49 protein-coding genes (2 of these 49 only partly in view) are annotated in these 57,671 nt (G+C 76.1%); 25 read left to right on the forward strand and 24 right to left on the reverse strand.

Annotated elements, in window-relative coordinates; translation table 11 throughout:
- The 4 genes from BMY88_RS09425 to BMY88_RS23355 all read right to left on the reverse strand — a co-directional run.
- Positions 1-344 carry the 5' portion of a pyridoxamine 5'-phosphate oxidase family protein gene (locus tag BMY88_RS09425; RefSeq protein ID WP_091942484.1) on the reverse strand. The gene continues 64 nt to the left of window position 1, outside the view, so 344 of the gene's 408 nt are visible here — the first part of the coding sequence; the start codon lies at positions 342-344; the stop codon falls past the left edge of the window.
- Positions 344-898: a flavodoxin domain-containing protein gene (locus BMY88_RS09430; protein WP_091942486.1), complete on the reverse strand. Its 555-nt coding sequence runs from the start codon at positions 896-898 to the stop codon at positions 344-346. The genes BMY88_RS09425 and BMY88_RS09430 overlap by 1 nt, the downstream gene beginning before the upstream one ends.
- Positions 895-1,530, reverse strand: coding sequence for a CBS domain-containing protein (locus BMY88_RS09435; RefSeq protein ID WP_091942488.1), 636 nt, complete (start codon positions 1,528-1,530; stop codon positions 895-897). The genes BMY88_RS09430 and BMY88_RS09435 overlap by 4 nt, the downstream gene beginning before the upstream one ends.
- Before the next feature lie 134 nt (positions 1,531-1,664).
- Positions 1,665-2,339 carry an SRPBCC family protein gene (locus tag BMY88_RS23355; protein WP_139220443.1) on the reverse strand — a complete coding sequence of 225 codons (675 nt, stop codon included), beginning with the start codon at positions 2,337-2,339 and terminating at the stop codon, positions 1,665-1,667.
- A gap of 311 nt (positions 2,340-2,650) precedes the next feature.
- Here BMY88_RS23355 and BMY88_RS23360 point away from each other — a divergent pair, with 311 nt between their 5' ends.
- From BMY88_RS23360 to BMY88_RS09455, 3 genes are all read left to right on the forward strand, one after another.
- Complete coding sequence (locus tag BMY88_RS23360) at positions 2,651-3,559, forward strand: universal stress protein (protein WP_170861032.1); 909 nt, start codon at positions 2,651-2,653, stop codon at positions 3,557-3,559.
- A 42-nt stretch (positions 3,560-3,601) separates the two neighbouring features.
- Entirely contained in the window at positions 3,602-5,380 is a 1,779-nt protein-coding gene (locus BMY88_RS09450) for a DUF4389 domain-containing protein (protein WP_091942491.1), read from the forward strand.
- 288 nt (positions 5,381-5,668) lie between these two features.
- Positions 5,669-6,055, forward strand: coding sequence for a hypothetical protein (locus BMY88_RS09455; RefSeq protein ID WP_139220446.1), 387 nt, complete (start codon positions 5,669-5,671; stop codon positions 6,053-6,055).
- 170 nt (positions 6,056-6,225) lie between these two features.
- Here BMY88_RS09455 and BMY88_RS09460 read toward each other — a convergent pair whose 3' ends face one another.
- From BMY88_RS09460 to BMY88_RS09475, 4 genes are all read right to left on the reverse strand, one after another.
- Positions 6,226-6,873, reverse strand: coding sequence for a rolling circle replication-associated protein (locus BMY88_RS09460; RefSeq protein ID WP_211435578.1), 648 nt, complete (start codon positions 6,871-6,873; stop codon positions 6,226-6,228).
- 602 nt (positions 6,874-7,475) lie between these two features.
- Positions 7,476-9,092 carry an AAA family ATPase gene (locus BMY88_RS09465; protein ID WP_170861033.1) on the reverse strand — a complete coding sequence of 539 codons (1,617 nt, stop codon included), beginning with the start codon at positions 9,090-9,092 and terminating at the stop codon, positions 7,476-7,478.
- A gap of 13 nt (positions 9,093-9,105) precedes the next feature.
- The gene (locus tag BMY88_RS09470; RefSeq protein ID WP_091942497.1) at positions 9,106-10,659 is read right to left on the reverse strand and encodes an HNH endonuclease signature motif containing protein; all 1,554 of its coding nucleotides are present in this window, start codon (positions 10,657-10,659) and stop codon (positions 9,106-9,108) included.
- A gap of 71 nt (positions 10,660-10,730) precedes the next feature.
- Positions 10,731-13,115 (reverse strand): phosphatase PAP2 family protein, encoded by a 2,385-nt coding sequence (locus BMY88_RS09475; RefSeq protein ID WP_091942499.1) that lies wholly within the window; start codon positions 13,113-13,115, stop codon positions 10,731-10,733.
- 130 nt (positions 13,116-13,245) lie between these two features.
- Here BMY88_RS09475 and BMY88_RS23370 point away from each other — a divergent pair, with 130 nt between their 5' ends.
- Positions 13,246-14,913 (forward strand): BUD32 family EKC/KEOPS complex subunit, encoded by a 1,668-nt coding sequence (locus BMY88_RS23370; RefSeq protein WP_139220447.1) that lies wholly within the window; start codon positions 13,246-13,248, stop codon positions 14,911-14,913.
- Positions 14,910-17,339, forward strand: a complete 2,430-nt coding sequence (locus tag BMY88_RS09480; protein ID WP_139220448.1) for an HAD-IC family P-type ATPase — start codon at positions 14,910-14,912, stop codon at positions 17,337-17,339. The genes BMY88_RS23370 and BMY88_RS09480 overlap by 4 nt, the downstream gene beginning before the upstream one ends.
- Before the next feature lie 15 nt (positions 17,340-17,354).
- Here the strand turns inward: BMY88_RS09480 and BMY88_RS23795 are convergent, their stop codons facing one another.
- Positions 17,355-18,932 carry an LGFP repeat-containing protein gene (locus BMY88_RS23795; RefSeq protein WP_170861034.1) on the reverse strand — a complete coding sequence of 526 codons (1,578 nt, stop codon included), beginning with the start codon at positions 18,930-18,932 and terminating at the stop codon, positions 17,355-17,357.
- 203 nt (positions 18,933-19,135) lie between these two features.
- Here BMY88_RS23795 and BMY88_RS09500 point away from each other — a divergent pair, with 203 nt between their 5' ends.
- The gene (locus tag BMY88_RS09500) at positions 19,136-20,482 is read left to right on the forward strand and encodes a wax ester/triacylglycerol synthase domain-containing protein (RefSeq protein WP_091942504.1); all 1,347 of its coding nucleotides are present in this window, start codon (positions 19,136-19,138) and stop codon (positions 20,480-20,482) included.
- A gap of 126 nt (positions 20,483-20,608) precedes the next feature.
- The gene (locus BMY88_RS09505; protein WP_091942506.1) at positions 20,609-21,646 is read left to right on the forward strand and encodes an alcohol dehydrogenase catalytic domain-containing protein; all 1,038 of its coding nucleotides are present in this window, start codon (positions 20,609-20,611) and stop codon (positions 21,644-21,646) included.
- 15 nt (positions 21,647-21,661) lie between these two features.
- Here the strand turns inward: BMY88_RS09505 and BMY88_RS09510 are convergent, their stop codons facing one another.
- Complete coding sequence (locus BMY88_RS09510; RefSeq protein ID WP_091942508.1) at positions 21,662-24,202, reverse strand: ABC transporter permease; 2,541 nt, start codon at positions 24,200-24,202, stop codon at positions 21,662-21,664.
- A 1-nt stretch (position 24,203) separates the two neighbouring features.
- Positions 24,204-25,034, reverse strand: coding sequence for an ABC transporter ATP-binding protein (locus tag BMY88_RS09515; protein WP_244524560.1), 831 nt, complete (start codon positions 25,032-25,034; stop codon positions 24,204-24,206).
- Between the two features lie 199 nt (positions 25,035-25,233).
- Here BMY88_RS09515 and BMY88_RS09520 point away from each other — a divergent pair, with 199 nt between their 5' ends.
- Entirely contained in the window at positions 25,234-25,584 is a 351-nt protein-coding gene (locus tag BMY88_RS09520) for a hypothetical protein (RefSeq protein WP_091942511.1), read from the forward strand.
- A gap of 4 nt (positions 25,585-25,588) precedes the next feature.
- Here the strand turns inward: BMY88_RS09520 and BMY88_RS09525 are convergent, their stop codons facing one another.
- Positions 25,589-26,539 carry a LysR family transcriptional regulator gene (locus tag BMY88_RS09525; RefSeq protein WP_091942513.1) on the reverse strand — a complete coding sequence of 317 codons (951 nt, stop codon included), beginning with the start codon at positions 26,537-26,539 and terminating at the stop codon, positions 25,589-25,591.
- A gap of 117 nt (positions 26,540-26,656) precedes the next feature.
- Here BMY88_RS09525 and BMY88_RS09530 point away from each other — a divergent pair, with 117 nt between their 5' ends.
- The 7 genes from BMY88_RS09530 to BMY88_RS09560 all read left to right on the forward strand — a co-directional run bounded on the left by BMY88_RS09530 (position 26,657) and on the right by BMY88_RS09560 (position 35,119).
- Positions 26,657-27,544 (forward strand): FAD binding domain-containing protein, encoded by an 888-nt coding sequence (locus BMY88_RS09530; protein WP_091942515.1) that lies wholly within the window; start codon positions 26,657-26,659, stop codon positions 27,542-27,544.
- Positions 27,545-27,558: 14 nt separating this feature from the next.
- Positions 27,559-28,038: a (2Fe-2S)-binding protein gene (locus BMY88_RS09535; protein WP_211435579.1), complete on the forward strand. Its 480-nt coding sequence runs from the start codon at positions 27,559-27,561 to the stop codon at positions 28,036-28,038.
- Entirely contained in the window at positions 28,035-30,449 is a 2,415-nt protein-coding gene (locus BMY88_RS09540; RefSeq protein WP_091942519.1) for an aerobic carbon-monoxide dehydrogenase large subunit, read from the forward strand. Before BMY88_RS09535 ends, BMY88_RS09540 begins: the two co-directional genes overlap by 4 nt.
- Positions 30,450-30,534: 85 nt before the next feature.
- Positions 30,535-31,446 carry an XdhC family protein gene (locus BMY88_RS09545; protein ID WP_091942521.1) on the forward strand — a complete coding sequence of 304 codons (912 nt, stop codon included), beginning with the start codon at positions 30,535-30,537 and terminating at the stop codon, positions 31,444-31,446.
- 75 nt (positions 31,447-31,521) lie between these two features.
- The gene (locus BMY88_RS09550; protein WP_244524561.1) at positions 31,522-32,400 is read left to right on the forward strand and encodes an AAA family ATPase; all 879 of its coding nucleotides are present in this window, start codon (positions 31,522-31,524) and stop codon (positions 32,398-32,400) included.
- Positions 32,393-33,625 carry a vWA domain-containing protein gene (locus BMY88_RS09555; protein WP_170861035.1) on the forward strand — a complete coding sequence of 411 codons (1,233 nt, stop codon included), beginning with the start codon at positions 32,393-32,395 and terminating at the stop codon, positions 33,623-33,625. The genes BMY88_RS09550 and BMY88_RS09555 overlap by 8 nt, the downstream gene beginning before the upstream one ends.
- Before the next feature lie 678 nt (positions 33,626-34,303).
- On the forward strand, positions 34,304-35,119 hold the full coding sequence (locus BMY88_RS09560; RefSeq protein WP_091942523.1) for a GAF and ANTAR domain-containing protein: 816 nt from the start codon (positions 34,304-34,306) through the stop codon (positions 35,117-35,119).
- Here BMY88_RS09560 and BMY88_RS09565 read toward each other — a convergent pair.
- From BMY88_RS09565 to BMY88_RS09575, 3 genes are all read right to left on the reverse strand, one after another.
- Positions 35,095-36,168, reverse strand: a complete 1,074-nt coding sequence (locus BMY88_RS09565) for an App1 family protein phosphatidate phosphatase (protein WP_091942525.1) — start codon at positions 36,166-36,168, stop codon at positions 35,095-35,097. The genes BMY88_RS09560 and BMY88_RS09565 overlap by 25 nt on opposite strands.
- Before the next feature lie 103 nt (positions 36,169-36,271).
- A complete protein-coding gene (locus BMY88_RS09570) occupies positions 36,272-37,183 on the reverse strand; it encodes a dioxygenase family protein (RefSeq protein WP_091942527.1) in 912 nt (303 codons plus the stop codon).
- 43 nt (positions 37,184-37,226) lie between these two features.
- The gene (locus BMY88_RS09575; protein ID WP_091942529.1) at positions 37,227-37,805 is read right to left on the reverse strand and encodes an NADPH-dependent F420 reductase; all 579 of its coding nucleotides are present in this window, start codon (positions 37,803-37,805) and stop codon (positions 37,227-37,229) included.
- 91 nt (positions 37,806-37,896) lie between these two features.
- Here BMY88_RS09575 and BMY88_RS09580 point away from each other — a divergent pair, with 91 nt between their 5' ends.
- The 4 genes from BMY88_RS09580 (at position 37,897) to BMY88_RS09595 (ending at position 43,502) form a co-directional block, all read left to right on the forward strand.
- Positions 37,897-38,433, forward strand: coding sequence for a MarR family winged helix-turn-helix transcriptional regulator (locus tag BMY88_RS09580; protein ID WP_211435580.1), 537 nt, complete (start codon positions 37,897-37,899; stop codon positions 38,431-38,433).
- 188 nt (positions 38,434-38,621) lie between these two features.
- Entirely contained in the window at positions 38,622-39,260 is a 639-nt protein-coding gene (locus tag BMY88_RS09585) for a hypothetical protein (protein ID WP_091942531.1), read from the forward strand.
- A gap of 218 nt (positions 39,261-39,478) precedes the next feature.
- Entirely contained in the window at positions 39,479-40,519 is a 1,041-nt protein-coding gene (locus tag BMY88_RS09590) for a hypothetical protein (protein WP_091942533.1), read from the forward strand.
- Positions 40,520-40,541: 22 nt separating this feature from the next.
- Positions 40,542-43,502 (forward strand): FtsW/RodA/SpoVE family cell cycle protein, encoded by a 2,961-nt coding sequence (locus tag BMY88_RS09595; protein ID WP_091942535.1) that lies wholly within the window; start codon positions 40,542-40,544, stop codon positions 43,500-43,502.
- Positions 43,503-43,515: 13 nt separating this feature from the next.
- Here the strand turns inward: BMY88_RS09595 and BMY88_RS09600 are convergent, their stop codons facing one another.
- The 3 genes from BMY88_RS09600 to BMY88_RS09610 form a co-directional block, all read right to left on the reverse strand.
- Positions 43,516-44,511, reverse strand: coding sequence for a rod shape-determining protein (locus BMY88_RS09600; protein WP_091942537.1), 996 nt, complete (start codon positions 44,509-44,511; stop codon positions 43,516-43,518).
- 95 nt (positions 44,512-44,606) lie between these two features.
- Positions 44,607-44,963 carry a hypothetical protein gene (locus BMY88_RS09605; protein ID WP_244524562.1) on the reverse strand — a complete coding sequence of 119 codons (357 nt, stop codon included), beginning with the start codon at positions 44,961-44,963 and terminating at the stop codon, positions 44,607-44,609.
- Positions 44,964-44,989: 26 nt separating this feature from the next.
- Complete coding sequence (locus BMY88_RS09610; RefSeq protein ID WP_091942539.1) at positions 44,990-45,193, reverse strand: zinc ribbon domain-containing protein; 204 nt, start codon at positions 45,191-45,193, stop codon at positions 44,990-44,992.
- 213 nt (positions 45,194-45,406) lie between these two features.
- On the opposite strand from BMY88_RS09610, the gene papB reads away from it, so the two are divergent.
- Together papB and papA are read left to right on the forward strand one after the other, a co-directional pair.
- Positions 45,407-46,540: a PapB family radical SAM/SPASM ranthipeptide maturase gene (gene papB, locus BMY88_RS09615; RefSeq protein ID WP_170861036.1), complete on the forward strand. Its 1,134-nt coding sequence runs from the start codon at positions 45,407-45,409 to the stop codon at positions 46,538-46,540.
- Between the two features lie 77 nt (positions 46,541-46,617).
- Complete coding sequence (papA, locus tag BMY88_RS09620) at positions 46,618-46,977, forward strand: freyrasin family ranthipeptide (protein WP_139220449.1); 360 nt, start codon at positions 46,618-46,620, stop codon at positions 46,975-46,977.
- A 12-nt stretch (positions 46,978-46,989) separates the two neighbouring features.
- Here papA and BMY88_RS09625 read toward each other — a convergent pair whose 3' ends face one another.
- A complete protein-coding gene (locus BMY88_RS09625; RefSeq protein ID WP_170861037.1) occupies positions 46,990-48,759 on the reverse strand; it encodes a gluzincin family metallopeptidase in 1,770 nt (589 codons plus the stop codon).
- A gap of 184 nt (positions 48,760-48,943) precedes the next feature.
- Here BMY88_RS09625 and BMY88_RS23800 point away from each other — a divergent pair, with 184 nt between their 5' ends.
- The 3 genes from BMY88_RS23800 (at position 48,944) to BMY88_RS09640 (ending at position 51,151) form a co-directional block, all read left to right on the forward strand.
- Positions 48,944-49,681: an ankyrin repeat domain-containing protein gene (locus BMY88_RS23800; protein WP_170861038.1), complete on the forward strand. Its 738-nt coding sequence runs from the start codon at positions 48,944-48,946 to the stop codon at positions 49,679-49,681.
- Between the two features lie 63 nt (positions 49,682-49,744).
- The gene (locus BMY88_RS09635; RefSeq protein WP_091942881.1) at positions 49,745-50,653 is read left to right on the forward strand and encodes an NAD-dependent epimerase/dehydratase family protein; all 909 of its coding nucleotides are present in this window, start codon (positions 49,745-49,747) and stop codon (positions 50,651-50,653) included.
- A gap of 99 nt (positions 50,654-50,752) precedes the next feature.
- Positions 50,753-51,151: a nuclear transport factor 2 family protein gene (locus BMY88_RS09640; RefSeq protein WP_091942547.1), complete on the forward strand. Its 399-nt coding sequence runs from the start codon at positions 50,753-50,755 to the stop codon at positions 51,149-51,151.
- An 82-nt stretch (positions 51,152-51,233) separates the two neighbouring features.
- Here BMY88_RS09640 and BMY88_RS09645 read toward each other — a convergent pair whose 3' ends face one another.
- On the reverse strand, positions 51,234-51,773 hold the full coding sequence (locus BMY88_RS09645) for a flavodoxin family protein (RefSeq protein WP_139220451.1): 540 nt from the start codon (positions 51,771-51,773) through the stop codon (positions 51,234-51,236).
- Positions 51,774-51,938: 165 nt separating this feature from the next.
- Here BMY88_RS09645 and BMY88_RS09650 point away from each other — a divergent pair, with 165 nt between their 5' ends.
- Complete coding sequence (locus tag BMY88_RS09650) at positions 51,939-54,653, forward strand: GNAT family N-acetyltransferase (RefSeq protein WP_170861039.1); 2,715 nt, start codon at positions 51,939-51,941, stop codon at positions 54,651-54,653.
- Between the two features lie 23 nt (positions 54,654-54,676).
- On the opposite strand, the gene BMY88_RS09655 is transcribed toward BMY88_RS09650, so the two are convergent.
- The 4 genes from BMY88_RS09655 to BMY88_RS09670 form a co-directional block, all read right to left on the reverse strand.
- Positions 54,677-55,591, reverse strand: a complete 915-nt coding sequence (locus BMY88_RS09655) for a universal stress protein (RefSeq protein ID WP_170861040.1) — start codon at positions 55,589-55,591, stop codon at positions 54,677-54,679.
- Positions 55,588-55,815 (reverse strand): DUF1918 domain-containing protein, encoded by a 228-nt coding sequence (locus tag BMY88_RS09660; protein ID WP_091942883.1) that lies wholly within the window; start codon positions 55,813-55,815, stop codon positions 55,588-55,590. The genes BMY88_RS09655 and BMY88_RS09660 overlap by 4 nt, the downstream gene beginning before the upstream one ends.
- 146 nt (positions 55,816-55,961) lie before the next feature.
- The gene (locus BMY88_RS09665; RefSeq protein ID WP_091942555.1) at positions 55,962-57,311 is read right to left on the reverse strand and encodes a WS/DGAT domain-containing protein; all 1,350 of its coding nucleotides are present in this window, start codon (positions 57,309-57,311) and stop codon (positions 55,962-55,964) included.
- A protein-coding gene (locus BMY88_RS09670; protein ID WP_211435581.1) for a wax ester/triacylglycerol synthase family O-acyltransferase crosses the window boundary here: on the reverse strand, positions 57,308-57,671 show its 3' portion. 1,040 nt of this gene lie beyond the right edge of the window; 364 of the gene's 1,404 nt are visible here — the last part of the coding sequence; the start codon falls outside the window, past its right edge; its stop codon occupies positions 57,308-57,310. Before BMY88_RS09670 ends, BMY88_RS09665 begins: the two co-directional genes overlap by 4 nt.

The following is a 57,671-nucleotide window of genomic DNA, read 5'->3' on the forward strand; positions in this document are numbered from 1 at the left end:
GGGGCGGGTGCCCAGGGGACGAGGCCCGCGTCCCCGAGCCCGGCGAGCGCGGCGGGATCCCCGAGCACGTAGGAGGGGCCGATCACGGTCACGCTCCAGCCGGTCCGCGTGGCCGCGTCGTACTCGTCGACCTCGAAGGCCAGGACCGCGCCCCGGCTGGCTGCCTCCACCCGCCCGCCCCGGCGCGCGGGGATGAGCACCTCCTCGCCCCGGACGACGAAGTGCACGGGCTGGATGGTGGGCAGCGCCCCGACGGTGAAGGCCAGCCGGCCGAGGGGCATCGACGCCAGCAACCGACGGCAGTCGGCGGCGGAGAGCGCGTCGAGCGCGGGGCCGGTCGACATCAGCCGGGGCGGGGCGTCGGGGCCGGCGAGGGGGCGGGCACGGCCGGCCCGGACACGGCCAGGGCGCCGGCGATCTCGCCCGCCCACTCCCTGACCAGGGCCCAGTCGCGGGCGTCGCCCACGGGGGCGCGCATCGCCGTGACGACGGCCCGCTCGGCGAAACCGAGCAGCGCCGGCTCCAGCCGGCCGGGCAGCACGCGGGTGCCGCGCGGGTCCAGCAGCGCCGTCATCGTGGCGATGTCGTAGGGCTCGGCGTCCGGGAACGGCGGTGATCCGATGGGCCCGCTGGAGAACAGCCACAGGGGCCGGCTGCGCAGCGCCGCCGCGGAGGCCGTGGCGAACTCGCGCGCCGCGGGCAGCCAGGAGCCGCCGTACACGGCGCTGCCGAGCACGACGGCGTCGTAGCGAGCCGGATCCGGGTGCTGCTCGACGGGGACGGCGGTGGCGTGCAGGTCGTGGCCGCCGGCCGCGAGGTCCCGCGCGAGGGCCGCGGCGATCTCGCGGGTGGCGCCGTGCCGGCTGGCCACCGCCACCAGCACCCGGACCGGCGTCACCGGCCACCTGCCGTGCGCGGGGGCAGGATGTCGACGGCGACGACGCCCCCCACGGTGCGGGCCAGCGCCGACAGGGCCCGCTCCTCGGTGCCCGGCGGGTCCTGCGACTCCCCGCGGGCGCGCCGCACGGTCGCGACGCCCTCGGCGACCGCGACGTCCCAGGCGCCCACCTCCCCTGTGTAGCGCTCCACGAGGTCGGTCAGGTCGGCCCGGATCGCGTCGTCGGTGCGGACGAGGGCCTTCAGCAGGTCGCGGCGGCTGACGATGCCGACCAGCTGCTCGCCGTCCACCACCGGCACGCTGCGCAGCCGCTCCTCGACGAGCAGGCCGGCCACGTCGGACACGTCGGCGGTCGGGTCCACGGTGCGGACGCCGTCGGTCATCACCCCGCGCACCAGCAGCGGCAGCACCCGGTCCTCCTCGGTCTCCCGGCGCAGGTGCAGCCGGGGATCGCGCGGCACCCGGTCGCGCAGGACGTCGGCCTCGGCCACGATGCCGACCAGCCGGCTCTCGTCGTCCACCACCGGCAGCGCCGCGAACCCGTGCTCGGCCAGCACCTCCCCGGCGTACTTGACCGAGGTCTCCGGCCCCACCGTGACGACCTGGCGGGTCATGACGTCCCTCACCTGCACGGGTTCCTCCTCGGCTCGGGTCCCGGATCGACGCTAGGCAGCCGCCGCACCGGCCCCCAGGGTCGCCGGACAGGCGCGCGGATGACCCTGGTCCCTGCGGCTGGGGACGTCCGGCCCGTCGACCCGGCTGCCGGTCACCGGGCGCCGGGTGCCGTCGCGGCGGGGACGGGGTCCGGGGCGGCGGCGCGCCGCTCGGCGCGCTCGGCGATGCCGCGCAGCATCCGGCGGGTCATGACGAGCGTGACCGGCTCCATCGCCCGGGTCGCCACGCGGAGCCCGAGGCCGGGCGGGCGCTGGGTGACCGATCGGGACAGCAGCCGGCACCGGCCGCGGCCGTGCGGGCGGAGGTGGAAGGACCAGACGGAGTTCCACGGGTGCTCCGGGGGTGCCTGGCGCAGCACGAGCGCCCGGCCGGGGAGCACCTGCGCCACCGGGAAGGAGTAGCCGGCGGGCATCGGCCCGTAGCCCTCGGGCACCACGACGACGCGGTCGCCGGCGGCCAGGTGCTGCCATTCCTCGCGGATCGCGTCGGTGGAGTGGATGTCCAGGCCGAGGAGGTTCTCCAGCCGGTCGTAGCTGTACATGCCGCCGCGGCCGTGGCCGATCTGCACCAGCCACGGCCACACGGCCTCGGCGGGCGCCTCGACGGTCACGGCGAGGGTGGTCCGCTCGGTCGGGCCGGGGACGAGCTCGTCGCCGGGCAGGACCGCGGCCGCCTCGCCGTGGGTCGCGCCCCAGTCCCGGGTGGCGTGCAGGAGCTGCGTGGTCAGCGCGGCCGCGCCGGTCGCGGTCGCGAGCGCGCCGATCATCGGGCGGCCCCGGCGGTGCGCGGCCGGCCGAGGACGCCCGTGGCGGCCCGCTCGGACGTGGACGTGGTCACTCCGGCGACGCTAGGTCCGGTTCGCGGGCCGAGGGCCGGTCCGAGGGCCCTGGTCCGGAAGGACGAAGGGCCCCACTCCCGGGGACGTCGGCCTGCGGCCCGGCGGGCGGCCGCGCCGGAGGGTGGGCCCGAGCCCGGCGCGCGCCGGGCAGGGAGTCGAGGACGACGGTGGCGACGCAGGAGACACCCCCGGCCGGCAACGGGCACGGTGGGACGGGGGGCCCGCGGTGGGTCGTGGGCGTGGACGGGTCACCCGGCGCCCGCGCGGCCCTGGTGTGGGCGCTCGCCGCCGCGGGGCAGGCCGGCGCCTCGCTGGAGCTGGTGAGCTCCTACCCGGTGGACTTCTACTGGACCGACCCCTACCTGGCCGACACCGGCCGCCTGGACGACGTCCGGCGGGACACGGCGGACCTGGTCGCGGCGGCGCTGGCCGAGGCCCGCCAGGACCCGGCGGTCGCCGCGGTCCCCGGCGCCGCCGAGGTCGCCGCCGAGGTCGTCGTCGGCGGCGGGGCCGCGGCGGAGCACCTCGTCGCGCAGGCGGAGGGGGCCCAGCTGCTCGTCGTCGGCAGCCGCGGCCGGGGCGGGTTGCGCAGCACCCTGCTCGGCTCGGTGGCGCTGCACTGCGTCGCGCACGCGCCGTGCCCGGTCGTGGTCGTGCACCCCGGTGCCGTCCAGCCGCCGCCCCGCGTCGTCGTCGGCCTCGACGACTCGGCGATGTCCCGGGCCGCGCTGGCGCGGGCGGCCGGGGAGGCGCGCCGGCTGGGCGCCCGGCTCGAGGTGGTCGCGGCGCTGCAGCCGATCGCCTACTGGAGCGAGGTGCACGCGGTGGCGCTGCCCCCGACGGCCGAGGCCCGCGCGCAGGTCCAGCAGAGCGCCGAGCAGGTCGTCGCCGAGGTGCTCGGCCCCGACGTGCCCGTGCGGCTGCTCGTGGAGGAGGGGTCGCCGGCGGAGGTGCTGACCCGCATCGCCGACGGCGCCGCGCTCCTGGTGGTCGGCAGCCACAGCCGCAGCCGCCTCGCGGGGATGCTGCTCGGCTCGGTGGCGCTGCACTGCGCCGTCCATGCGCCGTGCCCGGTCATGGTCGTGCACGCCGAGCGGGCGCCGGGTGCGGGCAGGCCGGCGTCGGCGGCCGCCGCGGCCGCGCGCTGACGCACCGGCCCCGTGGGGACGGTCGGAGGAGGGGAGGACGGCGTGACCGAATACCGCAAGCCCTATCCCGTGCGGGTCGACGCGTCGCTGGACGAGTCCCTGTCGCGGTGGCTGTGGCTGGTGAAGTGGCTGCTGCTGATCCCGCACTACGTCGTGCTGACCTTCCTGTGGCTGGGCTTCGCGGTGGTCGGCGTGATCGCGTTCTTCGCCATCCTGATCACCGCCCGGTACCCGCGGGCGCTGTTCGACTACAACGTCGGGGTGCTGCGCTGGACGTGGCGGGTGCACCACTACGGCTACGGCGCGCTGGGCACCGACCGCTATCCGCCGTTCACCCTCGCCGAGGTGCCCGGCCACCCCGCGCACCTGTCCGTGCCCTATCCGGAGCGGCTCTCCCGCGGCCTGGTGCTGGTCAAGTGGTGGCTGCTGGCGCTGCCGCACTACGTGGTGCTCGCCGTGCTGGTCGGCGGCGGGATCTGGCTGGGCGCCGGGTCCGACGGCGTGTGGGACGACGGCTGGGGCTTCGGCGGCCTGGTGGCGCTGCTGGTGTTCGTGGCCGGGGTGGTGCTGCTGTTCACGGGCAGCTACCCGCGCCCGATCTACGACTTCGTGATCGGCATGGACCGCTGGGCCCTGCGCGTCGCGGCCTACGTCTCGCTGATGACCGACGTCTACCCGCCGTTCCGGATGGACATGGGCGGCACCGACCCCGGCTCGCTGCCCGCAGGTCCCGACCCGGCCGGCCCGGCGGGGGGCGGCGCCGCGCAGCCCGCCGGCTACCCCGCCGTCGCACCCGCGGCGGGCCCGGCGGGGAGCGCCGGGGCGACGGCGGCGGGATCGCCGCAGTACCCGGTGCCGCCGCAGGCGCTGCAGCCGTCGTCGTCGGCGAGCAGCTGGCCGGCCGGGCGGGTGGTCACGCTGGTGATCGGCGCGCTGCTGCTGGTGACCGCGACGGGGGTCCTCGGCGCCGGCGGCACCCTCCTGTGGGCGGACCAGACCCAGCGCGAGGACGGCCGGCTCGTCTCGCCCGACGCCGACCTCGACTCCGAGCGGTACGCCGTCGCCACCGACGACCTGCTCCTCGAGGGCGACGGCCTGGACTGGGTCGTCGACGAGCTCCTCGGCACGGCCCGGCTCGAGGTCACCCCGGCCGACGACGGCGACGAGCTGTTCGTCGGGCTCGGGCGGACCGCGGAGGTCGCCCGGTACCTCGACGGCGTGGGGCGCAGCGAGCTCGACGACCTGGTCATCCGGCGGGACGGCGAGGACGAGGTGCTCCGCGGCCTGACCGACGTCCCGGGTGGGGCGCCGGCGACCCCGCCCGCGGAGGCCGACGTGTGGACCGTCTCCGCGTCCGGCAGCGGCACCCAGGTGCTGGACTGGCGCCCGACCGAGGGCGACTGGACGGTCGTGGTGATGCGCGCCGACGGCGGGGCCGGGATCCGGGCCGAGGTGCGTGCGGGCGCGGAGCTGCCGGGGCTGACCTGGTTCTCCGTGGCGCTGCTGGGCGTCGGTCTCGTGCTCGGGCTGGCCGGCGGCCTCCTGGTCGGACTGGCCGTGCACCGGGCGCGGTCGCTGCCGCCGCCGGCCGGGTGGGCCTCCGGTTCGGCGCCCCCGCCGCCGCTGCCGGCCGGCGCAGCGCCTCCGCCGCCGCCACCGTCGGCGGGACCGCCAGCAGCACCCGGATCCCCGTCGGCGGGACCCCCAGCAGCAGCCGGATCCCCGTCGGCACCGGCACCCGGATCGCCGGCGGTCGGTCCGGGATCCGGGGGCGGCGCGGACAGCCCGGCCTACTCCGGCCGGACCGGCCCCGACACCTGACGCGCGCGCCCGCCGTGACCTATCAGAAACGGTGGCGGGTCGTCGTGGGGGTCCGCGCCGGGCTCGGGTAGTCGGCCGGGGCGGGTGGCGAGAACCCGGGGTGTGGTGAGGGGCAGGTCGGGTGGATCGCCGGTGCCGGGGGATCGGCTGCGCGCCGAAGCGGCGTGCCGGACTCGGGGCGGCCGGCTGGTCCGGGTGATGCCGGTCGGGGTGGTGACGGTGAGGGTGCCGGCGGGGGTCATGGCGTAGGTCCAGCCGCGCATGTGCGTCTTCTTGGACAGCCCGGCCGTGGCTGACGCCATTGCCGGGCGTGGCAGCGTCGACGCCGAGGCGTCAGCGATGGCTGCGGAGTTGGCGGAAGAGCGGGAGACGCTGGACTATCTCGCCGAGCAGTTCGGGACCCGACGTATCGACCGGCGGCAGTGGGAGATGGCGCGCGTCCCCGTCGAGAGCCGTGTGCACAACATCGAACGCCGCCTGGCGCAGATCACCAGAACCGACGCCCTCACCGGCCTGGGCAACGGGGACTCGCTTCGCCGCAACTGGTCGGACCTCAACCTCGACCGGCAGGCGGCGATCCTCCGCACCCTCGTCGCCTCGATCACCATCGCTCCCGGCACCCGAGGAGCCCAAGCCCTCGACCCTGACCGCGTGCAGGTGTCCTGGCGGCTGTGAAGCCTGCCGGCCGGCCACGCGCTAGGCCCTTCGGGCCTGCGCCCCTGACCGTTCCCCGGGCACCCGCAGCAGCACAGCGATTCGCGCGACGACAGCCGCATCCTCGACGTGCACCGGCACTCCCGACGCGGCGCAAGACTCCGCCACCCGCCGGGCCAACTCCGCCCGGTTCACCGCCACATCGCCCACAGCGCAGGCGGCCCCTGCCAGGCCAGCGACTGGTCCGACGTCCACACCTCGTCCGGATCGCCGCCCATCGCCGTGACCGCCTGAGCCATGACGTCCTCGATCGTCCGCCCGCGCAGCCGAACCGTCTCCGGTTGGAAGCGCTGGGCCACCTCGTAGCGGTGCAGCCCCGGAATACGTCGGACGTCGAAGCCTTTGCGCATGTACTTCGACAGGTAGCGGGCCGCGATGCGCGCTTCGTCACGAGCCAGACCGGCCGCCGTGGAGCCAGACGGTGCGGACAACCGCTTGATGTGGACGAACCCGTGACCCCAGGCCTGCTCGATTAGGCCCCGGGCGATGAACCGGCCGACTGCGAAGTGCACGTGCAGCCCGTGGTCGGTCTTGTGCCACTCCGGCACCCACAGGTACGCGACCGGCGTGCCGCCGAGCAGCTTGCGCAGCGAACGGAAGAACTCCGACACATCGCGCCGTAGGCGGCGAGGGTCGTGGCAGCCCGACCCCCGGTAGGTCAGCGTGCCCAGGCGGTTCAGGCGGTTGTGTGCGCAGTAACGGCGGACCTTGCGTGCCGCCCGCCGCGCGGCCTCCTCCTTGGAGCGCTCGGGATCCCCGCCACCGGGCGCCCGCTGCACCGGCACCGAGTAGCGAAACGACCCGCCGACTTCTCCGGCACCGGGGTAGAGCGTGACGAACCAGCCCGCCGGGCTAGACGGGGACAGCGGTGGGGTAAGCAAGAGGGCCTCCGGGGCAACCGATCAGCAAGTGATCGGCCCCGGCGGCTACGCCCTCGCGCTCGTCTACCGCTTCAGCATCAGCGGCTTGCTGCCCACGCATCTTGTAGAGATGTGTCCGCGGGAATTGGGGCCCTACTCCGGTCGTGAGGGCGTGGGATACCCGACCGTTTATCCGCGAACGCCGGGCAGCCTCACCAGCACTCCGGTCCGTGTCAAGCCAGGTGATCCCCGGAGGCGAGAAGAGCGAGGGCGTCGCCGCCCTCCCCGCAGGTGCAGTCTCCGGCCCGTCCGCCGCCGGTCAAGGGTCCGCTTCGCCGCTACGCGCCCTTGACCGACTCCCCCCGGACCTACATCGGCACCTATGGGGATGACGCCTCCGTGTGGTCCCCCCACGGAGGCGTCATCGGCGACGCGGAAGCAGGCGAGAGCGATTCCGAGTTACGTTGCTACTTCAAGTCAAGAGCCTGCCGCGCTTAGCGCGTCCGGCTCCTGGCGATTCGTCACCTTCCGAAGACGTCCCGCCGCAATTCGGCATAGGCAGCCATTCCAGGCTGAAGCAAAGGAGCCAGCGTGTCGCGGGCAAATGCATTCCAGTCGCTACCCGCAGCGGTTAGCAGGAGGAGTTTCCGAAGGCGGACATAGATGGAGCCTGCCGGTGATTTCCAGTCGTCTGTGTCATTGCCCCGCGCAACGCTCGCCGCAAGTTCTTCCTCTTTGATCGTGAGCGCCTCCGCAATCCGTTCAGGCTGCTGATTCACCTCACACAGCGCCCGGATTACGTCGTCGTCCAGAAGGTAGGCCTCTATGTGCCTGCGGCTGAGCACTCGCACGCCGCTGTCTACCAAGAGTCGGACTTCCTCCGCCGACCGCGTGTCTCGGTCAATTAGCCTCCGGACGGAAGTTCCGGACGATATTGCTTGTATGGCTTTGCCTAGTTCGATGCGGTCCTGCCCGGCATCCTGCGAGTTGCCGACGGAGAGAAAATCGGTATTGGGGAACTCCCCACTGAAGATCCTGCGGTAGCACGTCGCGTCGAACGCTGCCTTTTGATCGTTCTGACCCTTCGCTGGCCTGCCTTCGCACAGAACGACCTCTTCTGGCGCCACCAAGATCGCCAGATCGCCTAGTGCGACGTCAAGAGTCCGCGCCCAGAAGTCGCGGGTCGGTTGCACCGGCGGCAGTACGACAGGTTGATCGAAATCCGAGCCTTGAAGATCGATGAAGCAGACACTCCCTGGGTCCGACTGCGCCATCTCCCAGGCCCTCCGCATGAAGCCGATGCTGTGGCTTGCCATGAACAGCTGGCATCGCTCCGGCAGGAGATTCACCAGAGTCTCCAGCAGCGCCCCTTGAACCCGCGTGTTCAGATGGGTCTCCGGCTCATCGATACACCAAAGCGTGTCATCGTAGAACTCTCGCTTCACGACTGTGTCCAAGATCAGGTCGAAAGCTGACTTTTCCCCCGCAGACAAGTTCTTGTAGAGAAAATTCTTAGAGTCGCCCTTCTCGAAGTAGAACGTTCCTGCACTTCCGGTCGAGACTCCGACGCCCCCGACGCCGCTCAACAGCAGGTCCGGAAAGACCTCCTGCATCGCCCTCCGAACGTCACCAATGATGCGATCCCGAATCTCTCCCTTTGTTGTCGTATCGGGTATCGACGTGTCATAGATTCCATCGATCGTCTGCATGATCAGACGCTGGTAATTGTCGGAGACACTAACGTCGTTATCAATCAGACGATTAATCCTGGGGTTGTCAAGCGGGGAAGCGAGCCGACTGAAATTGTTGACCTGAAAGTCCGCTTCGTTTCTGAAGGCGCTACGAATGTAGACCATCCGCTTCAACTCTTCGGGGCCCGTCGGGAGAGGGTCGTGAAACGTCATGGAAGCATGCTCGGGCCAACTCACGGCGGGCGTTCCCACCTTCGTTCCGTAAGTCTCATCCCATCCGTAGCCAACTCCACCGCTATAGCCGTGCCATGCCCGGAAGCCGTCGAAGATCGAGGATTTTCCTGAGCCATTCGGTCCCGCCAGTACGACCAGCCGAGCGGTTGCGGGGATGCCTACGATCTGCGTGTCGGTGAACCGCTTGAAGCCCTTGAAGTGAGCCGTGGCCAATCGCATAGGAGTCCTAGAGCCTTCCGTCGTATTTCTTGGGATACTTCCATGCTTCGGCCTGCGTGCAGGGGACGTCTTGGCGACTAGCGAGGTTGGCGCAGTCGGTCGCGCCTCCCTCGCCGTGCGGGACGACGTGGTCGCAGTCCGACCACCCGGCGGAGTTGGCGCAGCCGGGATGGCGGCAGGTGCGGTCGCGGGTGCGCACGAATCGCACCTGGTGGGCCGACGGGCGGTAGCGGTCCAGCTCGGCGGGGGCGCCCAGCACCGGGCACCCGCATTCCCGGCCGGCGCGATCGGGATCGGTCGGGTGGTCGGGGCAGCCGCGGCGGGCGAGCCGGCGCAGCTCCTCGTCGGTGGCCACCGCGCGCAGCCCGCCGGCGTCGCCGGAGAAGGCGTACTGCAGCCGGCCACCGGCCGGGGCGCGCAGCCCGCCGGGGCACAGCGTGTCCAGCTGCTCGAGCAGGCGGCGCAGGTGCGCGGCGGTGATCGGCTCGCCGTCCACCGCCCCGGTCGGTTCGGCCACCGCCCCCGGCCGGGAGAACGCCGCCCCCGGCCGGGAGAACGCCGCCCCCGGCCGGGAGAACGCCGCCCCCGGCCGGGAGAACACCGCCCCCGGCCCGGAGAACGCCGCCGGCACCGGGCCGCCCTCGGCCAGGAACCCGTGTGGGGTCAGCGCGGCCAGCGGGACCTCGACGGTCACGATCGCGGTCACCGCCGCGTGCTCGTCGTCCCAGGGCTGCAGCACGAAGTCCGCCAGCGCGCCGGCGCGCAGCACGCCCAGCGGCCGGTCGTCGCCGGCCTCCCTGGCCGCCCACGCCACCTGATCGACCGTGCGCCGGCAGGCGGCCGCCAGCTCGGCAGGCATCCGGGCGACCAGCTCGCTCACCCCGTCGCCGAGCGGGCGCACGGTCACGTCGCAGCCGCGTTCGGCGTCGGCACGGCGTCGGTCGGATGCGGCAGCGTCGCGGGAGATCAGTTCCCGGCGCACCGCGGCGATCAGCTGCCGGATGGACAGCTCACCCGCCCCGGGCAGCACGGCTGCCTCGACCTCGGCGATCACCGCCGGCGCCACCCCGCGCGCCCGGTGACCCAACTGCTCGGCGATCGCCCGGGCCCGCGGCCAGTCCAGCGTGCCCGCATCCAGCGCCGCCAGCGTGGCGGGAAGCTTCTCCCAGAGCGCCTCGCACGCATCGATCAGCGTCGAGGCCGCCGTCCGCGAGCAGTTCAGCACCAGCGCCAGCTCGTCGGCGAAGAACTCGCTCACCCCGTCGAGGCGGCCCGGGCCGGCGACCTCCCCGGCGGCGGCGCCCCGCTGGCCCGGGCGGCGGTCGGCCGAGGCCGGGCGGGCCGCGGCCAGCTCCATCACCGACCGCACCCGCAATCCCGCCAGCATCGCCTCGGCCGCGGTGATCTGCTCCAGCCACCGCGCGTTGTCCGCCGCGCTGCGGCCGCCGGGCAGCATCTCCGGTGCCCGGAAGGGGTCCACCGGCAGCTCCGCCACCGGTTCCCACGCCGGATCGTCCACCGGCACCACGGTCACCCCGACCGCGAACCGGCTCCCCGACATGACCTCACGCTAGAGCCGGGGTACGACCGTTCCGTGTCGGTTCCGGGTGGCCGAGCCGGCCGTCCGTCCCGTCACCACGTCGGCCCCCGGCGGGCGGTCAGGGCACCGAACGCGGCCGGGAACCAGAAGGTCAGCGCCCGGGCGAGCAGCACGGCCGCGCAGGCGTCGGTGATCGGCACCCCGAGGGCGACCAGGAGGACGAGCAGGGCGGCCTCGGCGGCGCCGGGCAGCCCGGCGAGCGGAACGGCGGTCCAGATCAGGCGCAGCGCGGCGTAGCCGGCGGCCACGGCGAGCACGGAGGCCCGGCCGCCCGCCGCCTCCACCGCGCAGGCCAGCGCCGCGGCCTCCAGCCCGGTCGCGACCGCCGACCAGGCGACCTGGACCGCCCAGCGCGGGGACAGCAGGAGGCGGCGCCACCGCCCCCGCCGCCGGGGCCGCGCCTGCTCGCGCGCCGGCAGGCCCCTGCCCGCCAGCACCTGCCCCGCCGCCACCAGGCACGCCCCGCCCAGCGCGATCAGGGCCGGCCGGAGGGCGTCCGCGGGTGCCCGCCACGTACCGACGCCGTCCCGGGCCAGCCCCAGCGCCAGCGCCGACACGGCGACGACGGCGGCGCCGGTCAGCGCCCCGGCGATGGTCCGCCGGATCGCCCGGGCGGCGTCGTCCGGGAGAACCCCGGCGCTCTCGAGGAACCGTTCGGCGGCCCGGCTGCGGCCGGCGCGCCCGTGCAGCAGCGACGCGCTGTCCTGGACCGCCCGGATCCCCAGGACCCGCCCGACGGCGATCCGCCGGTCGACGGTGGCCAGCACGGCGGCCGCGGCCGCCACCCGGGCGAGACCGGCGAGCACGGCCGCGCCGCCCAGCCACCGCCAGCCGACGTCCTCGAGCGTGTCCAGGACCGCGGTCCCCGACTCCACCAGCAGGAGGCCGAGGACGACGGCGCAGCCGGCCGCCACCGCGGCCACGGCCGCCCGGCCGGCCCGGGGCCACGCCGGCCGGGCGGGGTCGGGCAGGCCCAGCCGGTCCCGCACCGCGCGGCGGAGGGCGGACAACCGCTCCGGACGGGCGTGCAGCCGCTCGCGGGTCTCCGCGGCGAGCGTCAGCGGGGCCAGGGAGGGCAGCGCGGCCGCGACCTGCCGCGCGCCCAGCACGGACGCGGCGGCGTCGACCACGGGCTCCGGGTCGACGTGGACGGCGAGGGACGCGAGCAGCTCCGCCACGTCGTCGGCCATGGTGTCCGCGGAGGCGCCGGTCCGGGCGTTGCCGAAGTCGACGAGGCAGGGCTGCCCCTCGCGGTCGATCAGCACGCTGGCGGCCACCAGGTCGTGGTGGGCGACGCGGGCGGCGTGCAGCAGCGCCACCTGCTCCCACACCGCGCGCAGCAGCTCCGGGGTGATCTCGGCGGGGGTCAGGGTGTCCAGCGGGCGGCCGGGCACGAACTCCTGGACGACGAGGGCGCGCCGGTCGCTGCCCGTGGCCACGACCACCTCCGGTACCCGGACGCCGCGGGCGCGGGCGGTCATCGCGGCGACGGCCTCGTGCTCGGCCTGGTGCCCGAGGGGCGCCAGGGCGTCGTCGTCCTTCACGTCCCGGACGGTGAGCAGCCGCCACAGCCGGTGCAGCCAGTCCCGCTCGGCGCGGTCGGGCTCCAGGTACTTGACGTACAGCAGCCGCCCGTCGGGGGCGACGCCGAGGAACGGGTGCGAGCTGCGGGCCCGCACCGGAGCCGGGCGGACGCGGGTGCCGGGCAGCCCGACGTCGGTGAGCAGCGCCTCGACGCGGGCCGGCCGCACGGTCCGGCGCGGGATGCCGAACACCAGGTGGACGGCGGAGCCGATCGCCCAGCCCAGGGCCAGGCCCCCCAGGACGTCCAGGGGCAGGTGCGCGCCGACGTAGACCCGCGCGAGGGCCACGCCCCAGGCCAGGGTCCAGGCGAGGCGCCGCCCGCGGCGGTTCAGATAGGGCGCCACCGCCGTGGCCAGGGCCGCCGCGACGGCCGAGTGCCCGGAGACGAACCCGATGCCGCCGATCGAGCCCTCGTGCAGCACTGCTCCGACGGGGAGGCCGCCCGGCCGCTCGCGTCCGACGATCGACTTGACCAGGTCGGCGGCGAAGTACGCCAGCAGCCCGGAGACGAGCAGGTCCCGCGCGGCGCGGAACCGGCGGAGCAGCGCCGCGACGGCCGCGAGCACCGGGACGGCGACGACGTTGCCGAGCTGCATGACCAGCCAGACCGCCGGCAGGACGATGCCCGGGAGGTCGTTCACGAGCCGGAACAGGTCGCGCTCGACGGCCGACAGCTCGCCCTGCCTGGCGAGCAGGAAGCCGATGCCGAGCACGGCCAGACCGAGTCCGGTGCGGACCAGGTCGGTGCGCAGCCGGACGATGCGGGTGGCCCCGACCGCGGCCGGGGCCGGGACGTCGTCGGTCGGCGCCTCGGAGGCGAGTCGGGTGGCCATCCCCCCAGTCCAGTGGCCGGGGTGGCCGGCCCGCAGGTGCCTCCCGGCCCGACGTGCAGGGACCTCGGTCCCGGTGGCACGGGCCGGCCGACCCCGGCCGGCGCGGGGCCGACCGGCCGACGATGGCCCGGTGGCCGACCTCAGTTCCGCGCTGCCCGGGAGGGAGGGCCGGCGGCCGTCGTGGCCGGACGGCGGGGCGGACCGCCGGCCCTCGGGCCACGACCGGCCGCACCGGTCGCTGCCGCCGCGCGTGTGGGCGTGGATCGCGGCCGTGGCCACCTCGGCCGCGCTGCTCCTGCTCTGGTCGGACGGGCCCGGCGGGGTGGCCCCGCTCGACCGCGCCGTCAGCGATCTGCTGGGGCCGGGGGAGCGGCGGCCGGAGCTGGCGGCCGACCTCGCCCGGTTCGGTGGCGACCTCGGTTACCGGGTGCTGTGGCTGCCCCCCGTGCTGGTGCTGGTGTGGACGGCGCGCTGGCGGCACCTGCTGGTCTACCTCGGCACGATCTCCGGGATGGCCGCCGTCGCCCAGGTGGCGGTCGGCGGCACCGTGCTGGTCCGGGCGGTGCGGGCGGAGCTGACGGGCACGCCGGAGGTGCTCGCCCTCTCCGCCTGGCCGGACGTCGTCCTGGCCACCGTCGCCGTCGCGACGCTGCACGTGCTCGTCCCGGCCGGCCGCCCGCGTCGCTGGGGATGGGTGGCCGTGGTCGCCCTGCTCGTCGCCTGCATCGCGCCCCGCATCGCCCTCGGTCTCGACGACGCCTCCACCGCCCTGGCCAGCGCCGTGCTCGGCTGCGGTGTCGCCGCCGTCGTGTTCGCCGTCCTGGTGCCGGACAGCGCCTACCCGGTGACCTACCGCCGCCGGATGCCGGCGCACCTGGAGCTGACCGCGGAGCGCACCGGGCGGATCCGCGCTGCCCTGCGCGACCAGCTCGGGCTGGAGCTGACCTCGATCGACCCCTACCGGCTCGACGGCTCCGCCGGCTCGACCCCGTGCCGGCTGGGGGTGACCGGCGGCTCCTCCGCGGAACTGTTCGGGAAGCTGTACTCGCGCACCCACCTGCGGTCCGACCGCTGGTACAAGCTGTTCCGCGTGCTGCGCTACGGGCGACTGGAGGACGAGGCGCCGTTCTCCTCGGTCCGCCGGCTGGTCGAGCACGAGGACTACATGCTGCGGCTGCTGCGCGACGGCGGGGTGCGGGTGCCCGCCCCGGTCGGCGTCGTCGAGATCGTGCCCGAGGAGGAGTACCTGCTGGTCACCGAGCTGGTCCCGGGGTCGGTGGAGATCCTGGACTCCGGGATGGACGACGCGGTGGTCGACGACGCTCTGCTCCAGGTGCGCCGTCTGTGGGCGGCCGGCGCCGCGCACCGGGACCTCAAGCCGTCCAACCTGCTGGCCCAGGGCGACCGCGTGGTGCTGGTCGACGTGTCGTTCGGGGAGCTGCGGCCCTCGCGCTGGCGGCAGGCCGTGGACCTGGCCAACATGCTGCTGGTGTGCGGGCTGGGGGCCGGTCCCGACCGGGTGCTGCAGCGGGCCGGGCGGCTGTTCACCCCGGACGAGCTGGCGGAGGCCTTCGCCACCACGAGCTCCCTGACCGTTCCCCGGCAGCTGCGCCGGCTGGTCGACACCGGCGAGCGCGACCTGGTCGGGGAGTTCCGCCGCCGGCTGCCCGACCGTGCGCCCATCCGCGTGCAGCGCTGGAGCATCCGCCGGGTCCTGCTCGCCGTCGGGGCGGTCGGGACCGCGCTCCTGACCGTCGCCGTCGTCGCGCTGAACCTCCGCGCCGGGGACCTCCTGTGACGGCCGGCCCGGACGCGCGGGCGCCGGCCCCGCTCGCGTCCGGGCACGTCACCGGGCCGGACGGCCTCACCGCCGCCGAGGTCGCCGCGCGGGTGGCCGCCGGCGCGGTCAACGTGGCGGCCGCGCGGACCAGCCGGAGCCTCGCGGCGATCGTGCGCACCAACGTGTTCACGTTCTTCAACGGCCTGCTCGCCGCGCTGTGGGTGGTGGCCGTGCTGACCGGCCGCTGGCAGAACGCGCTCTTCGGCGGCGTCATCGTCGCCAACTCCGCGATCGGCATCGTCCAGGAGCTGCGGGCCAAGCGGACGCTGGACCGGCTGGCCGTGCTCAGCGCCCCGCGGGCGCGGCCGGTGCGCGACGGCCGCGAGGAGGAGGCGGCCGTCGCGGACGTCGTCCTCGACGACCTGCTGGTGGTGCGTGCCGGTGACCAGGTGCCGGTGGACGGCGTCCTGCACCGCGGCGAGGGCCTCTCGGTCGACGAGTCGTTGCTGACCGGCGAGTCCGACTCCGTCGCCAAGGTCCCCGGCGATGCGCTGCTGTCCGGCTCGGTCGTCCTGGCCGGCAGCGGCCGGGTGCAGGCCACCGCCGTGGGGGAGCAGGCCTACGCCGCGCGCCTGGCCGCCGAGGCGCGCGTGTTCACCCGCGCCCGGTCGGAACTGCAGGAGGGCACCACCCGGATCCTGCGCTGGATCGCGCTGGTCCTGCTGGTGGTGGGCCCACTGGTGCTGTGGAGCCAGTTCCGCACCGAGGAGAACGAGGACTGGCGCGACGCGGTCACCGGCACCGTCGGGGCGCTGGTCGGCATGGTCCCCGAGGGCCTGGTGCTGCTCACCACGCTGGCGTTCCTCGTGGCCACGCTCGGGCTGGCCCGGCGGCAGGTGCTGGTCCAGGAGCTGCCGGCGGTGGAGGGGCTGGCCCGCGTCGACGTCGTCTGCCTGGACAAGACCGGCACGCTCACCCACGGCGACATCGCCCTGGACCGCGTGGAGCCCCTCGGCGCGGACGCCGGCACCGGCCCGGCGCTCGCGCTGCTGTGCGCGGCCGACGGCGGGAACGCCACCTCCCGCGCGCTGGCCGCGGCGTTCGCGGACGCCGGTGGCGAGGCGGTGGCCGCCGCCGTGCCGTTCTCCTCGGCGCGCAAGTGGTCGGCCGTCCGCACTGCTCGCGGGGTCAGCTGGGTGCTGGGCGCACCGGAGATGGTGCTGCCGGCACCGGGCTGCGGCGCGCAGCGCGATGCGCGGGCCCGCGCCGACGAGATCGCCGCCGCCGGCCGCCGCGTCCTGCTGCTGGCCCGGTCGCCCGAGCCCTGGGCCGGGGACGCGGCCGAGCCGGACCTGCCGGCGGGCCTCGAGCCCGCCGCGCTGGTGGTGCTCGCCGAGCGGATCCGGGACGACGCCGCCGAGGTGCTGCGCTACTTCACCGACCAGGGCGTCGCCCTCAAGGTCATCTCCGGCGACAACCCGCGCACCGTCGGCGCGGTCGCCGCCGCCGTCGGCGTGCCCGGGGTCGTCGGTGCCGGGGACGCCGTCGACGCCCGGACGCTGCCCGAGGACCCCGACGCGCTCGGCGCCGTCCTGGAGACGGCGAGCGTGTTCGGCCGGGTCACGCCGCACCAGAAGCGGGCCATGGTGCGGGCGTTGCAGGCCCGGGGCCACGTCGTCGCCATGACCGGCGACGGCGTCAACGACGCGCTCGCCCTCAAGGACGCCGACATCGGGGTCGCCATGGGCAACGGGGCGCCGGCCACCCGCGCGGTCGCCCAGCTGGTGCTGCTCGACGGGCGGTTCGCCCACCTCCCGCACGCCGTCGCCGAGGGCCGCCGGGTGATCGCCAACATCGAGCGGGCGGCGAACCTGTTCCTGGTCAAGAACGTCTACAGCGTGGTGCTCGCCCTGGTCACCGTGGTGACGCTGGTCGCCTATCCGCTGGAGCCGGTGCAGCTGACGCTGATCTCGACCCTGACCATCGGGGTGCCCGGTTTCTTCCTGGCGCTGGCACCCAACCGCCGCCGGTACGTGCCCGGCTTCGTCGGCCGCGTGCTGCGCTTCTCCCTGCCGGTCGGGCTGGTCATCGGGGCGCTCGCCTACGTCGCGTACGCGGTCACCCGGTGGCTGGACCCGGACGGCGGGGTGGCCGCGGCCCGCACGACCGCGACCGTCGTCGTCCTCGTCGTGGCGCTGTGGACCCTCGCCGTCCTGGCCCGCCCGCTGACCCGGGGGAAGGCGGCGCTGCTGGTCGCGATGGCGGGGCTCGCCGCGCTCGCCGTCGCGCTCCCCGGCTTCCGCGAGGACGTGCTGCTGCTGCAGCCGACGGGGCCGACGCTGCTGCTCGCCGCCGCGCTGGGCGCCGGCGGGGCGCTGCTGGTCGAGGTCGTCGCCCGCTCCGGCGGGCTGCACCGCTCACTGCCGGCCCCGGCCCGCGAGTGACCCGGCCGGGTCGGCTCAGCAGCCGCGCACGGCGTAGTCGCGCAGCGGGGGCCAGGACGCCGCCGGGGTCGTGGTCCAGTCGAAGACCGACACCCCGATCGCGCCCTGGTCGGCGGCCGCCCGCGCCATGGCCGCGTAGTCGGCGGCCGGCAGGTCGACGCCGAAGCCGCCGATGACCGACACCGCGGCGCACGGCTCACCGAGGTGGGCGCGCACCCGGGCGATGTTCTCGCTGGTGTAGCGGTAGGCGTCGCGCCAGCCCGAGGCCGCGGTCCGGTTGCTCCAGTACGCCATCGGCATCCACACCTGGTAGTGCGGGGCGAGCTGCCGCCACGGGAAGCGCGGCCAGTACGCGGTGTTGAGCACGTCGGTGACCACGGGCGGCAGCACGATGGCGCCGAGGGTGGTGGTCGGGGCGGCGGCGGCCAGCCGGACCGAGAGGTCCACCAGCCGCGCGTTGCGCAGGTCGACGTCGGCGACCGACAGGTCCTCGATGTCCACCGCCACGGCGTCGAAGGCCTGGCCGCCGGCGCGGAAGTCCACCATCGCGCGCAGCCGTCGCAGGTCGGCGTCGACGTCGGTGAGGTGCGGGAGGTACCAGGCGACGACCTGCATGCCCCGCGCGTGCGAGCGGGTGAGGAACTGGCCGAGCAGGTCGGGGCTGATCAGGTCCGGGTAGCGCGGGTCGTCCGCGGCGGCCTGGAGGTAGACGGTGTCCACCCCGGCGTCGGCCATGGCATCGACGGTCGCCGGCGTGATCGGCGGGTTCGCGCCGGCGAACTCGCGGCTGAACCGGAACCGGGTCACCCACGTGCCCGACCGGTCGTAGGGGCCGAGCACCGCGGTGCGCACGGCGCCGGTGGCCGCCGTCCAGCGCAGGAAGCCGCCCTGGAAGTCGCTCTGCCGGCCGGCGACGACGTCGTACTCGTCGGTGATGGGGTAGCCGAGGACGCTGCGCTCCAGGCCCATCGACCGCCACGTGCCGAGGATCGCGCCGTGCACCTCGTGCGCACCCGTGGCCGGGGTCCAGTAGACCGCCCCGCCCTGGAAGAACGAGCCGCGGCCGATCCCGTCGGGTGCGGTGAGCTCGTCGGTGATCGGGTAGCCGAGGACGCTGCGCTCCAGGCCCATCGACCGCCACTTGGCGAAGATCGCGCCGTGCACCTCGTGCGCGCCCGTGGCCGGGGTCCAGTAGACCGCCCCGCCCTGGAAGAACGAGCCGCGGCCGATCCCGTCGGGTGCGGTGAGCTCGTCGGTGACCGGATAGCCGAGCACGCTGCGCTCCCAGCCCAGGGAGGCCCACTTCGCGAGGATCGCGCCGTGCACCTCGCGCGCGCCGGTCGCGGGGGTCCAGTAGATGGACCCGCCCGCGTAGTACTGGAAGCGACCCACCCCGTCGGGTGCCGTCAGGACGGCCGTGGTCGGGGCCCCGAGGAAGCCGGTGGCCCCGCCGAGCTCGCAGTGCCGGCGCACGACCGGGTCGGCCTGCGTGCACACCGGGGCGGCGACCGCCGCGGGCGCATGCACCAGCGCGGCCGTGAGGAAGACGATCAGCAGCGCCGCCAGCGCTCCACCGCGATGCCGGACCAGCACGGGGACCACCTCCCGGAGAGGCGCCGGGGCCGCACCGGCCCGGCACGCCGAGGGTGCTCGGCGTGCCGGGACGCGGGCCAGGGTCCGCCGTCCCGGGAGCCAGGGCCCCAGGGCCCCGGCGGGGACGACGTCCGGCCGCGGCGGGGCGAGGGCGGCCCGCCCAGGGTGGAGGCGTTCCAGCCGTCGGACCCAGGGGAGACCCCATGGCACGGGAGCGGACGGGCCGGCGCGTCCCGGTGGACCGCGCCGGCCCGGCCGACCTGGCGATGCGGTCCCTGGGCCGGCGGGGCCTGCCCATGCAACTGGCGGCGGTGCTCGTGCTGGCCCCCGCAGAGCGCGGCCCCGAGGAGGTGGCCCGCGTCCTCGCCGGGCGCCTGGGGGGCGTGCGGCGGCTGCGCCAGCGGCTGGAGCGGACGCCGCCGGGCGGCGGTCGGCCGGTGTGGGTCGACGACGCCCGCGCGGACCCGGCGCGGCACGTCCGGCAGCTGCCCTGCCCGCCGCCGGGGGACGAGCAGGCGCTGCTGGACCTGGCCGCCGCGCTGGTGAGCGAGCCGCTGCCCGCGGACCGGCCGGGGTGGGCGGCGACCGTGGTGACGGGGCTGGCGGCCGGTCGCACCGGCGTGGTCGTCGTCCTCTCCCACGTCCTGGTCGACGGCATCGGCGGTCTGGCGCTGCTGGCCGCGGTCGTCGACGGTGCCCCCGCCGCCGTCCCGGAGCCGCCCCGGCCGCGGCCGGCCTACCCGGTCCTCGCCTCCGACGCCCTGCGCAGCCGCGCGCGGGCGCTGCGGCGCCTGCCGGCCGGCGTCCGCGAGCTCCGCGACGCCACCCGGGCGGCCGGCCGCGCGCGGACGCCGCCGGCCGGGCCGTGCTCGCTCCTGGCACCGACGGGGACGACCAGCCGCGCCGCCGCGGTCGCGGTCGACCTCGGCCGGCTGCACGCCGCCGCCCACCGCGCCGGAGGCACCGTGAACGATGCCCTGCTGGTCGCCGTCGCCGGGGCGCTCGGCGCCCTCCTGGCCGCCCGCGGGGAGGCGGTGGACCCGCTCCTGGTCACCGTGGTGGTCACGGCCCGGCGGACGGCGGGCACCGACCGGCTGGGCAACGCGACCACGCCCCTCGTGGTCGCGGTCCCGGTGGCCGGCAGCCCGGCCGACCGGCTGGCGCGGTTCGCCGGCACGGTCCGCGCGGCCCGGGACTCGGCGGCCGGCCCGTCGCTGCCGGCGCTGCTGGGACCGGTCTTCCGGCTGCTCGCGGCGGCCGGCGCCTACCGCTGGTACCTCCGCCGCCAGCGCCGGTTCCACACCCTGGTGAGCAACGTGCCCGGACCCGACCGGCCCCTCGCGCTGGCCGGCCACGCCGTCGAGCGGGTCGTCCCGCTGGCCGTCGGCGAGGCCGGCAACGTCACCGTCGCCTTCGACGCGCTCTCCTACGCCGGCACGCTGACGGTGACGGCGATCGTCGACGCCGACCGGGTGCCGGACCTGCCGGTGCTCGTCGCCGCGCTCGACGCGCAGTTCGCGGCCCTCGGAGCACCGGCGGCGGCTCCCTGACGCCGGTGCCCGCGCGGCCGGACCTCGGCGGCGGGCCGTGGTGCCCGCCCGGCCGGGACCTTCGGCGCCTGCGGGGTGGCCGCGCCGACCGGTGGACTGGGTGCACCGACGAGCGGGAGGTCAGCCATGCAGGCGCTGGTGTACTACGGCCCGGGCAAGCGGAGCTGGGAGGAGGTGCCCGACCCACGGGTCCAGGACCCCGACGACGCCGTCGTCCGGGTGGACGGGTTCACCATCTGCGGCACCGACCTGCACATCCTGCGGGGGGACGTGCCCGAGGTGGCGCCCGGCACGGTGCTGGGGCACGAGGCGGTCGGCACGGTCATCGAGGTCGGCCCCGGCGTGCGCACGGTGGCGGCGGGGGACCGGGTGCTGGTGTCGTGCATCAGCGCGTGCGGCCGGTGCGCGTACTGCCGGGAGGCCCGCTACGGGCAGTGCCGAGGGGGCGGCGGCTGGATCCTGGGCCACACGACGCACGGGGTGCAGGCGGAGGCGGTCCGCGTGCCGTTCGCCGACGGTTCGGTGCACCCGCTGCCGGAGGGGGTGGCCGACGACGCGGCGCTCATGCTGGCCGACATCCTGCCGACGTCCTACGAGGTCGGGGCGCTCAACGCCCGGGTCCGGCCCGGGGACACCGTCGTCGTCGTCGGTGCCGGACCCATCGGCCTCGCCGCCGTGCTCACCGCCGGGCTGTACACGCCGCAGCGGATCGTCGTCGTCGATCCGGTGGAGGCCCGGCGGGCGGCCGCGGTCTCCTTCGGCGCGGAGCTCGCGCTCTCGCCGGACGACGACGTGGTGGCCGCGGTGCGCGAGCTGACCGGCGGGCTGGGGGCCGACGTCGGCATCGAGGCCGTGGGACTGCCGGCGGCGTTCGACCTCGCGGTCGACGTCGTCCGCCCGGGCGGGCGGATCGCCAACATCGGGGTGCACGGCAGGCCGACGACGCTGCACCTCGAGGACCTGTGGATCCGCGACGTCACGATCACCACCGGCCTGGTCGACACCTCCTCGACGCCGATGCTGCTGCGGATGCTGCAGACCGGGAAGCTCGACGCGGGGCGGATCGTCACCCACCGGTTCGGCTTCGACCAGGTGCCCCAGGCCTACGACCTGTTCGACGACCCCGTCGCCTCGGGCGCCCTGAAGGTCGCCGTCCTCCGCTGACCCGGCCGCCCGCGGTCAGGCGCGGGCGATCGCGTCGAGGACCTGCAGCCGGGCCGCCCGCCGGGCGGGACCGACGGCGGCCAGCACCCCGATCACCGCGGCGACGAGCAGGAAGACCAGCATCCGCGGCACGGGCACCGCGAGCTCGCTGATGCCCTGGTCGGCCAGCGCCCGGCTGAGCGCGACGCCGAACAGGGTGCCCAGCACGATGCCGAGCACGGCGCCGTACAGCGAGATGACGACGGCCTCCAGCCGGATCATGCGGCGCAGCTGCCCGCGGCCGAGCCCGACCGCGCGCAGCAGCCCGATCTCCCGGGTCCGCTCGATCACCGACATGGCCAGCGTGTTCACGATGCCCAGGGCGGCGATGACGACCGACAGCACGAGCATCGCGTTGATGAGCAGCAGCAGCTGGTCGACCTGGCCCTTCTGCTCGTCCTGGAACTCGGACTGGTCCTTGAGGTCGACGACGGGGTAGGCGGCCAGCACGTCCTCCAGCCCGGGCCGGACGTCGGCGGGCGAGGCGCCCTCGGCCAGGTCCACGTACAGGAAGCGGTCCAGCGCGACCCCGCCGGCGCCGGCGAGGGTGTCGAGGGAGATCACGGTCGAGCCCATCACCTGGTTGGTCTCGTAGATGCCGCCGACGACGAGCTCCCGCTCCCGGCCGTCGATGCTCAGCATCTCGACCGTGTCACCGACCGCCCAGCCCCGGGAGTCCGCGGTCGGCTCGTCGACGACGAGGCCGTCGCCCAGGTCGTCCGCGGAGCCGCTCACCCAGGTCAGCTCGATGCTGCGGTCGAGCCCGGCCGGGTCGACGGCGGTCAGGAACGCCGTCTCGCCGTCGAGCTGGGCCCCTCCCCAGCGCATCGGCATGACGGTGTCGACGTCGTCGACGGCGGCGATCTCGTCGGCGACGTCCGGGCTGAAGGGCGCCCCGACGGCGCTGGACACCACGAACTCGGCCCGGATCGACCCGGCGATCAGCGCGTCGATGCTCTTGTTGGTCGACGCCCCGATGACGCTGAACGCGCTCACCAGCGCCAGCCCGATCATCAGGGCCGAGGCGGTGGCCGCGGTCCGGCGCGGGTTGCGGATGGCGTTCTCCTGGGCCAGGCGCCCGGTGGTACCCCACAGCCGCGGCAGCAGCGCGCCGACCAGGCGCAGGAACGGCCGGGCCAGCACCGGGCTGAGCGCCGTGGTGCCCAGGATCAGGGCGAGGGCGCCGAGGCCGACGAACGAGGCCCCCGTGCCGCCGTCGTCGGCGAGGGTCCCGCTGATCAGCGCGGCCACCCCGGCCGCGACGAGCACGATCCCGATCACGGTGCGCCGGCGCAGGCCGCGGTGCACCTGGGCGACGTCGTCGCGCATCGCCGCGATCGGCGGCGTGCGCGCGGCCCGCCGCGCCGGCACGTAGGCGGCGACCAGCGTGACCAGGACGCCGACGACGTAGCACCACAGCACCGTGTCCCCGGCGAAGACCAGGCTGCCGTCCAGCGTCAGGCCGAACGATCCGAACAGCGCGCGCAGGCCGGCGGCCACCCCGTACCCGGCGGCGATCCCGATGGTGGAACCGATCACGCCCAGCACCAGCGCCTCGGCGAGGACCGACCGGGTGACCTGGCTCCTGCTCGCGCCGAGCGCGCGCAGCAGAGCCAGCTCCTGCGTCCGCTGCGCGACCAGCATCGAGAAGGTGTTGAGGATGATGAACGTGCCGACGAACAGCGCCACGCCGGCGAAGACGAGCAGGAAGACGTTGATGAACTGCAGCGCCTCGGAGAAGTCCGACGCCAGGCTGTCGGCCTGCTCGGTCGCCGTCTTCACGTCGTAGTCCGACCCGACGACCGCGGCCACGCGCTCGGCGAGTTCGTCGTCGCCCACGCCGTCCTCGGCGGCCACCCCGATGCCGGTGAACTGCCCGGGAGCGGTGAGCAGCTCCTGCGCGGTCGCCGCGTCGAAGGCGGTCAGCGAAGCCCCGGCCAGGCCGCCCTCGTCGCCGAACCGGAACGTGCCGACGAGCTCGGCCTCGATCCGCGGGCCGGGCGTGAGCACGGTGACCGTGTCGCCGACGGCGAAGCCGGTCTCCTCCGCCGAGTTCGTGTCGATCATGATCTCGTCGGGCGCGGTGGCGGCCCGCCCGTCGACCAGCGTGGTCGGCGAGAGGGACTCCTCGGTGTCCCAGCTGATGCCCAGCCCGGGCGCGCCGCCGGTGTCGAGCACCTCGCCGTCGCGGTCGAGGATGTAGACCCCCTCGGCCTGGACGTTGCCCTCGACGGCCGCGACGCCGTCGACGGCCGCGATCTCCTCGACCAGCTCGGCCGGGACGTAGGTGGCGGTGCCGCCGGTGCCGGTGCCGGTGAGCCCCTGGTCGAAGGCGGCCGCCCGGGTGACGTTGACGTCGGCCGCGGTGCTGCGGAACAGGTCGTTGAAGGTCTTGCTCAGGGTGTCGGTGAAGATCAGCGTCCCGGCCACGAAGGCGACGCCCAGCACGATCGCCAGGCCGGACAGCGCCAGGCGCAGCTTGTGCGCCAGCAGGTTGCGGTACGTGGTCCGCCACACGTCAGCGCACCCCGGCCCGCGATCCGTCGCCGGCGGGCGCGTCGGCCGGAGCCGCGCGGTCGCCGCCGCCCTCGGGGTCGAAGGCCTTCATCCGCTCGAGCACGCGGTCGGCGGTGGGCTCGAGCATCTCGTCGACGATCCGGCCGTCGGCCAGGAACAGCACCCGGTCGGCGTAGCTGGCGGCCATCGGGTCGTGCGTCACCATGACCACCGTCTGGCCCATCTCGCGGACCGAGCGGCGCAGGAAGTCCAGGACGTCGGCGCCGCTGCGGGAGTCCAGGTTCCCGGTCGGCTCGTCGGCGAAGACGATGTCGGGGCGCCCGGCCAGCGCGCGGGCGCACGCCACCCGCTGCTGCTGCCCGCCGGAGAGCTCGCTGGGGCGGTGTGCCAGCCGCGGCCGCAGTCCGACGGTGTCCACCACCAGGTCCAGCCACTCGCGGTCGGGGCGGCGGCCGGCGATGTCCATCGGCAGCGTGATGTTCTCCAGCGCGGTCAGGGTGGGGAGCAGGTTGTAGGCCTGGAAGACGAACCCGACGTGGTCGCGCCGCAGCACCGTGAGCGCCTTGTCGTCGAGGGTGCTCAGGTCGACGTCGCCGATGTAGGCCTGCCCGCCGGTGACCGAGTCCAGGCCGGCCATGCAGTGCATGAGGGTCGACTTGCCGGACCCGGACGGGCCCATGATCGCGGTGAAGCGGCCGCGGTCGAAGTCGACGTCGACCCCGTCGAGCGCCACCACCCGGGTGTCGCCCTCGCCGAAGACCTTGGTGAGGGAGCGCCCGCGGGCCGCGGGCGTCGTCGGGGACTGCGGGTCGCTGTGCGGGAAGGAGGACACGGGAACTCCAGGGGGTGGGGGGCCGGCCGCCTGCAGGTCGACGCTAGGGAAGGCGGCGGGCGGCGGGAAGGCCTTCATGCGCTCCGCGGCGGCCCGTGCGGCGGCGCCGGCGCGCCGCCCGGGCCGGGCGGCCCTTGCCTGTGGGCCGCGGGGTCGCGACACTCCCCGCACCCTGCCCGACGACGTGCGGAGGCCTCCCGTGTCCGAACCCGCAGACCCCACCGCGAGCACCTCCCCGGACCCCTCCCGCAGCGGGGACGACGTCGCGGAGGCGATCCGGGTCGCCGAGCAGGGGACGTCGGTCCCCGAGGTGCACGACGGCGGAACCGGCGACACCACCGGCGAGGCCCCGGTCGAGCAGGTCCGGGACGACCCGGAGATGACCGAGGGTCAGGTCGTGCTGGGGGAGGGGGAGCCGGGGCGGCACCGCTCGATCGGCCTGGACCCGGAGGCGGGCAGCTCGGGGGCCGCTCAGTCCCAGCCCGGTGCCCGGATCTCCGACCGGGTCGCCGCGGGGGAGGAGCCCCCCGCCGATCCGGCGACGGGCTGACCGGTCAGCTCCACAGCTCCACCCGCACGGTCGGGCGCGGCGGTGCCGCCCGGGGCGACCGGGCCAGCAGGGCCGCGGTCGCCGCCGGGGTCGTGAGGAACCGCTGCAGCGCGCGGGCGGCGGGGGTCGCGCGGTCGTCGCCGGGGACGACGGACCACCACAGGCCCGTCACCGGTGTGCCCTCGACCGGCAGCCGGACGAGGTCGCCCCGCCGCACCTCGTCCCGGGCGGCATGGGCGAGGGCGAGCACCACCCCGCCGCCGTCCCGGGCCGCGAGCCGCGCGGCGGCCTCGCTCGGGTGCCGCTCGACCGCGAGCGCGGCGGGCAGCGCGCCGGCCCAGCGCGCCTCCTCGCTGCCCGGCTCGAACCCGTCCGGCCCGGTCAGCCACGGGCCCGCCGCGAGCTCCGCGGGGGCGGGCCGCCCCCGGCCGGCCAGCGGGTGGCCGGGCCCGGCCAGCGCGATCCGCTCGTAGCGCAGGAACGGCACCGCGTGCACCGGGCCGTCGGCGGACACCGGCCGCGCCGCCAGCACGATGTCGGCCGAGCGGTCGGCGAGCGCCTCCGCGGCGTGCTCGGCCGCGGCCCGGGCCAGGTCCACCGCCGTCCGCGGTGCACGGCGGGCGAAGGCGGCGAGGACGGGGCCGGCCACGTGCTCGGCGCAGGCCGCCGTGGCGAGCACCCGCAGGCGCGGGGCCGAGTCCGCCGCCGCCACCTCCGCCCGCGCCCGGTCGGCCAGCCGCACCAGTTCCCGCGCGCGGACGGCCAGGGCCCGACCTCCGGCGGTGAGCTCGATCCCGGTCCCCGTGCGCCGGAACAGCGCGTCGCCGAGGTCGCCGCGCAGCGCGGCCACGGCGGCCGAGACCGCCGGCTCGCTGACCCCCAGCGCCGCCGCGGCAGCCCGCACCGACCCCAGCTCGGCCACCAGCGCGAAGGTGCGCAGCTGGGTGAAGGTCACCGTGCAGCCCTCTTAACCGTTCGGTTAGGACGATCTTGACAGTGATACAGGTCACAGACAAGGTCTCCCGCACCAGGACCCCGGCGCGGGGTCCGGCGGCGGTCAGGGGGGCGCCCCGTGCAGGTACCGGCTCCGTTCGACTACGTCCGGGCGACCAGCGTCGCCGAGGCACTCCAGCTGCTCGAGCGGCACGGGGAGGAGGCCCGGCTGATCGCCGGCGGCCACAGCCTGCTGCCGATGATGAAGCTCCGGCTGGCCCGCCCCGACTGGATCATCGACATCAACGACCTCGACGAGCTCCGGCACGTCACCGTCGACGGCGGCCTCCTCCGCGTCGGCGCCCTGACCCGCCACGCCGACCTGCTCGACTCCGAGGAGGTGGGCCGGCTGTTCCCGATCGTCCACGACGCCGAGCGGGTCATCGCCGACCCGGTGGTGCGCAACCGCGGCACGATCGGCGGCTCGCTCGCCCAGGCCGACCCCGCCGAGGACCTCACCACCGTCTGCGACGTCCTCCGGGCCGAGGTCGTCGTGGCCGGGCCGGCCGGCGAGCGGACCGTGCCCATGGCCGAGTTCCACCGCGGGCCCTACGAGACGGCCTGCGGCCAGAACGAGCTGCTCGTCGAGGTGCGCTTCCCGGTCCGCGCCGGGCAGGGCAGCGCCTACGAGAAGGTCGAGCGCCGGGTCGGCGACTGGGCCGTCGCCGCTGCGGGCGCCGCCGTCGTCCTGGCCGACGACGGCACGATCGCCGAGGCCGCCGTCGGCCTGACCGCCCTGGGCCTGGAGGGCCTCGCCACCGACGCCGCGGCCGCCCTGGTGGGGCAGCGGCCGGGCGAGGAGGCGTTCGCCGCCGCGGGCCGGCTGGCCGCCGAGGCCAGCGCGCCGGTCGAGGACGGCCGCGGACCGGTCGACTACAAGCGCCACCTCGCCGACGAGCTCACCCGTCGGGTCATGCGCACCGCCGTCGCGCGGGCGGGGGCCCTGACCGCCGTTCCGGGAGGCTGACCGTGCAGGTATCGATGACCGTCAACGGGACCGAGGTGTCCCGCGACGTCGAGCCGCGCCAGCTGCTCGTGCACTTCCTGCGCGAGACGCTCGGGCTCACCGGCACCCACTGGGGGTGCGACACCAGCAACTGCGGCACCTGCGTGGTGCTGGTCGACGGCGTTCCCGTGAAGTCCTGCACCCAGCTGGCCGCCATGACCGCCGGGCACGAGGTGCGCACCGTCGAGGGGCTGGCCGACGGCGGCACGCTCGACCCGGTGCAGCAGGGTTTCATGGAGGAGCACGGGCTGCAGTGCGGTTTCTGCACCCCGGGGATGATGCTCACCGCCCGCGCGCTCCTGGACCGGCAGCCGCACCCGGACGAGACGACGATCCGCGAGGCCATCTCCGGGCAGATCTGCCGCTGCACCGGCTACGCGACGATCGTGCGCTCCATCCAGTGGGCGGCCGCCCACCCCGCCGCCGCGCCGAGCGACCAGGAGGTGAGGGCATGACGACCGTGCAGGACCGCTCCGCGATGCCGCAGGAGCGCGAGCCCAACCCCGCGCTCTCGGACCCCGACCGGCCGATCGGCTACGGCCGGGTCCAGCGCAAGGAGGACCCCCGCTTCATCCGCGGCCGCGGTCGCTACCTGGACGACATCGTGCTGCCCGGGATGCTGCACGGCGCGATCCTGCGCTCGCCGGTGGCGCACGCCCGGCTGGTCTCCGTCGACACCACCGAGGCGCTGGCCCATCCGAAGGTCCGCGCCGTCGTCACCGGCAAGGACCTCGAGGGGCTCAACCTGGCCTGGGCGCCCACCCTCTCCGCCGACGTCCAGGCGGTCCTGGCCACCGACAAGGTCCGCTTCCAGGGGCAGGAGGTGGCCTTCGTCGTCGCCGACGACCGCTACGCCGCGCGCGACGCCCTCGAGCTCATCGACGTCGAGTACGAGGACCTCCCGCCGGTGGTCGACGCCCGCCGCGCCCTGGACCCCGGCGCCCCGGTCATCCGGGACGACAAGGAGGGGCAGACCGACAACCACGTCTTCGACTGGGAGGCCGGCGACGCGGCCGCGACCGACGCGGTGTTCGCCCGGGCCGACGTCGTCGTCAGCGAGGAGGTCGTCTACCCGCGGGTGCACCCGGCGCCCATGGAGACCTGCGGGGCCATCGCGGACTACGAGCCGGTCGAGGGGCGGCTGACCCTCTACGAGACCTCGCAGGCCCCGCACGCCCACCGCACCCTGTTCGCGATGGTCGCCGGCATCCCCGAGCACAAGATCCGCGTGATCTCGCCCGACATCGGCGGCGGCTTCGGCAACAAGGTCGGCATCTACCCCGGCTACATCCTCGCCGTCGTCGGCTCGATCGTCACCGGCCGGCCGGTGAAGTGGGTGGAGGACCGCTCCGAGAACCTGATGAGCACCTCGTTCGCGCGGGACTACATCATGCGCGGGGAGGTCGCGGCCACGCGCGAGGGGAAGATCCTCGCCGTCCGCACCACGGTCCTCGCCGACCACGGCGCCTTCAACGCCACCGCGCAGCCGACGAAGTACCCGGCCGGCTTCTTCTCCATCTTCACCGGCAGCTACGACCTCGAGGCCGCGCACTGCTCGGTGACCGGCGTGTACACGAACAAGGCCCCCGGCGGCGTGGCCTACGCCTGCTCGTTCCGGGTCACCGAGGCCGTCTACCTGGTCGAGCGGATGGTCGACGTCCTCGCCGCCGAGCTGGCGATGGACCCGGCGGAGCTCCGGCTGAAGAACTTCATCCGGCCAGAGCAGTTCCCGTACCGGAACAAGACCGGCTGGGAGTACGACTCCGGCGACTACGAGCCCGCCATGCGGATGGCCATGGACCGGATCGGCTACGCGGACCTGCGCCGGGAGCAGGCGGAGAGGCGCGACCGCGGCGAGCTCATGGGCATCGGCGTCTCGTTCTTCACCGAGACCGTGGGCGCCGGCCCGCGCAAGCACATGGACATCGTCGGGCTCGGCATGGCCGACGGCGCCGAGGTGCGCGTGCACCCCACGGGCAAGGCGGTGGTCCGGCTGTCGGTGCAGACCCAGGGGCAGGGCCACGAGACGACGTTCGCGCAGATCCTCGCCGAGGAACTGGGCATCCCGCCCGAGGACATCGACGTCGTCCACGGCGACACCGACAACACCCCCTTCGGCCTGGGCACCTACGGCAGCCGGTCCACCCCGGTCAGCGGGGGAGCGGTCGCCCTGGCCGCGCGCAAGGTCAAGGACAAGGCGCGGCTGATCGCCGCAGCCATGCTCGAGACCCGGCCCGAGGACCTCGAGTGGGAGAAGGGGCGCTGGTTCGTGGCCGGCGACCCGACGGTCGGGAAGACCATCGCCGAGATCGCCCTGGGCGCGCACGGCACGGTCGCGCTGCCCGAGGGCGTCGACGGCAACCTCGACGCCGAGGTCACCTACGACCCGCCCAACCTCACCTTTCCGTTCGGCGCCTACATCTGCGTGGTGGACGTCGACCCGGGCACCGGCAAGGTGCACGTGCGCCGGTTCGTCGCGGTCGACGACTGCGGCACCCGGATCAACCCGATGATCGTCGAGGGGCAGATCCACGGCGGGCTCGCCGACGGCGTCGGCATGGCGCTGATGGAGTTCATCGGCTTCGACGAGCAGGGCAACTGCCTCGGCGGGTCGTTCATGGACTACCTGATCCCCACCGCCGTCGAGGTGCCGGACTGGGAGACCGGCTACACCGTGACCCCGTCGCCGCACCACCCGATCGGCGCCAAGGGGATCGGGGAGTCCGCGACCGTCGGCTCCCCGCCCGCGGTGGTCAACGCGGTGGTCGACGCGCTGGCACCCTTCGGCATCCGGCACATGGACATGCCCTGCACCCCGGCCCGGGTCTGGGCGGCCATGCAGGGCCGGCCCACCCCGCCCGTCTGATGAAGGGCCCCGCTGCCCCCCACCGCTCGCAGGCTCGCGGCGGGCCCCTGCAGCGGGGCCGAACCGCCAACCCTCGGGAGAGGCCATGACCGTCGCCGACCTCGCCGCCGAGCTGTCCCGGTCCCGCGAGCCGTTCGTCCAGGCCACCGTCGTCCGGGCGCAGAAGCCGGCCAGCGCGCACGCCGGCGACACCGCGCTGGTGCGCGCCGACGGGCGGATCGACGGCTTCGTCGGGGGCACCTGCGCGGAGAGTTCGGTGCGCGAGTACGGGCTGATGACCCTGTCGACCCGGGAGCCGCTGCTGCTGCGGATCCTCCCCGGCGAGCAGCCCCCGCGGACGTCGGAGGAGGGGGCGGTGACCGTCGCCAACCCGTGCCTGTCCGGCGGCTCGGTGGAGATCTTCCTGGAGCCCCGGGTACCGGCTCCCCGGCTGCTCGTGGTGGGGGAGAGCCCCATCGCGCAGGCGCTGGTCACGCTGGGCGAGCCGCTCGGGTTCGACGCCGTGCTGGGGGCCGGGGAGGACGCCGGGCCGGCGGCGGGGGACGCGGCACTGGTCGTGGCCTCGCACGGGCGCGGCGAGGAGCCCGCCCTGACCGCGGCGCTGCGGCTGGGCGTGCCCTACGTCGGGCTGGTCGCCAGCCGGATCCGCGGCGCGGCGGTCCTGGCCGCCCTCGACGTCCCCGACGAGCTTCGGTCCCGGGTGCACAGCCCGGCGGGCCTGGACCTGGGCGCCCGGACGGCGGCGGAGATCGCGCTCTCGGTGCTCGCCGAGATCGTGGCCGAGCGACGCGCCGCGCAACGGCACGCCGCCGAGCGGCCGGGCCCGCCGGAGCAGGCGGCGCCGGTACGGGCGGTGGACCCGGTGTGCGGGATGACCGTGGCCGCGGTCGACGCCACCCCGCACGCCGAGGTCGACGGGACGACGACGTGGTTCTGCTGCGCGGGCTGCCGCGACCGCTTCCTCGAGGACCCGGACCGGTATGCGGCCGCCCCCTGAGCGGACCGCACGCGGGCCGGGCGCGGCGGGCCGGCGCAGGTGACGGCGGCGGCGCGGCCGGGGGCCGAGGAGGACGTGCGGGCCCGGGTGCCCGATGTGGCCGCGCTGACCGCGGCGCTGGACGACGTCGGCTACCTCGCCGACCCCGGCCTGGCCACGGCGATGTTCCTCGCCGTCCGGCTGCCCCAGCCGCTGCTGCTCGAGGGCGAGCCGGGGGTCGGCAAGACCGAGGCGGCCAAGGCGCTGGCTCGGGTGCTGGACACCCCGCTGCACCGGCTCCAGTGCTTCGAGGGCATCGACTCCGCCGAGGCGCTCTACGAGTGGAACCACCCGCGCCAGCTGCTGGGCATCCGGCTGGCCGAGGCCGCCGGGGCCCCGCTGGCCGAGCAGGACCTGTTCGGGGCCGACTACCTGCTGCGGCGGCCGCTGCTGCAGGCCATCGAGCACCCCGGGCCGCGGCCGGCGGTGCTGCTGCTGGACGAGATCGACCGCGCGGATGCCGAGTTCGAGGCGTTCACCTTCGAGGTGCTCGCCGAGGCGGCGGTCACCGTGCCGGAGCTCGGCACGATCCGGGCGGCGCACCCGCCGGTCGCCGTCCTGACCTCCAACCGCACCCGGGACCTGCACGACGCGCTGACCCGGCGCTGCCTCTACCACTGGATCGACTACCCCCCGCCCGAGCGGGTGGCCGAGATCGTGCGGCGCCGGGTGCCGGGGAGCGCCGAGCCCCTGGCCGTGTCGGCGGCCGCGGCGGTGGGGCGGCTGCGGTCGCTGGACATGGTCAAGCCGCCCGGCATCGCCGAGGTCATCGACTGGGTCGCGGCCCTGACCCTGCTCGGGATCGGCGCGCTGGACGCCGACGCCGTGGAGCGCACGTGGGGGGCGGTGCTGAAGAACCGGGACGACCGGCAGCTCGCGGGCAGCCGGGGCGCGGCCTGGCTGGCCGGTGGCTGACCCGCCGGCCGTCGGTGCGGGCCCGCTGGCGGTGGGCCTGACGACGGCGCTGCGCCGGGCCGGGCTGCCGACGTCCCCGGAGCGGACGGTGGTCCTGGCGCGGGCGCTGCGGCTGGTGCCGCCGGTCGACCGGAGCGCGCTGTACTGGACGTGCCGCGTCGCGCTGGTGTCCGACCGGGCGCACCTGCCGGTGTTCGACGCGGTGTTCTCCGCGCTGTTCGACGGGCTGCTCGACCCCGCCGACGCGCGCGGGGACACCACCGCCCCACCGGCGGTCGGCAGCGAGCCGCGGACCCGCCCGAGCCCGGCCGACTCCCGGCCGGCCCGGTCGGGCGGCCCGGGGGCCGCGTCCGCCGGCGACGGCGAGGACGGCGCCGGCGGCGGCGACCGGGAGGCGCTGCTGGCCGCCGCCTCGCGCGAGGAGCGGCTGCGGCACACCTCCTTCGCCGACCTGGACCCCGGCGAGGTGGCCGACGTCCGCCGGCTGGTGCGCGCGCTGGTGCTGCGGCCCGCGACCCGGCGCAGCCGCCGCAGCCGGCCCTCCCGGCGCTCGGGCGACGCCCTCGACCTGCGTCGCACCGTGCGGGCGGCCCAGCGCACCGGAGGGGACCCGGCCCGGCTGGTGCACGCCGTCCGCCGGACGACGCCGCGCCGGCTGGTGCTGCTGTGCGACGTGTCCGGGTCGATGGAGCCCTTCTCGCGGATCTACCTGACGCTGCTCCAGGCCGCGGTCACCGGAGCGCGCGCGGAGGCGTTCGTCTTCGCCACGCGGCTCACCCGGCTGACCCGGCAGCTGGCGGTCCGGGACCCCGACCTGGCGCTGGCCCGCGCCGGGGCGGCGTCGGAGGACTGGGCGGGGGGAACCCGGCTGGCCGAGGCGGTCGGCCGGTTCGTCGCCGACCACGGCCGCCGCGGCCTGGCGCGCGGGGCGGTCGTGGTGGTGTTCTCCGACGGCTGGGCGCTGGACGAGCCCGACGCCGTCGCCGAGGCGATGGGGCGGCTGCGCCGGCTCGCCCACCGGATCGTCTGGGTCAATCCCCGCAGGTCCGCCCCCGGCTACGCCCCCCTGGTGGGGGGCATGGCGGCGGCCCTGCCGTTCTGCGACGCCTTCGTCAGCGGCCACGACCTCGCCGCGCTCGAGGAGGTCGTGGCCGCGGTGGCCGGTGCGGCCGTTCCGGCGGGGGCGGCGGTGCGGCCGGCGCTGCGCTCCGTCCTGCCTTCCTGAGCACGGTGCGGCGCGACGGCTCTCCCGCAGCTCGGCGCGCGACGACCCCTCCCTGTCTCGCCCCGCCCCGGGGTGCTCCGGCGCCGGCAACAGCCGGTCGCGGCCGCGGCGCGCTCACCGGCCGGCGCAGCCCCCCACGGGAGGGACCGGTCACTCGCCGTCCGGGCGCTCACGGCCCGAGGCGCGGCCCGGACCTGAGCGCGGGAGCCGGTGGGCGCCCGGGTTCTGCGCTGCGCGTCGCCCGCGCCGGGGCCTACGATCCGGGCATCCGAGTGCCTCGGGCGCCTCGTGGCCGCGACGACCCGATCCTCGTGGGGAGTGCGCCCGTGTACAGCTCGCCGGTACGGAATAGCCTCGCCGGGCCGCCGACGGCAGCTCGCCGTGCGCCGTGCCGAGCAGGATCACCCGCTCCACGGGTGACCGGGCACGACCACCGGTGTCCCTGCCGTCCTCCGGCCCCCGCGGGGGTTCCGTCGCGGGCACGTCCACGGCTGCTCCGACGGCCGACGAGCCGCGGGGCGCGACCGGCGCCCCGCGGCGACGGCAACGTAAGCCTGCATGACGTCGACCGCGGTGCAGGAGGCCTCACCGCCGTCCGGGCCGACGCAGACGGGCGCCCGATCGGGAACGTGGCGCTCGACGTGCTCCGTGGGGTGGTCCGTGTCGGGGAGGACGACCATGGCTGACGGGGGCCGTGTCACGGGGACCGCCGGGTTCGCGGCCGACCGGACGGCGGAGGTCGTGACCCGCGAGTGGCGGCTGGCCCAGGTCTTCGTCGAGATGGCCGACACCCTGGTCGAGGAATTCGACGCCGTGGACCACCTGCAGACACTCAGCGAGCGGTGTGTCGAACTGGTGGACGCCGACGCGGCCGGGCTGATGCTCGACGACCAGCGCGGTCAGCTGCGTCTGATCGCCCACACCGACGAGTCGGCGCGGCTGCTGGAGCTCGTCGAGCTCCAGCAGCGGGAGGGGCCCTGCCTGGACGCCGTCGCCACGGGCGAGGTCATCCCCAACATCGACCTGGCCACGGCCGGCGACCGCTGGCCGGCGTTCACCCGGGCCGCCCGTGACGTCGGGTTCGGCACCTCCCACGCGGTGCCCCTGCGGCTGCGCCGGCAGGTCATCGGCGCCCTGGGCCTGTTCACGGTCGGGGAGCGACGGCTCCGCGAGGACCATCTCGCCGTCGTCCAGGGCCTCGCCGACGTCGCCACCATCGGCCTGCTGCACGGGCGCGCCACCCGCGACCAGGTCGCGCTCTCCGAGCAACTGCAGGCCGCCCTGCACAGCCGGGTCCTCGTCGAGCAGGCCAAGGGCGTCCTGTCGGCGCAGGCCGGCACCACCGTGGAGGTGGCGTTCGCCCTCATGCGCACCCACGCCCGGCGCAGCGGTCAGCCACTGACCACGATCGCCCGGGCCATCGTCGGCGGCCGGGTCGAGGCGGCCACGCTGCAGCGGGCGGCCGCGTCCTACGAGGTGCGTCGCCCGTCGTGACCTTCCGGCGCGCTCCCCGCGCCGGCGATCGACAGCGCACCCATCTCCCGCAGCCGGGCGGCGAGCGCGCGGCCGTCCCCCGCCCGGACGACGGGAACCGGACCCACCCGCTCCTCGGTGGCCGGCGCGGCCGTCCCGACGGGGGCCACGGTGCGCAGCGCGATGGCGGCGACGCGCTCGGGGTGGGCGCGGGCGAAGTCGCGGTAGATCTCGGGGTCGTGCTCGCCGTCGTCGCCGATCAGGTACCAGCGGACGCCGGGCAGCTCCGCGGCGAGGCGGTCCAGCGAGCCGCGCTTGTGCGCCTGGCCGCTGCGGAACCAGGCGCGCGGGGTGATGCCCCAGTCGGTCAGCAGCACGGCGCCGGGCGGAAAGCCCTGCCGCTCGAGGAAGTCGGTGATCGGGCCGGCCAGGTTCCAGGGCCCGTTGCTGAGGTAGACGACCGGCGCGTGCGGGGTCCCCTCGACGAGCCGGCCCAGCAGCGCCGACATGCCGGCCACGGGGCGGCGGGTCGAGGCGTTGCCGATGAAGGTCCGCCACGCGGCCCGCAGGGGGTGCCGGATCCCGGTGATCCACACGGTGTCGTCGATGTCGCAGACGACGCCGAGGCTCGCGTCGGGCGCGGCCACGTGGACCGGCGCCGGCACCGGGGGGCGGCCCTCCACGTGCAGCAGGGCGGTCGCCGCCCCGGGCGCGAGGTCGACGGGCACGGCGACGTCGATCAGGCCCGCCTCGTCGGCCCGCGCGCGCACCCGCGTCCCCCCGAGGCTGACGTCGAGCTCGCCGTGCGGCTGCTCCAGCGTCAGCAGCCGCCGCCAGCCGGGGAGGTCCCGGCGGGCGTTCGGATCGGTGCCCGCCGGTGCGAGCAGGACCCGCCCGCGCACCCGGGCGGACCCCTGTGCCGCGTAGCCCGGATAGCCGAGGGCGGTGACGGTCCAGCCCCGGTCGCGGGCGCGGGCGGAGAGCGCGCGGTCGAGGCGGGTCTTGGCGCGGTAGGCCACCACGACCAGCCGCGCCGACCGGGACGCGGGGGCGCTGCGTTGCTCGGACACCGGCACCTCCGTCCGGACGGGCGACGAGCCGACCCGACCGTACCGACCCCGCCCGGACGCCGCCGGGTCGGCGGAGCCCCGCCCGGGTGGCGACGACGAACCGTCAGGCGGCCTGGAAGGAGCGCCGCGAGAGCCCGACGCCGTAGCCGGTCATCGTCGTGGTGACCGGCGCGGCCGGGTCGGTGGCCGCGCCGAGGGCGACGAACAGCGGGGTGAAGTGCTCCACCGTCGGGTGCGCGTAGGGCATGCCCGGGGCGGCGGTCCGGAAGCGGGCGAGCTCGGCGACGTCGCCGCGGGCCAGCGCGTCGGCCGCCCACGCGTCGAAGTCGGCCGACCAGCCCGGCACCCGGTTCTCGCGGAACATCTCCCGGGTGAGGAAGGGCAGGCCGTGGGTCATGTGGCCGGAGCCGACGACGAGCACGCCGGACTCCCGCAGCGGCCGCAGCCGCGCGCCGAGGGCCAGCAGCTGCTCCGGATCCTCGGTCGGCAGGCTCAGCTGCAGCACGGGGACGTCGGCGGCCGGGTACATGATCTTCAGCGGCACCCAGGCGCCGTGGTCCAGGCCGCGCCGGGCGTGCTGGTGCACCGGCACCGGATCGGGCAGGAGCGCGGCCACCTGACGCCCGAGGTCACCGGGGTCGGGGGTGTCGTAGCGGAACGAGTGGTACAGCGGGTCGAAGCCGCCGAAGTCGTAGACCAGCTCGCTCGGCCGGGCCGCGCTGAGCGCCAGCGGTGCGGACTCCCAGTGCGCGGAGACGACCAGCACCGCCCGCGGCCGGGGGAGGGCACGGGCCCAGCCGTGCAGCGGGTCGAGCCATTCGGGGTCGCCGAAGGGCATCGGCCCGCCGCCGTGGGAGAGGTAGAGGCTGGGCAGCGGCCCGTCGTCCGGCGTCCAGGCCCGGTGCGGGTCCTGCGCCTCCAGGGCGGCGACCCGCCGCAGGTGCGCGGCGAACGGATGGTCCGCCGGGATGCGGGCGTCGGCGACGGCGGTCGGCGCGGGAGCGGTGGTGGTCATGCGGACTCCTCGTGGATGCGTGGGCGGTCGGTCGCTGCGGCGCTCAGGCCACGACGGCGAACCCGGCGGTCCAGCCGACCTTCTCGGCGGCGGCCAGCGTCAGCTGCAGGAAGCCGACGGCCTCCAGCTCGCGGGCGCGGCGCAGGGGGCCGGCGTCGACGGCGCGCAGGCCGCCGGCGGTGACGATCCCGGCCAGCAGCTCCTTGGCGGCGGCGTCGTCCCCGGCGACGAGCACGGTGGTCGGCTGCTGCCCGCCGACGGTGCCGGCGGCGAGGGTGGCGGCGAAGGTGGTGTTGAACGCCTTCACGACGCGCGACCCCGGCAGCGCGGCGGCGAGCTCGGCGGTCGCGGAGCCGTCTGCCGGGACGACCAGGGAGTCGAAGGTCGAGAAGTCCAGCGGGTTGGTGATGTCGACGACGACCTTGCCGGCCAGCTGCGGGCCGCGCTCGGCCACGATCTCGGCCAGCGCGGGATAGGGGACGGCGAGGACGACGACCTCGCCGGAGACCGGCGTGCCGGAGTCGGCGGAGCCGAGGGCCTGGACGGTGCTGCCGCCGGCGCGGACGACGTCGCCGATGGCCTGTCCCATGTTGCCGGTGCCGATGATGCTCACGTGCGCCATGTCGGTGCTCCTTCTCGGGGTGCTGCGGTGCGGTGCCTGTCATCATGGGCAGCAAAGTTGTCGCTACAACTATTCCGAGGAGAATGTGACCGTGGCCACCCCCTGGCTCGACGGCCGTGAACTGCGCGCCTGGATCCGGTTGCGCGGCGTGCTCGAGCTGCTGCCGGGGGTGCTCGACAGCCAGCTCCGCCGCGATGCCGACCTCACCGAGTTCGAGTACTACGTGCTCGCGATGCTGTCCGAGGCGCCCAGCGGGACGCTGCGGATGAGCGAGCTCGGCCGGCAGACCAACGCGACGCTGCCCCGGCTCTCGCACGTGGTCAGCCGGCTGGAGTCCCGGGGCCTGCTGGAGCGCCGTCCGTGCCCGGAGGACCGCCGGGCGACGAACGCGGGCCTCACCGAGGCGGGGTGGCGGAAGGTCCGGGAGGCGGCTCCCGGGCACGTCGTCACCGTGCGGGAGCACGTGCTCGACGCGCTCACCGACGAGCAGGTCGACCAGCTCGCAGCGATCACCGACGCCCTCCTCGCCCGGCTGGACCCGACCGGGTCGATGGCCGCGACCTACACCCGCTACGACGGGGTCCCGGACGCCCCCACCGGCTCCACGGCGCCGCCCACCGGCGGCTGAGCCCGCGCGCGCGTCGATCGGGCCACCGGCCGGTCACGCTCCGCAACCGGACCGGTCGCCCCGGGGAGGGCTCGCCCGGGCACCCCGGCGGGGCACGGGGGACCGGCCCGCTCCGCCTGTGCGCTGGCAGGCTCTCCGGTGGGACGAAGGATCCTCCGTCCCGCGAGCGGCGGGCGAGGTGAGCGCCGATGTCGGTGTCTCAGCGCGGCAGGAGGCCGCTGCCGACCGGCCGCGCCGCGGTCCTGGCCGGCGTGCTGCTGGCCGGGTGCGCCACCGGGGACGACGGCGGTGACGCGGCCGGCGCCTCGTCGACTCCGTCGTCGGCGGCCACGACCGCCGCGGCCGACTGGCTCGAGACCACCTACACGCTCACCTGCGACGGCCTGGTCCCCGGCGGCCTGCGCGCGACCGTCCAGGGCGGGGTCGCGCGGGTGCCCGCCGACGCCACCCGGCCGCCGTACTACGAGCACTACGACGTCCGGGTCGCGGGCACGGCCGACGGCGACCTCGACGGCGACGCGGCGCCCGACACCGTGGTCCTGCTGGAGTGCTCGCCGCAGCCGTCCAACGGCGTCGTCCAGGAGGTGCACGCGTACGCGCACACCGGCCGGCCGCTCGGCGCCCTGCCCAGCCCACGGACGCTGCGGGACCCGGGGGAGCTCCCGCCGGTGTACGACGCCGAGGGGCTCGCGATCACCGACGGCGAACTCGTGGCGGCCATGTCCGCGTACGGGCCGGAGGACACCCACGCCGGCGGTCCGACGGTCCCGCTGACCGTCCGCTGGCGCCTCGACGACGGCCATTTCGTGCGTGTCGCGCCGTCCTGACGGAGTGTCACGAGCGAACCCCGTGACACCCGGCCCGGACCGGGCCAGCATCGGACCTCCTCGCGGGCGGAAGCCCCGGTCAGAGTCGGTCGGGCGGGGGGTGGTGGTCGGTGACGCACCTGACGACGCGGCCGGGGGGCGGACGCCCCGAACCGGAGCAGCCGCCCCGGCCGGCCGGACCGCCGCCGGAGGACGTCGCCCCCTCCGATCTCCCGCGCGTGGAGCTCACCCGCCTGCTCGCGCTGGCCCGGTTGACCCCGGCGCAGGCGCTCGAGGTCAGCGCCGGCGTGCTCGGCCTCCTGCTGCGGCAGCCGGTTCCCGAGCGCGCGGGGGACGAGGACCGGATCGCCGGCCGGGTCGTGGTCACCGGCGACGGCGGGGTGCTCCTCGCGGCCGGTGACAGGTCGGCGGGAGCGGCCGCGGGCGCCGTCCTCGCGGGCGTCCTGGCGGCCGCGCGTCTCCCCGAGCCCGCCGCGGACGCCGACCCGCTCCAGGCCGAGCTCGAGCGGGCGGTCGACGAGCTGCCGACCGCCGGCCTCCCCGGGGTGGCGCAGCGGGTGCAGGCGGCGGCCGCGGAGATCGACCGGCCGGCGGTCCGCGCCGAGATCGGGGTCCTGGTCCGCGCGGTCGCCCCGGTCCTCGGCTCCGGCGGGGGAGCGGCTCGGGTCGCGGCTGCGCGGCCGGCCACGCGTCCCCTCCCGGGCGGGGACGCGCCGGCGGCGGGCTCGGCCGGACGGCGGATCGGGGCCTGGGTGCTGTCGCTGCTGGTCCTGGCCGGGGTGGTCACCCTGGAGGTCGCCTTCCTGCGCGACGACATCGCCGCCGACATCGACCTGCTGATGGACGCCGGGCGCAGCGGTGCGGACCCCGATCGCGACCAGGGGCCGGAGGAGCCGCCGCTGCCGACCCCCGGCCCGCCGGCGGCGGGCGCGGTGACCGGGCTCGACCTGCGCCCGCTCGCGGAGTGCGCGCCCGAGGCCCCCTGCACCCTGCGCCTGCTGGTGCGGGTCGTCCCGGGCGGCGAGCCGCAGACCGTCACCTGGACCTACCACGTGGTCGACCGCTGCACGGGCGCCGTGACCTCCGCGCCCGGGGGGACGGTCTCCGTGCCGCCCCAGGCCGACCGCGTCGCGGCCATCGGCGTCGTCCAGCTCCCGGCCGCGCGCGCCGTCGCGGTCTCCGCCGTCACCGGCGCTCCCGCGGTCGCCGCGTCCCCGCCGGTGGTCGCCGGCTCCTGCACGTCCGGAGACGGCGGCTGATCCCTGCCGGAGAGGAGTCGCCATGTCGGGCACCGGACCGGCCGTGTCGCCGCGGACGGGCGGGGGGCGGCGGCCGACCCGGCAGGAGCGCCGCGACCGCCGCAGCGCCGCCTTCGACCTGCTCGCCGTCGTCGCGGCCCTGGCGCTGGTGGGGCTCGGGCTGGCCAACCTCTACCTGATCGGCGAGCGGGAGCTCGCCGCCCGGCAGGCCCTCATCGCCGCCGCCGGGGTGCTCGCGCTGGCGGTGTTCTGGCGGGTCCGCGTCCGGTTCCTCGGCGTGCTGGCGTGGCTGGCGTACCTGGCGGCCGTGGTGCTCCTCGCCGGCGTCCTGGCGGTCGGTCTGTCGGCGAACGGGGCGACCCGCTGGATCGCGGTGGGGTCGCTCACCTTCCAGCCGTCGGAGCTGGCCAAGCTCGGGCTGCTGCTCGTGCTGGCCGCCGTCCTGGGCGGGGCCCGGCCGGCCTGGCGGCGGTTCCTGCTCGCCCTGCTGCTGGCGGCCGTGCCCATCGGGCTCACGCTGCTCCAGCCGGACCTGAGCACCTCGATGCTCCTGATCGTCCTCACCGCGGGCATGCTCGTCATCGGGCGCGTGCCGATGCGCTTCCTCGCGCCCCTGGCCGCCGCCACGGCCATCTCCGCCCCGCTGCTGATCAGCCTCCTGCGGCCCTACCAGGTGTCCCGGCTCGGCAGCTTCCTGGTCGGCGCGCACGAGTCCCCGACCGGCTCGGGCTGGGCCGTGCGCCAGGCGCACATCGCCGTCGGCTCCGGTGGCCTGTTCGGCAACTCCGACGATCCGCTGCGGCTGCTGCGCGCGCAGTACCTGCCCGAGCGGGACACGGACCTGGCCCTGGCCAGCCTGGTCGGCCAGTGGGGCCTGGTGGCCGGCGCCGGAGTGGTGCTCGCGGCGATCCTCCTCGTCTGGCGCCTCGCGCTGGCCAGCCGGACCTCGCGGACGCCGCACGGGGCGCTCGTCGCCGGAGGGCTGGCGCTCCTGCTGGGCGTCGAGACGGTCATCTCGGTGGGCGCCAACCTCGGGCTGCTGCCCCTGGCCGGGGTGCCGTTCCCGCTCCTGAGCTACGGCGGGACGGCGCTCGTCGTCCACCTGGCCGCGATCGGCGTGGTCCTGGCCGTCCGCCGCGACGGCGCCCGCCGGCGGCTGTGGGCGCCACCGGGCCGCCGCTCCCCGCGCCCGCGGCTGGTGCGGCTCGCCGCGGCCGCGCTGTCGATCCTGCTGCTGTCGTTCGGGCTCTACGGCTGGCGGCTGCAGACCACCGAGGGGGAGGAGCTGCAGGTCGTCGGGGACGAGCAGATGACCCGCTGCTTCTCCCTGCCCGCCTCCCGCGGCCCGATCACCGACCGCCACGACGAGCCGCTCGCGCTGGACGCCGCGGACGTCGGCGCCGGCGTGGACCGGGTCCTCGTCGTGCCCGCCCTGCTGCGCGCCCGGCCGGCCGACGTGGACCGGCTCGCCGCGCTGGCCGGCCGCCTCCCGGCGGACCTGCACGCCCCGATCGGGGCGGCTGCCGACACCACTCTCGCCCTGCCCGTGGCCGACGTGCCCCGGGGCGTCGGCGACGCGGTCCGGTCGGCTGCGATCCCCGGCGTCTTCGTCGTCCCCGAACCGCGCCGCGCGTACCCGCACGGCGCGCTGCTCGGCCCGGTGCTCGGCTTCGTCGGCGTGGCCACGCCCGAGGACGAGGAGCGCTGGCCCGGCCTGCTGCCGGGCGAGGTCGTCGGCCGGGCCGGGCTGGAGCAGGAGTACGACGCCGTGCTCCGCGGCGTCGCCGGGCGGCAGTGCCTCTACGTGGACCCGAGCGGGGTGCCGGTCGCGCTCGGCGAGCGCCGGGAGCCGGTGGCCGGGGCGGCCCTGCGGCTCTCGCTCGACCTGGGCCTGCAGCGCCGGCTGGACGCCGACCTGGCCGCGGCCGTCCGCGCCCAGCCTCGGCCGGCGGGCCGGATCGGTGCCGCCGTGGCCATGGATCCGCGGACCGGGCAGGTGCTCGCCCTCGCGAGCACGCCCTCGTTCGACAACAACCTGTACGGGCCGCCGATCGACACGGCCGCGCTGCAGGCGGCCAGCACCGCACCGGGCTCGCCGATGCTCGAGCACGTCACGCAGGCGGCGCTCCCGCCCGGCTCGACGTTCAAGCTCGTCGTGGCCGCCGCCAACCAGGCGCACCCGGTCTGGCGGCCCGACCAGGTCGTGCCCACCGGCGCCTCGTTCCTGTACGGCGGCCACGTGTTCAACAACTGGCGGCCGATGGGCCCGATGAACATGGTGGAGGCGATCGCCGTCTCCAACGACGTGTACTTCTACAAGCTCGCGGTCGCGCTGGGGCCCGAGGCGATCATCGACACCGCCCAGCGGCTGGGCGTCGGGCGACCCACCGGGATCGACCTGCCGGGGGAGTCGGGGGGATACCTGGGCACCCCGGAGTCGGTCGAGGCCGCCGGGGGCACGTGGTACGGCGGCTCCACCGTCATCCTCGGCATCGGCCAGGGCGAGCTGACGGTGACGCCCCTGCAGAACGCCCTGTGGACGGCCGCCGTGGCCACGGGGAACCTGGTCCGGCCGCGCCTGGCCATGGCGATCGGCACCGGCGCGGGGACGGCGTCGGCGGCGTTCACCGCGCTGCCCGCCCCGGCCGTGACGCCGGTGCCGCTGGCAGCGGACCTGGGGCCGGTGCGCGAGGGGATGATCGAGGTCGTGGCCGGCGGGACGGGGAGCCGGGTCGCCACCTTCGGCGTCACCGTCGGCGCCAAGACCGGCACGGCGCAGGACGGCAGCCTGCCCGACGACCAGTACGACAACTGGATGTCCGCGGTCGCCCCGATGGAGGCCCCGGAGATCGTGATGACGGCGCTGGTTCAGGGGCCGGGCACCGGCGGGAACAGCGCGTCGGCGGTGGTCGCCTCCGGCCTGCGCTTCTACCTCGGCAACGCGCCGGCCGTGCTCGGCACCGGCCCGGTCCAGGCGCCCTGACGCGTCGGTAGCGTCAGCCGCGCCCGTACGCGGCCAGCAGCGGGCGGTTGCGCAGCGCCCGCGCGGCGCCCTCGGCTACGCACGTCAGGGGCTCCTCGGCGAGCTTGACCGGCAGGCCGAGCTCTCGCTCCAGCTCGTCGGCGAAGCCGTGCACCAGCGAGCCCCCGCCGAACACCAGCATGCCCTCGGCCAGCACGTCGGCCAGCCCCTGCGGGGGGAGGTCGTCCAGGCAGGCGGTCAGGGTCCGCAGGACGTCGCCGACGACCGGGCGCACGGCGGCCGCCAGCTCCGCGGCCGGCACGGTCGCCAGCCGCGCCCGGCCGGAGACTCCGTCGCGGCCCTGCACGACCACCGGTTCGCTGTCCCCGGCCCCGGCCCCGGCCCCGGCGAGGATCTTGACCCGCTCCGCCTCGAGCTCGCCGACGTGCAGCTGGTGCTGCTCGCGCAGGTACCGCGCGACGGCCACCGTCATCTGGTCGCCGCCCACCTTCGCCGTCCGGTGCGCGAGCACCCCGCCGAAGCAGAACGCGACCGCCTCGGCCGTGCCGCCGCCCACGTCGACGACCATGTGGACCCGCCGCTCCAGCGGGTCCAGGCCGCAGCCCACCGCCCCCGCGACCGCGTTGTCCAGCGCTGTCACGGGGCGGATCCCGGCCTCCTCCGCGGCCTCGACGAGCGCGCGGTTCTCCAGCGGCGAGGAGTCGGCGGTCACGCCGATCACGGCGCGCGTCGGGGTCCACGCGTGCCGGCCGGCCCGCTGCAGGACCGCCCGCAGGTAGAGCCGGGCGGTCTCCAGGTCCGTGACCACCCCGTCGTGCAGCGGCCGGACGGCCACGAACCCGGACGGGGCGCGGCCGAGCAGGTCCGCCGCCTCCCTGCCCACCGCGAGCACGCGCGGCCGGCGCGCGCCCTGGGCCAGCATCATGACGCTCGGCTCGTCGAAGACGATGCCGCGGCGGGGGTCGCTCACCACGGTGTTCGCGGTGCCCAGGTCGATGCCGAGATCCATGCCGGTCTCCTGACGCGCGGGCGACCCAGTCTGGGGTCGCCGCGGCGCCCGGTCCAGGCTCCCCGGCGCGCCGCCGGCAGGGGGGCCGGCGACCGTCAGGCCGGCGGAGTGCCGGGCTCCCCGTCCGGTCCCTCGGCTCCGCCCCGGGGCCGCTCCCCGCCCTCGGCGGGCGCGGCTGCCCGCCCGTCGAGACGCTCGAGGCGCTGGCGGATCGCGGCGACGTTCAACGCCAGGTCCTCGATCGCCTCCACGGCCCGCGTCGCGAGCGCGAACGTGAGGTTCTCCCGCTGCTCGGCGGGGCTGGGCTCCCGCGCGCCCCGGGGCGCGGCGGGCTGTCCCGCTCCGGGGGCCGCCCCCCACGGCCCGGCGGCCGACGCACCGCCGAACAGCTCGCGCAGCATCTGCTGCGCCCGCTCGATGAACTCGCCCGGGTCGGGCCGGTCGGTCGACATCCCGTGCTCCTCTCGGCTCCGTGCACTCAGACCTGGACGGTCGCGCCGCAGATCCCGCAGACCTCCAGTGTCCGCCGTCCCCACCGGGCGAGCGGGACGAAGAAGACGGTGAACTGCGTGGCCACGCGCACCCGCCGCCACGGCGTGGTGTTCCCGCAGTTCGGGCAGGTGCGGACTTCCCCCGGCCCCAGGTCCCGTTCCTTGGTGCCGAAGCCGAAGAGGAAGAACATCCCGCCACCGTAGGCAGCGGGTCCGGCGACCGCGCGGTGGAGCGGGGCCCGGAGGGCCGGGACGGACGCCGACGTCGGCGCACGCCGACGCCGCGCAGATGCCTTGACGCTGCCTCCGGGGCGGTCCTAGCCTCTCCGCCACCTGCTGCCTTGGGGGGTCTCATGACCCGGTCGGCGTCTCGTGAGCCGGTACTCGTCGAGCTGACTCCGCGGGTGTCCACGCCCCACCTCTCGGCCCTCTCCCTCCAGGTGACCGACGCCTGCAACCTGGCGTGCTCCTACTGCTACTTCTACGAGAAGGAGCCGGTCGCGATCACCCCGGAGATCGTCGACCGGGCGCTGGACCTGCTGGCCGCCGACAGCGCGCCCGAGTCCACCGACTGGCACATCAACCTCTTCGGTGGCGAACCCACGCTGCGGGGAGACCTGATCGACCACATCTGCCGCGAGTCGACGCGGCGCGCGGCGGCGTGCGGCAAGCAGGTCACCTTCTCCATGACGACCAACGGCACGCGGTTCACCCCGCAGATGCTGGACCTGATCACCGGGCACGACATCGCGACGATGCTGAGCATCGACGGCAACGAGCAGGCCCACGACCGGTTCCGCCGGTACCTCGACGGCCGGGGCTCCTACCGGAAGATCCTCGAGAACCTGCCCCGGCTCATGCAGGCGCCGCACTTCAAGGTCCGCCTGACCATCTCCCCGATGACCGTCGAGTACCTCTCCGCGAGCGTCGAGGAGCTGCTGGGCCTGGGCATCCGGGACATCGCGACCAGCCCGGTCGCCGAGCAGGAGTGGACGCCGGCGCACTTCGCCGAGTTCGCCGCGCAGTGGCAGCGCGTCGGCGCGCTCTACATCCGGGAGCGGCTGGCCGGCGCCCCGGTGTCGATCAAGGGGATCGACAGCCTGGACGAGGAGGAACCGCTCTCCATCTGCGCGGGGAACCGGGAGTACGGCTGCGGCGCCGCCACCTCGTTCGTCTTCGTCAACGTGTTCGGGGACCTGTACCCGTGCCACCGGTTCCCGGGCTACTTCTCCAAGTCCGAGCACGTGCGGCTCGGCTCGGTCTTCACGGGGATCGATGCCGACCGGCGGATGCACTACGTGATGGCGAACCGCGCGTCGTCGAAGAAGGGCTGCCACGCGTTCGTGGGGAGCCCGGGGGAGACGGGCGCGTGCGGCGACTGCCTGATCCAGGGCGTCTGCGGCGGGTCCTGCATGGCCATCAACGAGTTCGTCACGGGGGATCCCACGCAGCCGCCGTCCGTCCCGGGGCGGCTGGAGCAGATCAAGCTGGAGGTGCTCACCCAGGTCCACGAGTACCTGGCCGCACGGGCCGGCTGACCCGAGGAGCACCCCGACGCACTCGAGGACCCGCCGGAGCGGCCGGCGGGGGTCGTTCAGGACAAGGGAGGGTGGCCGTGCCTGACGGAGAGAACGGGCCGCGCAACAAGGCCGGACGCGTGCGCAGCAACGCCGACCTCGAGCACGAGGTCGCCGAGAAGGGGGCGGAGAAGGTCCGCGAGGAGCTCAACACCCCGAGCCTCGACCAGATCATCAAGGACCTGCAGGCCCAGCACGGCGTCCGGGTGACGCTGTCGCCGAACCTCGTGCAGTCGCTGGAACGGCTGAGGCTGACGTCCCCGAACTCGAACACCCTGCGGTCCTACTGCCACCCGGGCGACATCTGCATCCTCTGCGACAGCCGCGACCTGTGTAACCGGTGCGACGCCCTCGACTTCTGCATCACGCACGACTACCACATCGTCGAAGAGGCCTGATCCGGTTCCCGCTCACTCCGGCAGGAGCGGCTGCGAGCCCAGGGGCGCGAAGTCGAACGGCGACGGCGGGGCCTGCACGGCGCGAACGTGGTCGGAGAAGTGGCAGACGTGCCGGAGGGAGGCGACGACGCCGGCGTTCGCGTCGGCCTCGAAGCCGCCGGCGCGACCGCCGCGGAGCATCCCGGACACCAGGGCCTGGAAGTCGCGGATGCCGCGCGCCACCGCGACGAGGTACGGGAACGGGGTCTCCCGGTCGGCGGGGGTGGGGCCCGGGTCGGTGGCCAGCAGCAGCGGCCGCCACCGGTCGTCCAGGACCAGGGTGCCGCCGAAGGTCAGCGGCACGTGGACGTCGAGGACCCCGCCGTCCAGGCGGACCGGAACGGCGACCGGCACCTCGTAGCCGTAGCAGAGGTACCGCTCGGTCATCTCCCGGATGCCCGCGACGCCGGCGGCGTCCGTCACCCGGTCCACCCGCCGGGTGGTGCTGACGAGCGTGGGAGCCAGGATCCGGGCACCGATCCCGCGGGGGATGCCGAGGGCGTCGGCCTGCCCGAGCACGGCGCGGGTGAGCGTCGCCGAGTCGGCGCCGAGCAGGGGCTCGAGGTCCACCTCCAGCGGTGGAGGGGTGAGCACGAGGTCGTCGTCCCAGAGGTCGCGCTCGGTGAAGACCTCGCGGGCGATGTCGCGGAACCGGCTGTCGTCCGGGAAGACCCGCGCGTCCGCCTCGGCGACCAGCCGGGCGAGCAGGGGCAGGGTCGTCGCCGTGGGCGGCAGGTAGTGCAGGGCCCGGAACACCATGCCCCGGGTCCAGCGTGCGGCGTCCTGCACCGACGTCACGAAGTCGTCGAAGGCACGGCGCTTGGCCGGCCGCGCGCCTCGGGGCCCGGCGGCCGGCCGCGCGGCCTCGTGCAACCGGACCATCAGCTCGTAGACCGCGCCGGTCCAGACCAGGGACCGGGTGTGGGCGTCGGGGGGCGCGTCCCGGTACGGCAGGACCTCCAGCGTCGAGCGCGAGTAGGGGAACCCCGCGCCCTTCTTGGCGACGCCCCATTCCTCCGCCCCCCGGGTGATCACGCTCGGCCGCCGCAGGTCGCCGCCGGACTCCTCGAACACCCTGCGGACGACCGATTCGTGGCGCAGGGCCGAGAAGAGCGTGACGAGGTCGGCGAACGACTCGTGCAGGGCGGCGGAGTCGACGTGCGGCTTGAGGGTGAAGCCCGGCCGGATGGTGGCCAGGACCGCGTGGCCCAGTTCGTGGGACACGACGTCGTGCGACAGGCAGGTCCAGACCTGGCCGGGCCGCCAGGGGGAGGAGGCGAAGCCGAAGTTCAGGGAGGGCGCCTGCGGGTCGTAGAAGGCGTCGAGCCGGGGGACGGCGTGCGGCCGGATGACCAGCGGCCCCCCGCCCTGCCAGGTCACGGCACCGCCCAGCTCCTCCTCGATCATCTGCAGCACGCTGGTGCACACGGCGAAGACGTTGACCTGGTGGAACTGCGCGTTGTCGACGAGCCCCTCGCGCTCGAACCGCGCGAAGGAGAGGTCCTCCGCGGCCCAGTCCAGGGTCGGCACCATCGGCGGGATCCCGACGGGATGCAGGCCCAGCTGCGCGGCGACGCGGAGGCCGACGTCCGGGTCGGCGGCCGGCTCGTCGCGGACGCAGAACCGGCTGGATCCGGCACCTTCGAGGAAGTCGCCGGTGGTGGCGAAGTCGAAGTCCGCATGCAGGTCGGGCAGCGACGGGTCCTGCAGGAACAGCGCCATCGGCTTCGAGGTCTCGCCCATGGCCCCCTCCTCGCTCGGGGGACGCGTTCGACGACGGACACCCTGCCACGGCTGGCTGCCCCGAGGGGCCTTCCGCGACCGGGCTCGAGACCCTCGACCCCGGTCGGCCGGTCTGCCAGCATCTCCAGTGGCCCGAGGACGGGCAGCCGCTCGTTCCGGCCGCGTCTCCACCGAGGAGAGCGGAATGTCCGATCCGGACGCGGACCTGCACGCGGCGGCCGAGCGCGGGAACGTGGCGGCCGCGCGCGACGCCCTCCGGCGGGGGGCGCAGGTCGACGCCCGGTCCCCGGGCGGGCGCACGGCGCTCATGACGGCGTCGATGCGCAGCGCCGTCGAGGTGATGCGGGTGCTGCTGGACGCCGGGGCCGCCGTCGACCTGCAGGCGGCGCTGGGGGAGACGGCGCTGATCACGGCCGCGAGCGGTCGCGGGCGCGACTCCGTGCTGCTGCTGCTGGAGCACGGCGCCGACCCGACCATCGCCGACGTCCGGGACAGGACGGTCCTGATGTGGCTGGTGGACATCCCGTTCCACCGCGGCGGCGTGCCGTTCCAGTCCGTCGAGCCCCTGGTCCGGGCCGGCGCGCGCATCGACGCCCAGGACGTGTTCGGCCAGACGGCGCTCATGGTCGCCGTGCAGGGGGACCTGAGCACCGCGGTCCGCCCGGCGGTCCTCGCCGAGCTGGTCGCGAACGGCGCCGACGTGGACCTGCCCTCGCCGCACGGCGAGACCGCGATGTTCGGCCTGGTGCGGTACGTCGACGACGCCATCGACCTGGACAACGGGCGGGACTGCATCCAGGTGCTCCTCGACGCCGGAGCCGATCCGAACGTCCGGAACGCCGAGGGCCGGACCCCGCTGGGGTCCATCGCGCCCGGCTCGCTCGCCGCCCCCATGCTCACGGAGCTGGGGTTCACCGCCTAGGCGCCCGGTCCCACCGACGGCGACCGGGCGCGGCGGCGCGCGGTCGCTGGCAGGGTGGACGGCATGGTCGACTCCGCTCCCGTCGTCGTCGTGACCGGTGCGAACGGGCTGGTGGGCACCGCCGTGTGCCGGGCGCTGGCGCAGCGGTCGGCGCAGGTGCGCGCCGTCGTCCGCCGCGCCGGCAGCGCGCCCGCCCTCGACGGCGTCACCGAGCACGTCGGCGACTTCGCCGACGACGCCCTGGCCCGCGCGGTGACCCGGGGTGCCGACGCGGTGATCACCACCGTCCACCCGATGGGCTCGTCCCGGGAGGTGCAGGCGCGGGTGGGAGCGGAGGGGACCGCGCAGCTCGCCCGGGCCGCCCGGGACGCGGGCGTGGCCCGGCTCGTGCACGTGTCCACGGCCGCGGTGTACGACCGCTCGGCCGGCGTCGGGGACATCGCCGAGGACGGCGCCCTGCTGCCCGAGGGCAGCGGTGCCTACGCGGACACGAAGAACGCCGCCGACGCCGCGCTCGCCGGGGTCGGCGGGCTCACGACCGTCCTGGTCCGGCCGCCGGCGATCCTGGGCCCGGGCGACACCTCGGTCTGGAACTCGCTGCGCCCCCGGGCCGTCCGCGACGGCGACCGGCGGGCGAACCCGGCGAAGACGTGGCCGTGGGTGCACGTCGACGACCTGGCGGCCCTCCTCGCGGACGTCGCCGCGGGCGCGGTGGCGACCGCCGACGATCCGGAGCGCGGTCCGGTGGCCGGTGGCGCGACACCGGTCCTCGTCGCGGGCGAGCCGGCGACCTGGCGTGACTACCTCGGCACGGTGGCGGACGCGCTGGGCGTCGCGCCCGAGTGGACCGACGAGCCGGTGTGGACCGGGCAGCTGCTGACCGGCCGGGCGCGCGGGTGGGGCTGGGCGCCGCGGGTCGGTCTGGACCGGGCGCTCGACGAGCTGCGGCGGGGCTTGGCGCCGCGTCCGTGACCCCGGCCGGCGTGCCCGGCCTCACGGCGCGGCGTCGTCCGGGGGCAGGATCCGTGCCAGGGTGCGACCGCGCACCGCTGGGGACGACGAGGAGGCTCCGTGATCGACGACGTGATCGCCCGCTGGCACCGGCACCTGGCCGGGGAGCTGCCCGGTGGCCTCGACGGGCTGCTCGCCGACGACGTCGTCTTCCACTCGCCGGTGGTGTACACGCCGCAGCGCGGCAAGGCCGTCACGACGCAGTACCTCGAGGCGGCGGCCGCGACGCTGGTCGGCGAGGCCGGAGGCGCCTTCCGCTACACGAAGCAGGTGCTCGCCGGGGACACCGCGGTGCTCGAGTTCGAGACCAGCCTGGCGGGCAGGTACGTGAACGGCGTCGACATCATCCGGTGCGACGGCGCGGGCCGGATCGTCGAGTTCCGCGTGATGCTGCGCCCCCTGAAGGGGATCCAGGCCGTGCACGAGCACATGGGCCGGCTGCTGGCCGCCGGCGGCTGAGGAGCCGTCGGCGTCGGGCACCAGCCGCAGCAGCGGGATCCGGCGGTCGGCAGCCCGCTGCCGGCCGGGAGCACGACCCGGCTCAGCCGCGCCCGGCCGGCTGGGCGGCCAGCGCCTGCGCCAGGTCCGCCCCCCAGCGCCGCGCGCGGTCCTCCTCGCCGTCGGCCAGCGGGCCCTTCGCGTCGGTGACGTAGAAGTGCTCGGCGGGCGCGAGGAGCGGCAGGCCGTGGCCGCGGAGCAGCTTCTCCTCCGTCCTGGATGCGCGGTCCATCTTCACCAGCAGCTTCGGGTGGTCGCTGCGGGTGTCGAAGGCCGCGGCCCGGGTGCCGGAGTGCGGAACGCGGACCGCCTCGAGCCACTCGTGCAGCCCCCGGCTCGTGTCGGGGATCTCCCCCCCGTACTGCTTGACGGCCCCCTCCCGGGTGGAGGGCCGCGGCATGGACAGGCCGTGGTTCGGCCCGCCGACGACGAGCAGGTCGACGTCGGGTCCGATCTCGGCGGGGCCGTCGGCCGCGGCGACGACGTCGACCTGGACGCTGCCGGACAACCCGTCGGCGATCGCCCGGGCGATCGTCCGGGCGTCACCGAACACGGACTCGAAGACGATCAGGGCACGGGCCATGCCGGCTCACCACCTCGTGGATCGGGATCTCGGTGGGGTCCGACGCTAGGCGGCCCGGACCGGGGACCAGGACGGGCGAAGGGCGCGGCCGGGACCGCCCTTGGACCGCCGTCGTCGGGCCCTTCGGCCCTGAGGGAGGGCCCCGCGGGATCCGAGGCTGAAGCCGTGCCGGAGACGACCTCGACGAGGGCCACCCGTCCGCCGTCCTCCGAGGGCGAGGCCCCGCCCACCGACGCCCCGCCCGCCGCGGTGGGCCGTACGGAGCGGGTCCTGCTGCGCGGCGGCACGCCGGCGGTGCTGGTCGAGCTCGCGGCCGGCGACGCGGACGAGCTGCTGGACCTGCACCGACGCCTCGGCGAGCGGGACACCTACCTGCGCTTTGCGACGCTGCACCCCACGGGCCTGGAGCGGTACGTGCGGCGAACCCTGGCCGCGGGGTCCGGGGACCACACGCTGGGAGCGCGGGTCCGCGGGCGGCTCGTCGGCGCCGTGCAGCTCCTGCCGTGCGGTCCGGGGCGGGCGGAGGTGGCGGTGGTCGTCGACGCCGCGGCGCGGCACGACGGGGTGGCCACGGCCCTGCTGGAGCGCCTCGCGGTCATCGCGGGCCGGCTGGGCATCGACCGGTTCGTCGCCGACGTCCTGGCCGACAACGGGCCCATGCTGCGGGTCCTCACCGACCTCGGCATGCCCGTGGAGAGGTCCCGGGAGGGAACGGCCACGCGGATCGAGGTGGCCCTGCACCCCGGGCAGCGCTACCTCGACGCCGCCGAGCAGCGGTACCGGACGGCCGCGGCCGCCAGCCTGCGACCGGTCCTGCGGCCCCGGTCGGTCGCCGTGGTGGGCGCCGGCCGCCGCGAGGCCTCGGTGGGCCGGTCCGTGCTGCGCAGCCTGCGTGTCGGTGGGTTCCTCGGGCCGGTGCACGCCGTCAACCCCGCGGCCGGCGGGTCCGGCGGAGTCGAGCTGGAGGGGGTGCCCTGCCTGCCCGACATCGGATCGGTGCCCGGCCCGGTCGACCTCGCCGTCGTCTGCGTGCCCGCCGCGCAGGTGTGCGACGTGGTGGGCGCCTGCGGTTCGGCGGGGGTGGGCGGTGTCCTCGTGCTCAGCGGCGGTCTCGCCGGCGTGCCCGGGAGCCGGGAGCGGCTCCGCGAGCTCGGCGACCGCCACGGCATGCGCCTGGTCGGGCCGAACAGCCTCGGGCTGGCGGTCCACGGGCCGATGGGCGCCCTGGTGGCGTCGTTCGCCGGGCGGGTGCCGCCGGCCGGCGACCTCGGGCTGGTCGCGCAGTCCGGCGGGATCGCGATCGCGGCGCTGTCGTCCTGGCAGCGGCTGGGCCTCGGCATGTCGGCCGGGGTGGCCATCGGGGACGCCTACGACGTCGGCATGCGGGACGTGCTGGCCTGGTTCGACGAGGACGCCGGCACGGACCTGGTCGTGCTCTACGCCGAGTCCGAGCCCGATCTCCGCAGCCTGGTCCGGACGGCGGCCCACCTGGCCCGGCGCGTTCCCGTGCTGTCGGTCGCCTCGGGCACGTCGGGGGCCGGCGCCCGGGCCGCCGCCTCCCACACGGCACGGGCGGCCACCCCGGCCGTCGTGCGGGGGGCCGCGGCCCTGGCCGCCGGCATCCAGACCGCGCCGGACCTGACCTCGCTGGCCGCGGCGGTGGGGCTGCTGCGCGGGCAGCCGCTGCCGCGCCCCGGGACCGTGGCCCTCCTGACCAATGCCGGCGGGGTGGGTGTGCTGCTGGCCGACGCCTGCACGTCGGCCGGCCTGGGGATCGATCCGCTGCCACCGGACCTCCGGCGGCGGCTCGCCGACGTGCTCCCGCCGCTGGCCGCCACCGGCAATCCCGTGGACACCGGCGCCGCCGTCACGGCCGAGGCGTTCGGTGCGGCGCTCGCCGTGCTGCGGGCGCACCCGGCCGTCGCCGCGGTGATCACCGCGACCCTCCCGACCGGGGTGGGCGACCCCGGCCCGGGGGTGCTCGCCGGCGCGGCCGCTGCGGGGGGCGCCCCCGTCGTCGACGTCCGCGTCGGCCGCGCCACGGCGCTGGAGCGCCTGGACCTGCCCGGCGGGGGGTTCGTGATCTCCGTCGCCGACGCGCCCGTCGCGGCGCACGCCCTCGCCGCCGCGGTCGCCCGCCGGGACTGGCTCGCCCGGCCGACCGGCGTTCCGGAGGCGCCCGGCGGCGTCGACGTCCGTGCCGCGCGCGCCGTCGTCGCGGGCCTGCTGGCGCGTGCCCCCGGTGGTGACTGGTTGCTGCCCGACGAGGCGGCCGCGCTGTGCGCCGCCGCGGGCCTGCCCATGGCCGTCACCTGGTGGGCGCGCAGCCCGGCCGAGGCCGCCGCGGCCGCCGCGCGCGCCGGGGGCCCGGTGGCGGTGAAGGGCGTCGTCCGGGGGGTCGTGCACAAGGCCGACGCCGGCCTCCTCCGGCTGCCGGTGGCCGATCCGGCCGAGGTCTCCGCGGTCGTCGAGGCCTGGGCGGCCCAGGCCGGGGACGACTGGAGGGGGGCGATCGTGCAGCCGGTGGTGGCCCCGGCCGACGAACTCCTCGTCGGCGGGGTGCGGGATCCGTCCGCCGGTGCGGTGGTCGCCCTGGGCCCTGGCGGCCGGGCCGCGGACGCCCTCGGCCACCGCGTCCACCGCCTGGCGCCCCTCTCCACCGCCGACGCCGACGACGTGCTCACCGGCACCGGGCTGTTCGCCCCGCCGCACGGGGCCGCCCTGGACCGCGCCGGTGTCGCCGGCTGCCTGCGCCGGATCGGCTGGTTGGTCGACGTCCTCCCCGAGCTCGCCGAGGTCGAGATCAACCCGCTGCGGGTCGACGCCGCCGGCTGCCTGGCCCTGGACGTGCGCGGCCGCGTCGTCCCCCCGGCCGGCTGACGGCGGACCGGGTCGCTCGGGGGCTAGGCCGACCGATCGGCCCGGGCGGCCGGCGGGACGGCGGTGCCGAGCGGGAGGACGGCGACCGGGCAGGCCGCGCGGTGCAGGACGGCGGACGTGACCGACCGGAGGTGCCCCCCGCGGTCGTGCCGGTGCCCCACGACGAGCAGCTCGGCGGTGAGCCCGGCGGCGATCAGCGTCCCGGCGGCCCCGCCCCGGCGGACCACCCGGTGCACCTGCGCCGGGAGCGGACCGGCGCGGTCGACGACGTCGGCCAGCAGCGCCTCCTCCCGGTGCTGGGCGGTGACCTCGTCGACCAGGGGCTCCAGGCCCAGGTGCAGCAGCCCGGGCGCCGTGTGCCGCCAGGTGTGCACCGCGACCACCGCGCTGCCGCGGTCGGCCGCCGCCCGCAGCGCGAACGCGAGCAGCGCGTCGTCGCCGTCGTCCCCGGCGAGGCCCACCACCACACCGGAGGGCTCGGGAACGGTCGTGGTGAGGCGCAGCGGCACGACGAGCAGCGGGCAGAGCGCATGGCGGGCCAGCGCCCCGGCCGTCGAGCCGAGCAGGACGTCGCCCAGGCCACCGGTGGACGTCGTGCCGACGCAGACGAGGCCGGCGTCGGCGCTCTCGGCGACGAGGACCTCAGGAGCGGGGCCGTCCACGAGAGCGGAGGTCACCGGCACACCGGGGGAGCTCCGCGCGATCTCGGTCTCCAGGCCGTCGATCACCAGCTCGGCGGCGACCCGGAGCACCGCCCGCCCGTCCAGCCCCTCGGGCGCGGGGAGGTCGTCGCCCGCGGCGAAGGGCAGGGCCATGACCAGCCGCAGCGGCGCCCGGCGGAGCGTCGCCTCGCGCGCGGCCACCCGGACGGCCCCGGAGGCCGAGCGCGAGCCGTCGACGCCCACGACCACCGGCCGGTGGTCGGCGGCGCCGGTCACCGCGTCCGCGTCCGTGCCCGCGACCCGGCGCCGTGGGGTGGGTGGGGGACGACGGTCGTGTCGGCTCCCGGGAAGACGAGGCTGGTCCGCTCGTCGTCGGTCCACCGCACCTCGTACGGCGGGCTGCCGTCGGCGTGCGGCACGCCGACGATGAGGCCCTCGCGCACCGGCGCATCCAGCGTGCGCCCGTGGACGACGAGCCAATGGCCGACCTGTGCCTGCACGGCCGCCTCCTCGGATGGGGGTACGGGGCCCTCCGGGTCGCCCGGGCAGCCCTGCTGCTCGGCCCACCGGCGGGCCGGGGCACCACCGTGCGCCCCGGGCGGGGAGGAACCGCAGTGCCCTTGGTCTCCGCTCGCCGGGGCGTCGGTCACGATCCGGCCCGGCGGCGCGGCCGAACCGGAGGCGGCGCCTCCGGCACCCCCGCCTGCGCGCCGGCGGCGGAGAACTCGGCGGCCAGCGCGGCCACCAGCGCGTCGGCGTCGGGCACGACGGCCCGGTCGGTGCCGAAGCCGATGGTGACCTGGCCCGCGTAGCTGAAGACGGTGACGGTGAGGGCCTGGCGCATGCTGGTCGGCGCCCAGCCGACGACGCCGGCCACGGGGACCCCGGCCAGCGCCATCGGGGCACGCGGACCGGGGACGTTGGTCAGCACGCCGACGGCCTTCGCGCCGAAGAACCGGTTGACCGCCGTCCCGACGGGGGTGGGGCTCAGGGCGACGGCCCGACTTAGCGCGGAGGTCAGCTCCGGTTCCCAGGAGTCGCGGATGCGCGCGACGGCGCGGTGCACGGCCCGCAACCGGGCGGGGAAGGGCATGCGGCCGTGGGGGAGGGGGACGAGCACGAGCGCGAAGTGGTTGCCCAGGTCCCGCGGCGGGGTCGCGCCTGGGGGCTCCCGGTTCACCGGCACCATCCAGGCGACCCGGTCGTCGTCGGGCGGGAGGGGACCGCCCGGGAGCTGCTCGAGGTAGCGGGCCAGCGCCCCGCAGACCAGGGCGGTGCACACGTCGTTGACCGTCGCCCCGGTGCCGCCGGCCAGGGCCTTCACCGCGGTGAGCGGAAGCGGTTCGCTCCACGCCGCGCCCTTGGCCGCGCCCGGACGGCCCTCGAGCGCCGTCCGGGGATTGGTCCACAGCCCGACCGTCAGCGCGCCGACCGCCGTGTTCAGCACCGCGGTCCCCGGCCGGGCGGCCCGTCCGGTGAGCGGGGTCCCCGGTCGCCCGACGTGCGCGGCCAGGTCCGGCGGGTGGGCGTCCACCGGGTCCAGCAGGCCCAGCAGGGCCTGGGTCGAGCGGATCCCGTCGGCGATGGAGTGGTGGAAGCGCACGACCACGGCGCTGCCGCCCTGGTAGCCCTGCAGCAGGTGGATCCGCCACATCGGGTGCGCCCGGTCAAGGAGGGTGCCGCGCTGCTCGCCGACGAACCGCTGCACGGCCGCCCGGCTGCCACCCCCCGGCGCGGGGGAGACGACGACGTGCCGGTCGAGGTCGAAGTCCGCGTCGTCGACCCAGGCGGCCCAGCGCAGCGGCCCGTCGTGCACGACCGGCCGCTGCCGCAGCACCGGGTGCCGGTCGAGCAGCCGCCCGCGGACCAGGGCCCGGAGGCGGCCGGGGTCGACCTCCCCGTGCGTCCACAGCAGCGAGGTGACGGCCATCGGGTTCTCGGGTCGATCGAGGGTCAGCCAGAAGGAGTCCTCGACCGCCATGCGCCGGCGGGTCACGGGGCACCCGGCACGTCGGGGCTCCCGGCGGCCGCCAGCGCGACCAGCTCGGCCAGGCCCACCTCGATGCCCCGTGCCAGCCGGTCGACGTCGGAGGCGGTGTCGGCGTCGCCGGTCAGCCCGAGGGCCAGCTGCCCGGCGTAGGTGAACACGGCGACCCCCACGCGCAGCCGGGAGGCGATCGGGACGTAGGGGAGGATCTCGACGCAGCGCCGGCCCAGCGCGTACAGCGGCTCGGCCGGCCCGCGGACGTCGGTGGTGACCGTGGTGATGGTGCGCTGCGGCAGGTGCCAGACCAGGCGCAGGCCCGGCGCGAGCACGGGAAAGGGCTCGAGCCCGGCCAGCCGCACCAGCACGGCG

Source organism: Trujillonella endophytica (genome assembly GCF_900110555.1).
GTDB classification, from domain to species: Bacteria; Actinomycetota; Actinomycetes; order Mycobacteriales; family Geodermatophilaceae; genus Trujillonella; species Trujillonella endophytica.

Bases quoted from the DNA above. Each gene is read 5' to 3' on its own strand.
- BMY88_RS23355 (WP_139220443.1), bottom strand. From the start codon at position 2,339: ATGATCGGCGCGCTCGCGACCGCGACCGGCGCGGCCGCGCTGACCACG.
- BMY88_RS09470 (WP_091942497.1), bottom strand. From the start codon at position 10,659: ATGTCGGGGAGCCGGTTCGCGGTCGGGGTGACCGTGGTGCCGGTGGAC.
- BMY88_RS09475 (WP_091942499.1), bottom strand. From the start codon at position 13,115: ATGGCCACCCGACTCGCCTCCGAGGCGCCGACCGACGACGTCCCGGCC.
- BMY88_RS09500 (WP_091942504.1), top strand. From the start codon at position 19,136: ATGGCACGGGAGCGGACGGGCCGGCGCGTCCCGGTGGACCGCGCCGGC.
- BMY88_RS09505 (WP_091942506.1), top strand. From the start codon at position 20,609: ATGCAGGCGCTGGTGTACTACGGCCCGGGCAAGCGGAGCTGGGAGGAG.
- BMY88_RS09535 (WP_211435579.1), top strand. From the start codon at position 27,559: ATGACCGTCAACGGGACCGAGGTGTCCCGCGACGTCGAGCCGCGCCAG.
- BMY88_RS09540 (WP_091942519.1), top strand. From the start codon at position 28,035: ATGACGACCGTGCAGGACCGCTCCGCGATGCCGCAGGAGCGCGAGCCC.
- BMY88_RS09545 (WP_091942521.1), top strand. From the start codon at position 30,535: ATGACCGTCGCCGACCTCGCCGCCGAGCTGTCCCGGTCCCGCGAGCCG.
- BMY88_RS09560 (WP_091942523.1), top strand. From the start codon at position 34,304: ATGGCTGACGGGGGCCGTGTCACGGGGACCGCCGGGTTCGCGGCCGAC.
- BMY88_RS09570 (WP_091942527.1), bottom strand. From the start codon at position 37,183: ATGACCACCACCGCTCCCGCGCCGACCGCCGTCGCCGACGCCCGCATC.
- BMY88_RS09575 (WP_091942529.1), bottom strand. From the start codon at position 37,805: ATGGCGCACGTGAGCATCATCGGCACCGGCAACATGGGACAGGCCATC.
- BMY88_RS09585 (WP_091942531.1), top strand. From the start codon at position 38,622: ATGTCGGTGTCTCAGCGCGGCAGGAGGCCGCTGCCGACCGGCCGCGCC.
- BMY88_RS09595 (WP_091942535.1), top strand. From the start codon at position 40,542: ATGTCGGGCACCGGACCGGCCGTGTCGCCGCGGACGGGCGGGGGGCGG.
- BMY88_RS09600 (WP_091942537.1), bottom strand. From the start codon at position 44,511: ATGGATCTCGGCATCGACCTGGGCACCGCGAACACCGTGGTGAGCGAC.
- BMY88_RS09605 (WP_244524562.1), bottom strand. From the start codon at position 44,963: ATGTCGACCGACCGGCCCGACCCGGGCGAGTTCATCGAGCGGGCGCAG.
- BMY88_RS09610 (WP_091942539.1), bottom strand. From the start codon at position 45,193: ATGTTCTTCCTCTTCGGCTTCGGCACCAAGGAACGGGACCTGGGGCCG.
- BMY88_RS09625 (WP_170861037.1), bottom strand. From the start codon at position 48,759: ATGGGCGAGACCTCGAAGCCGATGGCGCTGTTCCTGCAGGACCCGTCG.
- BMY88_RS23800 (WP_170861038.1), top strand. From the start codon at position 48,944: ATGTCCGATCCGGACGCGGACCTGCACGCGGCGGCCGAGCGCGGGAAC.
- BMY88_RS09635 (WP_091942881.1), top strand. From the start codon at position 49,745: ATGGTCGACTCCGCTCCCGTCGTCGTCGTGACCGGTGCGAACGGGCTG.
- BMY88_RS09645 (WP_139220451.1), bottom strand. From the start codon at position 51,773: ATGGCCCGTGCCCTGATCGTCTTCGAGTCCGTGTTCGGTGACGCCCGG.